Origin of the sequence: Bradyrhizobium sp. LA2.1, assembly GCF_040547725.1 — a bacterium.
Classification (GTDB): domain Bacteria; phylum Pseudomonadota; class Alphaproteobacteria; order Rhizobiales; family Xanthobacteraceae; genus Bradyrhizobium; species Bradyrhizobium barranii.
In genome coordinates, this window is the sequence record NZ_JBEPQI010000011.1 from 225153 (window position 1) to 281038 (window position 55886).

The 55886-nt window shown below is 64.8% G+C and carries 52 protein-coding genes and 1 pseudogene (1 of these 53 only partly in view); 30 read left to right on the plus strand and 23 right to left on the minus strand.

Annotation, left to right across the window (positions count from 1 at the left end; all coding sequences use genetic code 11):
- Window positions 1–423 precede the first annotated feature (423 nt).
- A complete protein-coding gene (locus ABIB95_RS22950) occupies window positions 424–1104 on the plus strand; it encodes a TetR family transcriptional regulator (RefSeq protein WP_063981105.1) in 681 nt (226 codons plus the stop codon).
- Window positions 1105–1257: 153 nt separating this feature from the next.
- Here ABIB95_RS22950 and pyk read toward each other — a convergent pair.
- Together pyk and ABIB95_RS22960 are read right to left on the minus strand one after the other, a co-directional pair.
- Window positions 1258–2691 (minus strand): annotated as a pseudogene (pyk, locus tag ABIB95_RS22955) (pyruvate kinase); the annotation flags it as partial.
- A complete protein-coding gene (locus ABIB95_RS22960) occupies window positions 2688–3287 on the minus strand; it encodes a DUF1036 domain-containing protein (RefSeq protein WP_063981107.1) in 600 nt (199 codons plus the stop codon). The pseudogene pyk and the gene ABIB95_RS22960, both read right to left, overlap by 4 nt.
- A gap of 180 nt (window positions 3288–3467) precedes the next feature.
- Here ABIB95_RS22960 and ABIB95_RS22965 point away from each other — a divergent pair, with 180 nt between their 5' ends.
- The 3 genes from ABIB95_RS22965 (at window position 3468) to ABIB95_RS22975 (ending at window position 4818) form a co-directional block, all read left to right on the plus strand.
- Window positions 3468–3770, plus strand: coding sequence for a DUF1244 domain-containing protein (locus tag ABIB95_RS22965; RefSeq protein WP_063981108.1), 303 nt, complete (start codon window positions 3468–3470; stop codon window positions 3768–3770).
- A 197-nt stretch (window positions 3771–3967) separates the two neighbouring features.
- Window positions 3968–4240, plus strand: a complete 273-nt coding sequence (locus ABIB95_RS22970) for a DUF2312 domain-containing protein (RefSeq protein WP_014492426.1) — start codon at window positions 3968–3970, stop codon at window positions 4238–4240.
- 152 nt (window positions 4241–4392) lie between these two features.
- The gene (locus ABIB95_RS22975; RefSeq protein WP_063981109.1) at window positions 4393–4818 is read left to right on the plus strand and encodes a hypothetical protein; all 426 of its coding nucleotides are present in this window, start codon (window positions 4393–4395) and stop codon (window positions 4816–4818) included.
- Window positions 4819–5763: 945 nt separating this feature from the next.
- On the opposite strand, the gene ABIB95_RS22980 is transcribed toward ABIB95_RS22975, so the two are convergent.
- The 3 genes from ABIB95_RS22980 to ABIB95_RS22990 all read right to left on the minus strand — a co-directional run bounded on the left by ABIB95_RS22980 (window position 5764) and on the right by ABIB95_RS22990 (window position 11730).
- Window positions 5764–7371, minus strand: a complete 1608-nt coding sequence (locus tag ABIB95_RS22980) for a peptidoglycan L,D-endopeptidase MepK (protein WP_354242387.1) — start codon at window positions 7369–7371, stop codon at window positions 5764–5766.
- A gap of 285 nt (window positions 7372–7656) precedes the next feature.
- Entirely contained in the window at window positions 7657–9867 is a 2211-nt protein-coding gene (locus ABIB95_RS22985; RefSeq protein ID WP_354242390.1) for a L,D-transpeptidase scaffold domain-containing protein, read from the minus strand.
- Window positions 9868–10233: 366 nt separating this feature from the next.
- A complete protein-coding gene (locus ABIB95_RS22990) occupies window positions 10234–11730 on the minus strand; it encodes a sigma-54-dependent transcriptional regulator (RefSeq protein WP_166080015.1) in 1497 nt (498 codons plus the stop codon).
- A gap of 127 nt (window positions 11731–11857) precedes the next feature.
- On the opposite strand from ABIB95_RS22990, the gene ABIB95_RS22995 reads away from it, so the two are divergent.
- The 11 genes from ABIB95_RS22995 to ABIB95_RS23045 all read left to right on the plus strand — a co-directional run bounded on the left by ABIB95_RS22995 (window position 11858) and on the right by ABIB95_RS23045 (window position 23817).
- Entirely contained in the window at window positions 11858–13765 is a 1908-nt protein-coding gene (locus tag ABIB95_RS22995) for a M3 family oligoendopeptidase (RefSeq protein WP_085400817.1), read from the plus strand.
- Between the two features lie 223 nt (window positions 13766–13988).
- Window positions 13989–16976 (plus strand): patatin-like phospholipase domain-containing protein, encoded by a 2988-nt coding sequence (locus tag ABIB95_RS23000; RefSeq protein ID WP_354242393.1) that lies wholly within the window; start codon window positions 13989–13991, stop codon window positions 16974–16976.
- 140 nt (window positions 16977–17116) lie between these two features.
- Window positions 17117–17269 carry an aa3-type cytochrome c oxidase subunit IV gene (locus ABIB95_RS23005; protein WP_008136857.1) on the plus strand — a complete coding sequence of 51 codons (153 nt, stop codon included), beginning with the start codon at window positions 17117–17119 and terminating at the stop codon, window positions 17267–17269.
- Window positions 17270–17407: 138 nt separating this feature from the next.
- Window positions 17408–18535 carry a Re/Si-specific NAD(P)(+) transhydrogenase subunit alpha gene (locus tag ABIB95_RS23010; RefSeq protein ID WP_354242395.1) on the plus strand — a complete coding sequence of 376 codons (1128 nt, stop codon included), beginning with the start codon at window positions 17408–17410 and terminating at the stop codon, window positions 18533–18535.
- A gap of 11 nt (window positions 18536–18546) precedes the next feature.
- Window positions 18547–18864: a proton-translocating transhydrogenase family protein gene (locus ABIB95_RS23015; RefSeq protein WP_014492434.1), complete on the plus strand. Its 318-nt coding sequence runs from the start codon at window positions 18547–18549 to the stop codon at window positions 18862–18864.
- Between the two features lie 39 nt (window positions 18865–18903).
- Window positions 18904–20301 (plus strand): NAD(P)(+) transhydrogenase (Re/Si-specific) subunit beta, encoded by a 1398-nt coding sequence (locus tag ABIB95_RS23020; protein WP_085400812.1) that lies wholly within the window; start codon window positions 18904–18906, stop codon window positions 20299–20301.
- Between the two features lie 20 nt (window positions 20302–20321).
- Window positions 20322–20492, plus strand: a complete 171-nt coding sequence (locus ABIB95_RS23025) for a hypothetical protein (protein ID WP_354242400.1) — start codon at window positions 20322–20324, stop codon at window positions 20490–20492.
- A 21-nt stretch (window positions 20493–20513) separates the two neighbouring features.
- Window positions 20514–21314, plus strand: coding sequence for an alpha/beta hydrolase (locus ABIB95_RS23030; RefSeq protein ID WP_354242403.1), 801 nt, complete (start codon window positions 20514–20516; stop codon window positions 21312–21314).
- A gap of 60 nt (window positions 21315–21374) precedes the next feature.
- On the plus strand, window positions 21375–22472 hold the full coding sequence (locus tag ABIB95_RS23035; RefSeq protein ID WP_247302399.1) for a calcium:cation antiporter: 1098 nt from the start codon (window positions 21375–21377) through the stop codon (window positions 22470–22472).
- Between the two features lie 13 nt (window positions 22473–22485).
- The gene (locus ABIB95_RS23040) at window positions 22486–22770 is read left to right on the plus strand and encodes a cupin domain-containing protein (protein ID WP_354242406.1); all 285 of its coding nucleotides are present in this window, start codon (window positions 22486–22488) and stop codon (window positions 22768–22770) included.
- Between the two features lie 93 nt (window positions 22771–22863).
- A complete protein-coding gene (locus ABIB95_RS23045; protein WP_354242409.1) occupies window positions 22864–23817 on the plus strand; it encodes a hypothetical protein in 954 nt (317 codons plus the stop codon).
- Between the two features lie 87 nt (window positions 23818–23904).
- Here ABIB95_RS23045 and ABIB95_RS23050 read toward each other — a convergent pair whose 3' ends face one another.
- Together ABIB95_RS23050 and rpsU are read right to left on the minus strand one after the other, a co-directional pair.
- The gene (locus ABIB95_RS23050) at window positions 23905–24558 is read right to left on the minus strand and encodes a tetratricopeptide repeat protein (protein WP_354242412.1); all 654 of its coding nucleotides are present in this window, start codon (window positions 24556–24558) and stop codon (window positions 23905–23907) included.
- Between the two features lie 144 nt (window positions 24559–24702).
- The gene (gene rpsU, locus ABIB95_RS23055) at window positions 24703–24999 is read right to left on the minus strand and encodes a 30S ribosomal protein S21 (RefSeq protein ID WP_014492442.1); all 297 of its coding nucleotides are present in this window, start codon (window positions 24997–24999) and stop codon (window positions 24703–24705) included.
- Window positions 25000–25263: 264 nt separating this feature from the next.
- Here rpsU and aqpZ point away from each other — a divergent pair, with 264 nt between their 5' ends.
- Window positions 25264–25986, plus strand: coding sequence for an aquaporin Z (aqpZ, locus tag ABIB95_RS23060; RefSeq protein ID WP_071909765.1), 723 nt, complete (start codon window positions 25264–25266; stop codon window positions 25984–25986).
- Between the two features lie 36 nt (window positions 25987–26022).
- Here the strand turns inward: aqpZ and ABIB95_RS23065 are convergent, their stop codons facing one another.
- Complete coding sequence (locus tag ABIB95_RS23065) at window positions 26023–27129, minus strand: 5-(carboxyamino)imidazole ribonucleotide synthase (RefSeq protein WP_166344410.1); 1107 nt, start codon at window positions 27127–27129, stop codon at window positions 26023–26025.
- Entirely contained in the window at window positions 27126–27614 is a 489-nt protein-coding gene (gene purE / locus ABIB95_RS23070; RefSeq protein WP_354120079.1) for a 5-(carboxyamino)imidazole ribonucleotide mutase, read from the minus strand. Before purE ends, ABIB95_RS23065 begins: the two co-directional genes overlap by 4 nt.
- Window positions 27615–27755: 141 nt before the next feature.
- On the opposite strand from purE, the gene ABIB95_RS23075 reads away from it, so the two are divergent.
- Window positions 27756–28469: a GGDEF domain-containing protein gene (locus ABIB95_RS23075; RefSeq protein ID WP_231143496.1), complete on the plus strand. Its 714-nt coding sequence runs from the start codon at window positions 27756–27758 to the stop codon at window positions 28467–28469.
- 62 nt (window positions 28470–28531) lie between these two features.
- Here the strand turns inward: ABIB95_RS23075 and ABIB95_RS23080 are convergent, their stop codons facing one another.
- The 3 genes from ABIB95_RS23080 to ABIB95_RS23090 form a co-directional block, all read right to left on the minus strand.
- Entirely contained in the window at window positions 28532–28783 is a 252-nt protein-coding gene (locus ABIB95_RS23080) for a hypothetical protein (RefSeq protein ID WP_063981128.1), read from the minus strand.
- Between the two features lie 21 nt (window positions 28784–28804).
- Window positions 28805–29023 carry a hypothetical protein gene (locus tag ABIB95_RS23085; RefSeq protein ID WP_014492449.1) on the minus strand — a complete coding sequence of 73 codons (219 nt, stop codon included), beginning with the start codon at window positions 29021–29023 and terminating at the stop codon, window positions 28805–28807.
- Between the two features lie 127 nt (window positions 29024–29150).
- Window positions 29151–29357 carry a YdcH family protein gene (locus tag ABIB95_RS23090; RefSeq protein WP_063986093.1) on the minus strand — a complete coding sequence of 69 codons (207 nt, stop codon included), beginning with the start codon at window positions 29355–29357 and terminating at the stop codon, window positions 29151–29153.
- 329 nt (window positions 29358–29686) lie between these two features.
- On the opposite strand from ABIB95_RS23090, the gene ABIB95_RS23095 reads away from it, so the two are divergent.
- The gene (locus ABIB95_RS23095) at window positions 29687–29869 is read left to right on the plus strand and encodes a YdcH family protein (protein WP_008131172.1); all 183 of its coding nucleotides are present in this window, start codon (window positions 29687–29689) and stop codon (window positions 29867–29869) included.
- A gap of 141 nt (window positions 29870–30010) precedes the next feature.
- Here ABIB95_RS23095 and ABIB95_RS23100 read toward each other — a convergent pair whose 3' ends face one another.
- Window positions 30011–31114 (minus strand): NAD(P)/FAD-dependent oxidoreductase, encoded by a 1104-nt coding sequence (locus tag ABIB95_RS23100; RefSeq protein WP_208084660.1) that lies wholly within the window; start codon window positions 31112–31114, stop codon window positions 30011–30013.
- Between the two features lie 202 nt (window positions 31115–31316).
- Here ABIB95_RS23100 and ABIB95_RS23105 point away from each other — a divergent pair, with 202 nt between their 5' ends.
- The 6 genes from ABIB95_RS23105 (at window position 31317) to ABIB95_RS23130 (ending at window position 39167) form a co-directional block, all read left to right on the plus strand.
- Window positions 31317–33995, plus strand: coding sequence for a sensor domain-containing protein (locus tag ABIB95_RS23105; protein ID WP_063981130.1), 2679 nt, complete (start codon window positions 31317–31319; stop codon window positions 33993–33995).
- A gap of 136 nt (window positions 33996–34131) precedes the next feature.
- Entirely contained in the window at window positions 34132–35592 is a 1461-nt protein-coding gene (locus tag ABIB95_RS23110) for a glycerol-3-phosphate dehydrogenase (protein WP_354175815.1), read from the plus strand.
- Between the two features lie 178 nt (window positions 35593–35770).
- Window positions 35771–36928, plus strand: coding sequence for an ABC transporter ATP-binding protein (locus ABIB95_RS23115; RefSeq protein ID WP_354242419.1), 1158 nt, complete (start codon window positions 35771–35773; stop codon window positions 36926–36928).
- The gene (locus ABIB95_RS23120) at window positions 36925–37839 is read left to right on the plus strand and encodes an ABC transporter permease (protein ID WP_166344395.1); all 915 of its coding nucleotides are present in this window, start codon (window positions 36925–36927) and stop codon (window positions 37837–37839) included. The genes ABIB95_RS23115 and ABIB95_RS23120 overlap by 4 nt, the downstream gene beginning before the upstream one ends.
- A gap of 4 nt (window positions 37840–37843) precedes the next feature.
- On the plus strand, window positions 37844–38656 hold the full coding sequence (locus tag ABIB95_RS23125; RefSeq protein ID WP_354242422.1) for an ABC transporter permease: 813 nt from the start codon (window positions 37844–37846) through the stop codon (window positions 38654–38656).
- Between the two features lie 13 nt (window positions 38657–38669).
- Window positions 38670–39167 (plus strand): DUF6622 family protein, encoded by a 498-nt coding sequence (locus ABIB95_RS23130; protein ID WP_354175810.1) that lies wholly within the window; start codon window positions 38670–38672, stop codon window positions 39165–39167.
- Here ABIB95_RS23130 and ABIB95_RS23135 read toward each other — a convergent pair whose 3' ends face one another.
- The 6 genes from ABIB95_RS23135 to ABIB95_RS23160 form a co-directional block, all read right to left on the minus strand.
- Window positions 39168–40160: a hypothetical protein gene (locus ABIB95_RS23135; RefSeq protein WP_354175808.1), complete on the minus strand. Its 993-nt coding sequence runs from the start codon at window positions 40158–40160 to the stop codon at window positions 39168–39170. It lies immediately after the preceding gene.
- Between the two features lie 211 nt (window positions 40161–40371).
- Entirely contained in the window at window positions 40372–41238 is an 867-nt protein-coding gene (locus ABIB95_RS23140; protein WP_354175806.1) for a carbohydrate ABC transporter permease, read from the minus strand.
- Window positions 41235–42107 carry a carbohydrate ABC transporter permease gene (locus tag ABIB95_RS23145; protein WP_063981138.1) on the minus strand — a complete coding sequence of 291 codons (873 nt, stop codon included), beginning with the start codon at window positions 42105–42107 and terminating at the stop codon, window positions 41235–41237. The genes ABIB95_RS23140 and ABIB95_RS23145 overlap by 4 nt, the downstream gene beginning before the upstream one ends.
- Before the next feature lie 97 nt (window positions 42108–42204).
- Entirely contained in the window at window positions 42205–43590 is a 1386-nt protein-coding gene (locus ABIB95_RS23150) for an ABC transporter substrate-binding protein (RefSeq protein ID WP_071909773.1), read from the minus strand.
- 193 nt (window positions 43591–43783) lie between these two features.
- Window positions 43784–45661 carry a WG repeat-containing protein gene (locus ABIB95_RS23155; protein WP_354242425.1) on the minus strand — a complete coding sequence of 626 codons (1878 nt, stop codon included), beginning with the start codon at window positions 45659–45661 and terminating at the stop codon, window positions 43784–43786.
- Window positions 45662–45794: 133 nt separating this feature from the next.
- On the minus strand, window positions 45795–47684 hold the full coding sequence (locus ABIB95_RS23160; protein WP_354242468.1) for an AsmA family protein: 1890 nt from the start codon (window positions 47682–47684) through the stop codon (window positions 45795–45797).
- Between the two features lie 271 nt (window positions 47685–47955).
- Here ABIB95_RS23160 and ABIB95_RS23165 point away from each other — a divergent pair, with 271 nt between their 5' ends.
- Genes ABIB95_RS23165 through ABIB95_RS23175 form a run of 3 tightly spaced genes read left to right on the plus strand, consistent with a single transcriptional unit; the run spans window position 47956 to window position 49988 of the window.
- Entirely contained in the window at window positions 47956–48663 is a 708-nt protein-coding gene (locus tag ABIB95_RS23165) for a CoA transferase subunit A (RefSeq protein WP_028151658.1), read from the plus strand.
- A 16-nt stretch (window positions 48664–48679) separates the two neighbouring features.
- Window positions 48680–49330 (plus strand): 3-oxoacid CoA-transferase subunit B, encoded by a 651-nt coding sequence (locus tag ABIB95_RS23170; protein WP_011089829.1) that lies wholly within the window; start codon window positions 48680–48682, stop codon window positions 49328–49330.
- Window positions 49331–49352: 22 nt separating this feature from the next.
- Window positions 49353–49988 (plus strand): GNAT family N-acetyltransferase, encoded by a 636-nt coding sequence (locus tag ABIB95_RS23175; RefSeq protein ID WP_354242427.1) that lies wholly within the window; start codon window positions 49353–49355, stop codon window positions 49986–49988.
- 98 nt (window positions 49989–50086) lie between these two features.
- Here ABIB95_RS23175 and ABIB95_RS23180 read toward each other — a convergent pair whose 3' ends face one another.
- The 3 genes from ABIB95_RS23180 to ABIB95_RS23190 all read right to left on the minus strand — a co-directional run bounded on the left by ABIB95_RS23180 (window position 50087) and on the right by ABIB95_RS23190 (window position 52559).
- Window positions 50087–50965, minus strand: a complete 879-nt coding sequence (locus ABIB95_RS23180) for an SUMF1/EgtB/PvdO family nonheme iron enzyme (protein WP_354242430.1) — start codon at window positions 50963–50965, stop codon at window positions 50087–50089.
- 52 nt (window positions 50966–51017) lie between these two features.
- Window positions 51018–52115 carry a copper-containing nitrite reductase gene (gene nirK / locus ABIB95_RS23185; protein WP_212479680.1) on the minus strand — a complete coding sequence of 366 codons (1098 nt, stop codon included), beginning with the start codon at window positions 52113–52115 and terminating at the stop codon, window positions 51018–51020.
- A 237-nt stretch (window positions 52116–52352) separates the two neighbouring features.
- Window positions 52353–52559, minus strand: coding sequence for a hypothetical protein (locus tag ABIB95_RS23190; protein WP_085400783.1), 207 nt, complete (start codon window positions 52557–52559; stop codon window positions 52353–52355).
- A 159-nt stretch (window positions 52560–52718) separates the two neighbouring features.
- Between ABIB95_RS23190 and hemN the strand changes: the two genes are divergently transcribed.
- Entirely contained in the window at window positions 52719–54071 is a 1353-nt protein-coding gene (hemN, locus tag ABIB95_RS23195; RefSeq protein WP_354242434.1) for an oxygen-independent coproporphyrinogen III oxidase, read from the plus strand.
- A 109-nt stretch (window positions 54072–54180) separates the two neighbouring features.
- Window positions 54181–54378 carry a DUF1858 domain-containing protein gene (locus ABIB95_RS23200; RefSeq protein WP_014492467.1) on the plus strand — a complete coding sequence of 66 codons (198 nt, stop codon included), beginning with the start codon at window positions 54181–54183 and terminating at the stop codon, window positions 54376–54378.
- A gap of 87 nt (window positions 54379–54465) precedes the next feature.
- Here the strand turns inward: ABIB95_RS23200 and ABIB95_RS23205 are convergent, their stop codons facing one another.
- Complete coding sequence (locus ABIB95_RS23205) at window positions 54466–55176, minus strand: Crp/Fnr family transcriptional regulator (protein ID WP_038954878.1); 711 nt, start codon at window positions 55174–55176, stop codon at window positions 54466–54468.
- 140 nt (window positions 55177–55316) lie between these two features.
- Between ABIB95_RS23205 and ABIB95_RS23210 the strand changes: the two genes are divergently transcribed.
- On the plus strand, window positions 55317–55886 hold the 5' end (the start) of the coding sequence (locus ABIB95_RS23210; RefSeq protein WP_208084669.1) for an NnrS family protein. It continues 642 nt past the right edge of the window; the window shows 570 of its 1212 coding nt (coding positions 1–570); its start codon is at window positions 55317–55319; the stop codon falls past the right edge of the window.

Genomic DNA, 55886 nt, shown 5'->3' on the forward strand with positions numbered 1-55886 from the left:
CCCGTCCCGGACGGGGCTCTTTTCTTTTGCGGGGGTGGAGTGAGCCGGAGGCTGCTCGGCCTGCATGGTTCGCCCGGCGATGCAGAGCATCGTCCGGAGATGCCCGCTTTGGCGGGCTCCTCACCATGAGGGTCTGATATCTTGCCGCGAAATGCGACCTCATCCTGAGGGCCCGCCGTAGGCGGGCGTCTCGAAGGATGGGCCCGCAGGCAAGCTTCCCGGCACGTTCTTCTTCAAAGCCCTCCAGCCGGTGTCACCAGGCTTGGCGCTCCCGTCCGTCCGGCGTGACGTTCTACGCATTTGCATCTTGTCATTCACTTTGAATAGTTGTTCAGTCCTTGCGGGACGATTTGCATCTATTGCAGGGACGACGCGTTCGGCCGCGCGGGGCGTGCGGCTGGCGTGTGGGACAGGAAGCGCGCCATGGTTTATCGGCGAACGCATCAAGTGGTGAAGCGCCTTGCGGCGAGGCGCAGTGCGATCCTTGCTGCAGCGCGGGAAGCTGCGGCGGAAGGCGGGATGGCTGCGGTGCAGATCGCGCCGGTTGCGGTCCGGGCCAGTGTCGCGGCCGGAACGGTCTACCGCTACTTCCCGTCCAAGTCCGAGCTGATCTCCGAATTGATAGCCGAGGTGTCGCGCGACGAGCTCGCGGCGATCCGCCGGGCGGCCGATGCCGCGCCCGGCCCATCCTCGGCGCTGGCGGCGGCCGTCACCACCGTGGCGGTCCACACGCTGTCGCAGCGCAGGTTGGCCTGGGGCATCCTGGCCGAGCCGGTCGACGTCGATGTCAGCGCGTCCCGCCTCGCCAGCCGCCGCGAGATCGCCGGCGAGATGGCCGCGCGGATCGACGCCGCCGTGCGGGCCGGCCATTTGCCTGCGCAGGATACCGCGCTGGCCGCCACCGCGCTGTTGGGGGCGCTGCATGAGGCTCTGGTCGGGCCGCTCGCGCCCGATAATCTCGACGATCCCGCCAGAATGCGCGATGCGGTGCAGACCGTGACGCTGCTGGCCCTGCGCGCCGTCGGCGTGATGGACGCCCGCGCCCGCGGTCTGGTGGTGCAGCAGACGCTGCTGCCGACCGCGAAAGCGCTGGTCGGGGCCTGAAGAGCAGGTCGCGGCCGGGGCCGAGACCTGATCCCGCTCAGGTCATTGCCCGAGCGCGCCTTTTCACGAAACCCGAGCACCTTCGCCGGCAACGCCGGCTACTGTGCACGGGGTTGTTTTCGTCTTTTTTGTTTGCCGGGCTCCCGCGGACCAGATATCCGCGCCGCCCTCGGGGCCGACCGAGGCGATGCGCACCATGTTGGTGGTGCCGGGGATGCCGAGCGGCACGCCGGCGACGATGATCACGCGCTGGCCGGCGCGGACAAAACCGTCGCGGAAGGCGATCTGGCCGGCGCGGCTCACCATGTCGTCCTGGTCGCGCGCGTCTTCCGCCACCACGCAATGCACGCCCCAGACCACCGCCAGCCGGCGTCCGGCCGCGATGTTGGGCGTGATCGCCACGATCGGCGGCTTCGGCCGCTCGCGCGCGACGCGCACTGCAGTTGAGCCCGAGCTGGTCCAGCAGATCAGCGCCGGCAGATCGAGCGTCTCGGCGATCTGGCGGGCGGCGTCCGCGATGGCGTCGCCGGCGGTGGATTCCGGCGCGGGGCGCTGCGCGGTGAGCACGGAACGATAAATCGGGTCGCGCTCGACCTCTTCGCCGATGCGGTTCATGGTCGAGACCGCCTCGACCGGGAATTTGCCGGCCGCCGATTCCGCCGACAGCATGATGGCGTCGGCGCCTTCATAGACGGCGGTGGCGACGTCCGAGACCTCGGCGCGGGTCGGCACCGGCGACTGGATCATCGATTCCAGCATCTGGGTCGCGATCACCACCGGCTTGCCGGCGCGGCGCGCCATGCGCGTCATCTGCTTCTGCAGGCTCGGCACGCGTTCCAGCGGCAGCTCGACGCCGAGATCGCCGCGCGCCACCATCAGCGCGTCGGAGGCCTCGATGATGTCGGCGAGGCGGTCGATCGCCTGCGGCTTCTCGATCTTGGCCATGACAGCGGCGCGGCCGCGGATCATCTTCTTGGCCTCGATCACGTCGTCGGCACGCTGCACGAAGGACAGCGCGATCCAGTCGACGCCGGTCACCAGCGCGGCCTCGAGGTCAGCGCGGTCCTTCGGCGTCATCGCGGAGACCGGCAAATCGGTGTCGGGCAGGCTGACGCCCTTGCGGTCGGACATCCGGCCGCCGACCACGACACGCGTCACCGCGTGCTCTTTCGAGGTCTCCTCCGCGATCAGGCGCACCTTGCCGTCGTCGAGCAGCAGCGAATGGCCGGGCCTGAGTGCAGCCAGGATCTCCGGATGCGGGAGATTGACGCGCGTGGCATCGCCCGGCGTCTTGTCGGAATCGAGCGTGAAGATCTGGCCGTTCTGGAGCTGGACTGCGCCTTCCGCGAAGGCGCCGAGCCTGAGCTTCGGGCCCTGGAGATCGACCAGGATGCCGATCGGCCGGCCATAACTGCTCTCGACGTTGCGGATCGTCGCGACCAGCTCCCGCATCTTGTCATGCGGGGTGTGGCTCATGTTGATGCGGAACAGATCGGCGCCGGCCTCGAACAGGCGGCGGATCATCGCGAGGTCCGAAGAGGCAGGTCCCAGGGTCGCGAGAATCTTGATACGGCGAAGACGCCTCATGGCTTATTTCCAGACGGTGGCGAGGGAGCTGGCGGAAGGCCAGGCGCGGCGGGGGGCGTACCACCGGGCGGACTATTGGGCAAACCCGGAACGCCGCCACCCGGGCCGACAGGGCCCGGCAGGCCGGGCACGCGCTGCTGCTGTGACGGCTGCTCGTTGGCGTCGGTCAGCTGCACTGTCCAAGCCCGCTGCTCGCCGGTATCGACCTCGAAATAGCCGGTCCGGTCGTAGCCGCGCGCGAGGCAATCCTCGGTGCCGCGGATGGTGAATTCCTTGTCGCGCGAGCACATGAAGGCCTGGCCCGACCATTCGCCGCCGCGGTCGTAGTCGATCGCGTAGATGTAATAGTAGCGCGCGACCAGCGTTCCCCGCAGCAGGGTCTCGCAGGAGCGGGACGAGATGTTCCACCAGCCCTCGGTGGTCCAGCCCTCGGCGTCCTTGTAGCCGAGCGCAATGCCGACCCGGCTCGAGGTGTTGTTGCAAAGCCGGAAGTCGGCGGAGGCCGGGCTGGCCCACAGGCACAGCAGGCCACCCACCAGCACCGGGACCAACCGGGCGAGCAGGCGAAGGGGGGCGCGGGGAGATTCGGCGATCATTGTCGCGGAACGTATACCAGATGATTGACGATTTGGCGTAGGGCCGGGGAACCGGCCTTCGGGTTGGCTCTGGCGCCGTTTGCGCCGTGATATGGCAAAATCTGTGACAAGGGCCCACCTGATCCCGTAAGGGTGACCCCCAACGGGGGCAGAACCAATTCAGGCCGAAGGGATCCAGCCATGGCAATCGACGACAAAACCAGAACGGAGCTCGAGGCGGCCGCTTTCCGGCGCCTGGTCGATCATCTGAAGACGCGGACCGACGTCCAGAACATCGATCTGATGAATCTGGCCGGCTTCTGCCGCAACTGCCTGTCGAACTGGCTCAAGGACGCTGCCGACGCGCAGGGCGTGAGCTTAAGCAAGGACGAGAGCCGCGAGGCCGTCTACGGCATGCCCTACGAGACCTGGAAGTCGAAATACCAGGGCACGGCCGCGCCCGAGCAGCTCGAGGCGATGAAGAAGGTTCACCCCGGGCACTGAACGGCCTCGTCGGCAGTCCGGCGGTGAGTCGCACCACACAACTCTTTCTTGGCCTCGCCGCAGGAAGGTGTGGGCGCGCTGTGGACGAGCGCGATGCTTGCTTGAACGCGAGAGCCGCGAACCCTAAGGGTCAACCAGCACGCGCGGTGAGGATGCCGGCGTCACCTCGTTTTGCCAGTTCCATTGGGAGTACCAAGATGGCCACCTCCGCCGCCGTCCGCGACGACGAGCCCGCGACGAAATTTGCCAAGGACCAGCTCAAATCCATCATCGAGCGCATCGAGCGGCTGGAGGAAGAGAAGAAGGCGATCTCCGACGACATCCGCGACGTCTATGCCGAGAGCAAGGGCAATGGCTACGACGTCAAGGCGCTGCGCACCATCGTGCGCATGCGCAAGCAGGACCCGAACGAGCGCGCCGAGGCCGAGACCATCCTCGAGACCTACATGCAGGCGCTGGGAATGCTCTGAGGCGATGCGCCTCTAGCACTGCTGCCGTAGCCCGGATGGAGCGCAGCGAAATCCGGGTTCTCGCAGTATGGAAGCATTCCCCGGATTACGCTTTCGCTCCATCCGGGCTACAAGCGTGGCGTGTTGCACTTCGTTTGTGAACGGAGACCGCTGTGACTGCGCCGCCGCTGCCGCGCGAGGTGAGCCGTGCCTTCGGCGCTCTTCCGGCGCCGATCGGCAAGCGGTTGCTCCAGGTACGTGAGCTGATCTTCGCGACCGCTGCGGCACATCACGATGTCGGCAAGCTCACCGAAACGCTGAAATGGGGCGAGCCGGCTTACCTGACCGATGAGACCGGCAGCGGCAGCACGATCCGGCTCGGCCGCCTGAAGGACTCCGAGCGCGCCGCCATCCTGTTCAACTGCAAGACGACGTTGATCGATACCTTTCGCGAGCGCTTTCCCGATGAGTTCGAATATCGGCAGACCAGGGCTTTGCTGTTGCCCCTATCCGGCGCGCTGCCGAAGCAGGAGCTCACCGTCTGCCTCTCGCTGGCGTTGACATATCATCTGGATCGGCGGGTCAGGAAAGCGAGATAGAAGCTGCAGGCTTCGACACTGTAGTCTTGGAAGTGGCGAGGACGCCATTGCGCCGGTCCGGCACGCAGCCTCGATCCGCAAGATTGTCGGTCTCGGTCTCAATTGCCGCGTCCGCGTTTGGCGTCTCGTCGGGCCTGCGCCCGCTTGTTGGCCTGCGAGACTCTTCCGATTTTTTCCGGTGGGAGTTTCTTGAGCCGGCGACGGCTTGGGATGGACCGCATGCCGTCATGCGAAGTTGGGGTCGTCTGCGGGCGAGAAAACTGACGCGCCCGACGGAGTGCTAACGCCCGTCGCGCCGCTTCCCCGAGCTCCCGTCGTGCTTCAAACTTCCGGATGCGCCTCAGCTCGTTCTTGACGCGCTTGATGGCGGCAGCGAAAACCGATTGGCGCCGGTTTGCATGCTCTGCCGTGCCGGAGAAACTCTTGCCGCGCGGGTCGGCTGTTCCCTTTGTTTCGCGGCGTCGATGCCGCGACAATGTACGCTCCCTGTCGCGCAGATCCCGAAGTCGGGCGCGAAGGCTCTCAAGTCCATCGCGCTCCATCTCTCCGACCACGGGATGGTGCGTACTCAATATGACTTCGCGCTCGTCGTGGTTCAGAAGGCTGAGCTCAGACTTGCATGGAACTGACATCGCATGCTCCTACTTCGCTGTGGCGACTTCCCTTGAGATGCGGCGCCGCTGCGGAAACGCGGAACACCAAGGCAAACGCAATCGCGTCCTCGGACTTTGTCATCGCGTCCGTTCTGGGCGCATTGCCACAATGCGCGTTTGGAATGCGTAGCGATACCGGGTGGATTACCCGTTGGAAGTGGGGGAATCTCCCTTAGTGCGGATGCGCACCAGGCCGGGACGACACTTGAGCGTGTGGCGCTGTCGTGCCCCAGGATTGCGCTGCGCTTCATCCCGGCTTGCGGGACTACCGAACGGCGTGAGGGGAAAGATCTCAGCGCAGCGCCGCGGTGCGCATGACGAACGACGTCGTCTCGAGCTTCGCGGTCGCACTGCCCGTAAAGCTATCGCAGGACAGGCCCTGCATCGGATCGTCGGCAAAGCCCATCGCGATCACGGCCTGCGGTTTGACGAAATAGCCGCGCAGGGCAACGGTATCCAGCTCGCCCATCAACGTCACCGACATCGCGCGGCTGGCGCTCGGCGACAGCATCACGATCTTGAGCCAGATGCTTTCGCCCCTGGCGGCGGAGAGGCGGGTCGCGGTTGCGATCCTGCCGTCGATGCTCTTGCCGACCACCGTGTTGATCTCGGTCGCGGGCGCAAGGCCGCGCGTCGTGGCAACGGGGCGGCCTGTGCGCGGGACCAGCGCGGAGGCGGCGACGACGTTGGCGCGGTCGACCGGGGAGGCGGACGCCGGCGCATAGGCCAGCGCCTGATAGGCCGCGCTGGAGACGGACGCGGTTGCTTGCGGCTCGGTGGCGGCGGCGAGCGCCTGGCGGGCCTTCAACGCCGCCACTTGAGCTGGCGTCGCCTGCTGCGGGGTCGCAGGGGCATCCCAGAAGCCGCGGGCATTGATGATGTCGGCCGGGGTCTCCGGCTTGCCGGCCGCAGGCTTGTCAGCCACGGGCGCGGGCTTCGGCTTGGGCGGTGCAACGAGCTGCGCATCGGCCGAAGCGAGCTGGATCGCAGCGGCGATCTGCGGCTTGGCGCGCGGTGTCGGCACCGGATCGGCCGGCTTGGCCGCGGCGGCAACCACGGTCGGCGCAACAGGCTTCGCGGCCGGGGCGGGCGCGCCCTCGTCATCCTCGTCGCTGCTCGTGGCGGCGGGAGCCGACTTGCTCTTGAACAGAGCGGCAAAGAAACTCGGCTTGCTGCCGGAATCGTCGCCGGTGCCGCGGCGCTCGATGTCGGCCTTGGCCAGCTCATAGCCCTTCAGCGGCGTGCCGTCGGTCGGAACGTGGACCGTGCGGCCATCCGGGAACACGCGGGCGAGCTGGTCGTGTGTCATGCGCGGCCAGTGCCGGATGCTGCCGGTGTCCAGATGGACAAAAGGCGAGCCGGAGGTCGGATAGAAGCCGACGCCGCCGCGCTGGAGGCGCAGGCCGGCGAAGCGGATCTGCTCCAGCGGCACGCCCGGAATGTGGAAGTCCATCGCATGCCCCAGCATGTGCTGGCTGAAGCGCGCCACACCCGAAGAGCGGCGGCGGAGCATCGCGTTGGTGGCGGGGGAACGGTAGGAGGAGATGATCTGGATCGGCTGCTTGCCGTCGACGTCGCGGTAGACTTCCCAGAGGATGTCGAAGAGGCGACGGTCCATGACCGTCTCGTCCTGGGTCCGCCAGTCGCGCAGGAAGTGGTTGAGCTGCTTCAGCGCGGCCTCGTCGAAGCGGCCATCGCGCTTGAAGGTGACGGTGAGGTCTTCGCCGGAATGGGTGTGGTGGAACGAGAGCGTCTTGGTCTCGTTCAGCGCGGCGGCGTCATGGACCGAGCCCGCGGCAGCAAGCAGCAGTGCGGAAGCGAGGCCAATCCGGGATCCGGCCTTCACTCCCGCATGGGACAACGACAGCACTGCGAATTTGCGTGCGAAACCTGTCAGCACGAATGAGCCCACCCAGTCGACGAGCGTTCAAAATGGACTCTCCCGGCAACCCCGTTAGCGCGCGAAAGAGGATGAACGCTTTCTTAAAGCGAGAAGGTTAATTCGAGGTTGACCTTCTCGACCCCAAACCAAGTCAGAATACGAACCTAAGCGGTTCAGTGTGGCAAAAAAACGCCCGCTGCCGGAGTTCGGGTGGAGAATGGTTAACGTTAAGCGACCCCATCCAGGGGGATGAGGTCGCTGATCTTACTAGAGAATTTCCGACAAAGACCGATCGGGGAGGCCTCAGCGGGTAAACACCCGCTGCTGCGGCGGCCGGCGGCCGACCGGAGCCGGCGGCGGGGTCGGCGCCCCGAACAGCCGCTCGAAGAAGTTCGGACCCGACGAGCCGAAGCCGCCGCCATTGTTGGCAATCGCCACGCCCGAGGGCAGCGTCGTCGCCGGGCGCGAATAGCTCGGCTGGGAGTGAGCAACGACGTTCTCGAGGTCCTTGCCGCGGCCGTTCTTCAGGATGTTGATCATGGTCGCGTCACGGCCATAGACGTCCTTGCGGATTTGCAGCTTGCCGCCATCGTCCACGAACGCGGTCTGGTAGGTGATGTTGACCGGGATCGGCGTCGGGAATTTCAGGTCGATCTCGCTCTTGCCGTACATGCTGCGCACGCGCTCCGGCGTGTACTTCTCGTTCGGCATGGCGATGTTGAGCAGAACGGAGGCGTACTGATCCGGGTTCTGCACGCGCATGCAGCCATGGCTGAAGGCGCGATCGTCCCTGGCGAACAGGTTCTTGTCCGGCGTGTCGTGCTGATAGACCAGGAACTTGTTCGGGAAGTTGAAGCGGATGCGGCCGAGCGCGTTGGCTTCACCGGGGGGCTGCGAGATGTGCACGGAGCCGTCGCGGTTCTGCTCGAGCTTGAGGCCCATGCGCTGGAGCACGGTCGGGTCCTGCTGAAGCGCCGGCAGATATTCGTTGTAGACGATCGACGGCGGCACGTTCCAGGTCGGATTGACCGTGATGTACTTCATCGTCTCGGTGAGCAGCGGGGTCGCATGCGTGCCCGGCTTGCCGGTGACGACGCGGGTGGTCCAGACCTGCTGGCCGCGCTGCATCACCTTCAGCGTGTAGTCGGGAATGTTGAGGATGACATAGGCATCGCCCAGCGAGGGAACGCCGAGGTCGCGCGGCAGCCAGCGCCAGCGCTCCATGTTCACCAGCACCGTGTCGATCTGCTTGTCGCGCTTCGGCGTGTTGATCGCCTTGACGGTCTTGTCGTCGAGGACGCCGGTCGCCTTCATCTCTGCGCCGCTCTGGAATTTGCGCACGGCTTCGGCGACGGTGGCGTCATAGCGGGTGTCGCTGGCGTTCTCGGCGAGGCCGAGCTTGGCGCGGAGCTGCGGCACGCGCGGATCTTCGACGACGATTTCAGCCTGCTTCTTGCCGGCCGGGGTGTATTTCAGCGCCGGACCGTCGGCAATCTCGATCACCGGGCCGCTGCCCTGGCCGCGCAGCTCGGCGAGCTTGGCCTTCAGCTCCTTGTAGAGCTTCTGCGGCGGGTTGTAGCTGTCGAGCGCTGCGGAGGCGTCGGCTGCGGTCGTGACCTTGGCGAGCACCTCGCTCGGATCGACCGGATGCTCGGGATAGAGGATGTCGCCGCTGACCTGCGACCAGTGCATGCGGCCGCTCTGGGCCTGGCGCGCATAGTCGAACATGCTGGCGGTGAGCTTCAGCTCGGCATCGGCGAGCGCATCGGGCGTCGTGGCGGCGGCGAAATCCGGCACCGGATAGTCGGCGGGATTGAGGCCATCGGAGGCCGCATCCTTCAGCCGCGCGATCACGCCCTTGGCCGCAGCGGTCAGGCTGCCGGCCTGGGTCCAGACCGGCGCGAAGTCGCGTGTACCGTAAAACTTCTCGATCGCGGCGCGCTCGTTCTTGCGGTCGAAATGGCGCGAGGTCTTGGCGCCGATGATGTCCTTGAGCTTGTCGGCGACCGGCTGGTCGGCGGCGGGAACGTTGCTCGCGGCCTTCACGGGCTCGGCGGCCGGAGCCGCAGGCGCGGCCGGCGTTGCCGTCGCGGTGTCGGCCTTTGCTGGTTCGGATTTGGCAGGCTCGGTCTTGGCAGCCTCGGACTTGGCGGGCTCGATCTTGGCGGTTTCGTTCTTCGGCGCCTCAGGTGCAGGCGTGGTGGCGACGTCGGAAGGCTTGGTCTCGACCTTGTCGGGGGCCGGCGCGGCTTCGGCCTTCACCGGTTCCTTGGTCGGCTCCTTTGCGGAGTCCTGAACCGTCGCGGTGGTGTCGAGCTTGATGTCGGATGCGGTCGGGGGCGGGACGTTGGCGGGCTCGGGGCGCGGGATCGCGGCTTCGATCGCGAGTTCGGCGGCGCTGCTGCGCACCTGATCCTGCGCCAGGGCCGAGCTGGCCGATACCGTGAGGAAGGTCGCCGCGACCGTCATCAAGACGCGGTCAAAGCCCGCACGGTGGTTCAAACAGTCACGCATTGTGTCGCACCCCTCGGGTGAACTGTCCCTCGTGGAACAGCTTCATTATCGCCTAATGAGCTTCGGGCTAAACTGCGCCGGCCGCTCGAAAGTTGCACGCCTGCACGCAACGATTCATACGCGGACGAACGAATCCTACGCAGACGATATACAGGCCCCGTTTGGGCGGCCAGCGCTACCCGGGACAACTCACGACAAACTGACTTCAAGAAAGCCCGTTTGCAACGGATTGTGCGGCTTTGGCAGACGCTTTTCCATGTGTCTGTCACTTCCAAGTCACGGTTCACGTCGCAGCCGGATTTTGCCGTAATGCGAAGGGCTTGCGGCGTCATCGCAACGCCAGGCGAACCTCCGTTCGCATGAGGCTCAGGGCGTCTCCTCACCGCTTTTGCCGCCATGTCCGGGAACCCCGGCTTCGTCGAGCTTGCGGTAGAGCGTGGACCGGCCGATTTTGAGGCGGCGGGCGACCTCGGACATCTGTCCCCGATAATGCGAGATCGCGAAACGGATGATCTCGTTCTCCATGTCGTCCAGCGGGCGGACGTCGCCGGTGGGGGTCAGCATGGAAAGGGTCCCCGCCAGCGGCAGCGGCGCGATCGGTATTTCACCACCCGACACCACCGAGGGCGCCGCGATCGGCTCGAGCATCAGCGGCGCGGTCGGGATGTCGGTCTCGAGATGCGGCTGCGAGGTGAGCAGGGGGAAGTCGGCAAGGTCAAGCTGGTCGCCCTCGCTCATCACCACCGCGCGGTAGACCGCGTTTTCGAGCTGGCGGATGTTGCCGGGCCAGTCGAGCTGGGCGAGGTGCGCCACGGCCTCGCCGCTGATGCCGGTGATGAGGCGGTTCTCCTCGGCGGCAAAGCGCGCCAGGAAATGCCGGAGCAGATACGGGATGTCCTCACGCCGCGCCCGCAGCGAGGGGATCGTCAGCGGCAGCACGTGGAGGCGATAGAACAGATCTTCGCGGAAATGGCCCTGCTTCACCCGCTCCAGCAGCCTGCGGTTGGTCGCGGAGATGATCCGGACGTCGACCTTCAACGGCTTGCGCCCGCCGACCGCTTCGACCGCGCCTTCCTGAAGTGCGCGCAGCAGCTTGACCTGCGCGGTGAGCGGCAGCTCGCTGACCTCGTCCAGGAACAGCGTGCCGCCATGGGCCTCGACGAACTTGCCAGTGTGCCGTTCGGTGGCGCCGGTGAAGGCGCCCTTCTCGTGACCGAACAGGATCGACTCGACCAAATTGTCGGGGATCGCGCCGCAATTGACCGCGACGAACGGCTTCGCCTTGCGCTCGCCGCTGCCATGGATGGCGCGTGCGAACATCTCCTTGCCGACGCCGGACTCGCCCTCGATCAGCACGGGGATCGACGAGCCCGCGGCCTTCTGCGCGGCGCGCATCACGGCCGCCATCGCCTCGGCGCGGGTGATGATGTCGGAGAAAGTCAGCCGGCCCTCGCGGCTATGACGGATACGCTGCAACTCGCCCTTGAGCGCGGAGGCATTGAGTGCGTTGCGCAGAGAGACCTGGAGCCGCTCCAAGCCAACCGGCTTGACGACGAAATCGGCCGCGCCCGCGCGCATCGCCGAGATCACGTTGTCGATGCCGCCATGGGCGGTCTGCACGATGACGGGGACGCCGAGGCCGGCCTCGCGGATTTTCGCCAGCACGCCCATGCCGTCGAGGCCGGGCATCACGAGATCGAGGATGACGGCGTCGATCGCCGGTGCATCGGGGGCGGTGAGGGCGGCGATCGCGGCGTCGCCGGAGTCCACGACGACCGTCTCATAGCCGCATTTCTGCACCATGTTCTCGACCAGCCGGCGGGCTACTGCGTCGTCGTCGGCGATCAAAATACAGGCAGCCATGGTGTTCCCCGCACGCTACTACTATCTGTCTCGAATCGGGTCACTCTGGCCGAAGCCGATTAACGCACTCTTAAACCTTGATGCCCCCGCCCGCCGTTGCGCTTGTTGAACACAGGTTTCCCACACAATGAATTCGCGCTCCAAATCTGCTCTCAAGAAATCTGCCTCCAGCAAGCCCGCTCTCCGCAAGCCAAGCACCAGGAAATCCGCCGCCAAGGCAAAGTCCTCCAAATCTTTGCCCGCAAAGCCTGCGGGCAAGACCGGCAGGCTTCCGGAGTGGAACCTCGCCGACCTCTATTCCGGGATCGATGCGCCGGAAGTGGCGCGCGATCTCGAAAGGATGGACGCCGATTGCGTCGCGTTCGAGACCGACTACAGGGGCAAGCTCGCCACAGGGACAGCAAACGAAGATGGCGGAAAATGGCTCGCCGAGGCGGTGCGACGCTATGAGGCGATCGACGATCTCGCCGGCCGTCTCGGCTCCTATGCCGGCCTCGTCCATGCCGGCGACAGCGTTGATCCCAAGATTTCAAAGTTTTACGGCGATGTCTCGGAGCGGCTGACGGCGGCGTCCACGCATCTCCTGTTCTTCGCGCTCGAGCTCAACCGCGTCGATGACGATATTTTGAACCGCGCGATGCAGGCCGCCGAGCTCGCGCATTACCGCCCCTGGATCGAGGATCTGCGCAAGGAGAAGCCGTACCAGCTCGACGACAAGCTCGAGCAGCTCTTCCTGGAGAAGTCGCAAACCGGCTATTCCGCCTTCAACCGGCTGTTCGATCAGACCATCTCGGGCCTGCGCTTCAAGGTCGGCGCCAAAGAGCTCGCGATCGAGCCGACGCTCAATTTCCTGCAGGACCGTGACGGCACAAAGCGCAAGGCTGCGGCCGAAGCGCTGGCCAAAACCTTCAAGGCCAATGAACGCACCTTTGCGCTGATCACCAACACGCTCGCCAAGGACAAGGACATCTCCGACAATTGGCGCGGGTTCAAGGACGTCGCGGATTCTCGGCATCTGAGCAATCGCGTCGAGCGCGAGGTGGTGGACGCGCTGGTCGCCTCGGTGCGCGCGGCCTATCCAAAGCTGTCGCATCGCTACTATGCGTTGAAGGCGAAGTGGTTCGGCAAGAAGCGGCTGGCTTATTGGGACCGCAACGCGCCGCTGCCGTTCGCCGCGACCGGCGTCATCGGCTGGCCCGATGCGCGCAACATGGTGCTGACGGCCTATCGCGGCTTCTCGCCAAAAATGGCCGATATCGCCGAGCGCTTCTTCACCGATCGCTGGATCGACGCGCCGGTGCGTCCGGGCAAGGCGCCGGGCGCGTTCTCGCATCCGACCACGCCGTCGGCGCATCCTTACGTGCTGATGAACTACCAGGGCAAGCCGCGCGACGTGATGACGCTCGCGCATGAGCTCGGCCATGGCGTGCACCAGGTGCTGGCCGCGAAGAACGGCGCGCTGATGGCGCCGACGCCGCTGACGCTGGCCGAGACCGCGAGCGTGTTCGGCGAGATGCTGACCTTCCGGCGGCTGCTGGCGCAGACCAAGAGCGCCCGGCAGCGCCAGGCGCTGCTCGCCGGCAAGGTCGAGGACATGATCAACACCGTGGTGCGGCAGATCGCGTTCTATTCGTTCGAGCGCGCGGTCCACACCGAGCGCAAGAACGGCGAGCTCACCGCGACGCGGCTCGGCGAGATCTGGCTGTCGGTGCAGGGCGAGAGCCTCGGGCCGGCGATCGAGATCAAGGCGGGCTACGAGAACTACTGGATGTACATCCCGCACTTCATCCACTCGCCGTTCTACGTCTACGCCTATGCCTTCGGTGATTGTCTCGTGAACTCGCTCTACGCCGTCTACGAGAATGCGGCCGAGGGCTTTGCCGAGCGCTACCTCGACATGCTCGCCGCCGGCGGCACCAAGCATTATTCCGAGCTGCTGCGACCGTTCGGACTCGATGCCAAGGATCCCAAATTCTGGGACGGCGGTCTCTCGGTCATCGCCGGGATGATCGACGAGCTCGAGGCGATGGGCTGAGGCGAAGCGCGAGTTCCTTCCGGGCACACGGAATGCGGGCGTCGCAAGTTTTTGCGGCCCCGAGTTCCATCCGTGGGCGCGGGCGACCTTCGCGGCGGAGGCCGGCAATTTGCTACGTGCGATTGAACGTTCGCGCGGCCCGCAAGACTAACTCAGCAGATACTCGGAAATGATTTTCTACTATTGATTGTGGATTGATCGGTTTCTCCCTGGGGAGGCACCCATGCTCCATCAAGGGCCCGCCACGCCGGTTCCGATGGCGAGAAATGCTGCCGCCGTCGATCAGGAAACGCCCTGGTGCGAGAAGCACCATCGGATCGTCTGCGACGAGATCGAGGCGATCAACACCCGCCGCGAGCCGGAACGGCGCCTCGATGCCGACGGCCTGCAACCCTGTCAGTTGCTCGACGTCGTCGGGCTTGCGTTGTCCGGCGGTGGCATTCGCTCGTCCGCCGTTTGCCTCGGCGTGCTCCAGGCACTGAACCACCACAATCTGATCGGCCGGATCGACTATCTCTCCACGGTGTCGGGCGGCGGCTATATCGGCACCTCGCTCAGCGCCACCATGACGACGGCACGGCGCTTTGTGTTCGGCGAAAGACCCGCCGGCGGAGCTGTCACGTCCGCCGAGATCAGCGATACGCCGTCGGTCGGACACCTGCGCAACTATTCCAACTATCTGATCCCTGCCGGGGCCCGCGATCTCCTGACCGGAGTTGCGATCGTCGTGCGGGGACTGGTCGCCAATATCGGGCTGACGTTGCCCATCGTGCTGCTGCTTGCCGCCATCACCATCTGGTCGACGCCGCTGCGGAGCTGCCTGACGGATGCGAACATCTTCGGCATCAGTCTCAACAACAGGTCGTTGTGCGAGCTGCACGATTTCAGCGACATCGATCGTTACGGTTTCAGCACATTCGGCCTGGTCGTCGCGCTGGTGATGTTCGCTTGCAGCGGGCTCGCCTATTTCGCCTCCCGCTCCGTCCGCGGCAGCGGTCCCAGCGTCGTGTTCGCCTATATCGGCGGGATCGCGCTGTTGCTGGGCGTCGCGTGCGACTTCGCGCGGTTTCTCAAGGTCCAGCATTTTGCGTTGAGCCTGTCGATCGCAATCATCGGGGGCGTCCTGTTTTTCGGATGGGCGCTCAAGCAGTCGCTCGCGAGCCCCGGCAAGCGGCAGGAGTTCCGTTCGCACTGGCCGAGCATGGGCGCGACCTTCCTGGTGCTGCTGGCGGTGATCGCCTTCTTCGAGTTTCAGCCCTTCATGCTGGAGCAGATGTTCGATGTCGCCGAGAGCAACGCAATCGGTGGACCGGCTGCTGCGGTTGCGATCACCTGGATCAAGTCGCTCGCGGCGGTGGCTGCGCCAATCGGTGTCTTCGTCACCGCGTTCAGGCAGCAATTCGTGGAATTGCTGAAGGGCAACAGCGCATCCTCGCAATGGGGTTCGCTTGTGCTCGCGGTCGTGGCCAAGGTCGCGCTATGGATCGCGGGCCTTGCGCTTCCGCTCGTCATCTGGGTCGCATACCTCTATCTATCCTATTGGGGCATCGCCAACGATCTGTTCGAGAGGTGCCCGTCCGTTATGGGCGCAACCTCCCAGCGAGAGTGCCTGGTCAATGCCAAATCGAACGCGCCGTCCGGCAGCCTCGCGGGCAGGATTCAGTTCGATGCCAGCAAGGGGACCTTGTCGGCGGAAATCACGCCGAAAGCCGCACCGCAGGTCGTGGCAGATGCCGAGCAGTTGACGCCGATCTGGCACACGCCCGCCTGGCTCGTGTTCCTGGCTCAGAAAGCTGGGCAGGTGGTTCAGGTGCGTTTTCCCAGCCTGTTCCAGGGCAATGCTTCGGAACTCGCCTACTCCTACAGCCTGCACATGGTGATCCTCTACACGTTCGCCGGCGTCCTGCTGTTCGCTATCTCATTCTGCCTGACGCCGAATGCGAACTCGTTGCACCGGCTCTATCGCGATCGCCTGAGCAAGGCCTTCCTGTTCGATCCGACGCGTTCGGCCGACGGGCGCGTCGCGCCCGCCGAAGCCAGTCTCGACCAGGGGCGCGATTTCAAGGCGCTCGATCGCATGAAGCTGACGGATCTCTACGCCGCTCCGGCCGCGCCGGCCCGGATTCCAGGGCAGCCGGCTGCGCCGAAGCTGCACGCGCCCTATCAGCTCATCAATACGGCGCTGAATATTCAAGGCTCCGACTTTGCCAACCGGCGCGGACGCAACGCGGACTTCTTCGTGTTCTCCGCCCTGAACGTCGGCAGCGAGGCGACGGGCTATGCGCCCACCGATCTGGTGCAGGACGACGAGCAAAGTCTCGATCTCGCCACCGCAATGGCGATTTCCGGAGCCGCGGCCTCCTCGAACATGGGTTCGAGCTCGATCAAGGCGCTGACGCCGACGCTTGCGCTCCTCAACGTCCGGCTCGGCTATTGGCTGAAGAACCCGCGTTACGTCGATGAGCGTGTCCGGCCGCAGCGCCGCTCCACGCCGATCTATTTCTGGTCGGAGATCTCGGGGCGCCTGTACGAGAACAGCGACAGCGTCTATCTGACGGACGGCGGTCATATCGAGAATCTCGGCGTCTACGAGCTGTTGCGCCGCCGCTGCAAGGTGATCATCGCGGTCGATGCGGAAGCCGATGCGCCGATGAATTTCGGTTCCCTGATGACGTTGCAGCGTTACGCCCGCATCGATCTCGGCGTCCGCATCGACCTGCCATGGACGCCGATTCGCGAGCGCACGCGTGCGCTGATGGCGCGCAATGCCGACAAGGCGGGTGATCCCGGCGCGGCCGACGAGCGCGACGACATTGCGCGGGACCACGTCCACGTCGCAATCGGCACCATCGACTATGGAGGCGACGAGCAGGGTTATCTCGTTTACGTCAAATCGTCGCTCAATGGCGACGAGAACGACTATATCCGGGACTACGCGCGGCGAAACGACCGCTTCCCGCACGAGACCACGGGTGACCAGTTCTTCTCGGAGGAGCAGTTCGAGGTCTACCGCGCGCTGGGCTTCCACATGGCGCACGGTTTCCTGTCCGGTGACAATCCGGTCGCGGTCGGGTCCGGCGTCGATCCGCATATGGCCCGATTCACTGAAGCGGGCGAGCCGGCGATCGACGCGATCCGCGAGGCGCTCGGTCTTCCGGTACCCCGGCGGCAAACCGCGAGCGTCACCGCCACGATGATCGATCAGGGCTGAGCAGCGCGACAGCCGGATTCCCGGCAATCGGAATTCCAAATCACCTGATTTGCCCGAAATCCGGCCATCGGTGCCGTTGCCCTGCCCGAAGGTTTGCGGTATCCCAGCCCAAGAATTCGACTTTCGACTGGGGACAATACATGGCTGACCATAGCGAAGTGGCGTACACCACCGCCGACGGCAACGACTACGTTGCCCACGAGCAGACCTATGAGGGCTTCATCAAGCTGGTGAAGTACGGCACGGCCTCGGTCGCGCTCATCGTGATCCTGATGGCGATCTTCCTGACCTGACCTATCGGCAGCTGCACACGCCAGCAGCAGCTGCCGCCTACAAAACTTGCATCCAAGCCGGTCCCAAAACCGGTATCGAACGCTGCGGGAGTAACGCTTAAGTTTGCGCGCGCGCTGTCCCGCGTCGCCGGAGGGCCTATGAAGATCGCCGTTGCCAAGGAAATCGATCCGTCGGAGCCGCGTGTTGCCGCTTCGCCTGATACGGTGAAGAAGTTCAAGGCGTTGGGCGCCGAGATCGCCGTCGAGCCGGGCGCCGGCCTCAAATCGGGTCTGCCGGATTCCGAATTCACCGCCGTGGGCGCCACCGTCAGCGCCGATGCGCTGAAGGACGCCGACATCATCATCAAGGTGAAGCGTCCCGAAGCCTCCGAGCTCGCGCAGTACAAGCGCGGTGCGCTCGTCATCGCCATCATGGACCCCTACGGCAACGAGGCCGCGCTGAAGACGATCGCCGATTCCGGCGTCTCCGCCTTCGCGATGGAACTGATGCCGCGCATCACCCGTGCGCAGGTGATGGACGTGCTGTCGTCGCAGGCGAACCTTGCCGGCTACCGCGCCGTGATCGAGGGGGCCGAGGCCTTCGGCCGTGCCTTCCCGATGATGATGACCGCCGCCGGCACCGTGCCCGCCGCAAAGGTGTTCGTGATGGGCGTCGGCGTTGCCGGCCTCCAGGCGATCGCGACCGCGCGCCGTCTCGGCGCCATCGTCACCGCGACCGACGTGCGGCCCGCGACGAAAGAGCAGGTGGAATCGCTCGGTGCAAAATTCCTCGCCGTCGAGGACGAGGAGTTCAAGAACGCGCAGACCGCCGGCGGCTACGCCAAGGAAATGTCGAAAGAGTATCAGGCCAAGCAGGCCGCGCTCACCGCCGAGCACATCAAGAAGCAGGACATCGTGATCACGACCGCGCTGATTCCGGGCCGGCCCGCGCCGAAGCTCGTCAGTGCTGAAATGGTCAAGTCGATGAAGCCGGGCTCGGTACTGGTCGATCTCGCGGTCGAGCGTGGCGGCAATGTCGAGGGCGCCAGGCCCGGCGAGGTCGTCGACCTCGATGGCATCAAGATCGTCGGCTACACCAACGTCGCCGGCCGCGTCGCGGCCTCGGCCTCCAGCCTCTACGCGCGCAATTTGTTCAATTTCATCGAGACCATGGTCGACAAGACAGAGAAGAAGCTCGCCGTGAACTGGGACGACGAGCTCGTCAAGGCCACCGCCCTGACCAAGGACGGCGCGGTGATCCACCCGAACTTCCAGCCGAAGGTTTAAGGAGAGCCGCCATGGAGCATGCTGCACAGGTCGTCGACCCCTTCATCTTCCGGCTGTCGATCTTCGTCCTCGCCGTCTTCGTCGGCTATTTCGTGGTGTGGTCGGTGACGCCGGCGCTGCACACGCCGCTGATGAGCGTGACCAACGCGATCTCGTCGGTGATCGTGGTCGGCGCGCTGCTCGCGGGCGGCGTCGCCAATGTCTCGAGCGGCTCGGGCTGGGCACGTGCCTTCGGCTTCGTCGCGCTGATCTTCGCCTGCATCAACATCTTCGGCGGCTTCCTTGTCACCCAGCGCATGCTGGCGATGTACAAGAAGAAGTCGAAGTAAGCGGCCACCTCGGGCTGATGGGATCAATGGGGACCTGAGATGAGCGCCAACCTCTCTGCATTTTTGTATCTCGTGGCGGGAGTGCTGTTCATCCTGTCGCTACGCGGGCTGTCGAGCCCGGCGTCGTCGCGCCAGGGCAATCTGTTCGGCATGATCGGCATGGCGATCGCGGTCGCCACCACGCTCGCCAACCACCCGCCGGCAGACGGCCTCGCCTGGGTGCTCGTCATCGTCGGCATCGCCATCGGTGCCGCGATCGGTGCGGTGATTGCCCGCCGCGTGCCGATGACCTCGATGCCCGAACTGGTCGCCGCCTTCCACTCGCTGGTCGGCATGGCCGCGGTGCTGGTCGCCGCCGGCGCGTTCTACGCGCCCGAGGCTTTCGACATTGGCACCCCCGGCAACATCCATCCGCAGAGCCTGGTCGAGATGTCGCTCGGCGTCGCCATCGGTGCGCTGACCTTCACCGGCTCGGTGATCGCGTTCCTGAAGCTGTCCGCGCGCATGAGCGGCGCGCCGATCATCCTGCCGTTCCGCCACGCCATCAATATCGTGCTCGCAGTTCTGCTCGTCGTCTTCATCGTCGGGCTGGTGATGTCGGGGAGCGCGCTGGACTTCTGGCTGATCGTCATCATCGCGCTGGCGCTCGGCGTGCTCATGATCATCCCGATCGGCGGCGCCGACATGCCGGTCGTGATCTCGATGCTGAACTCCTATTCCGGCTGGGCCGCGGCCGGCATCGGCTTCACCCTGGGCAACTCCGCGCTGATCATCACCGGCGCGCTGGTCGGCTCGTCCGGTGCGATCCTGTCCTACATCATGTGCCACGCGATGAACCGGTCCTTCATCTCGGTCATCCTCGGCGGCTTCGGCGGCGAGACCGCCGCGGCCGGCGCTGGCGGCGGCGAGCAGAAGCCCGCCAAGCTCGGCTCGGCCGACGACGCCGCCTTCATCATGAAGAACGCGCAGAAGGTCATCATCGTGCCCGGCTACGGCATGGCGGTGGCGCAGGCCCAGCACGCGCTGCGCGAAATGGGCGACATCCTGAAGAAGGAAGGCGTCGAGGTGAAGTACGCCATTCATCCGGTCGCGGGCCGCATGCCCGGCCACATGAACGTGCTGCTGGCCGAAGCCAACGTCCCCTACGACGAGGTGTTCGAGCTCGAGGACATCAACTCCGAATTCGCGCAGGCCGACATCGCCTTCGTGATCGGTGCCAACGACGTCACCAACCCGGCGGCCGAAGAGGACAAGACCTCGCCGATCTACGGCATGCCGGTGCTCCAGGTCTGGAAGGCCGGCACCGTGATGTTCATCAAGCGCTCGCTGGCCTCGGGCTATGCCGGCATCGACAATCCGCTGTTCTATCGCGACAACACCATGATGCTGCTCGGCGACGCCAAGAAGGTCACCGAGAACATCGTCAAGGCGATGTAGGGCGGGAAGGCGAGCGGACCGTGGCCCTGAACAAGGAGTGGCACCGGTCCCATCGCATGCCACCGAAGGCGACACGCGAGCAGCGTGTCACATGGCACGCCGCCCATGCGGCGGCGTGCGGCTGCCGCGAGATTCCCTTGAGCATCCGGCCGGACGTCCTCAAACTGCTCAAGAGCCGCCGCAAGTCCTGAACTCCGGAATGGCGGGCCGCGATGACATTCCTGAAATGGACCGCCACCATCCTTGCGGCCGGCTACCTCGCCGGTCTCGTCCTGCTGTTTGCCAAACAGCGCGCCATGCTGTTTCCGATACCGACGGCCGAGCGCACGGCGCCCGCTGCCGCGGGGCTTCCAGACGCCGAAGAGCATGTCCTGACGACGTCTGACGGCGAGAAGGTCATCGTCTGGCACGTGCCGCCAAAGCCCGGCCGTGCCGTGGTGCTGTTCTTCCACGGCAACGGCGATTCTCTCGCCGGCCTTGCCGGCCACTTCAAGGCCATCACGGCTGACGGCACCGGTCTCGTCGCGCTGTCCTATCGCGGCTATTCGGGCTCCAGCGGCGCGCCGGGCGAAGATGGCCTGCTGCGCGATGGCGCGGCTGCGTACGCATTCGCGTCGGCGCGCTATGACGCCCGGCGCATCGTCGTCTGGGGCTTCTCGCTCGGGACCGGCGTTGCGGTCGCCGTCGCCTCCGAACATCCGGTCGGGAAGCTGATCCTCGAGGCGCCCTATACGTCGATCGCCGACGTCGCCGCCGCGCATTTCTGGTTCGCTCCGGTTCGCCTCCTGATCCGCGACCCCTTCCACTCGGATCAGCGCATCGCACGCGTCACGGCTCCGCTCCTGATCATGCATGGCGCCCAGGACCAGACCATCCCGATCGCATTCGGCGAGAATTTGTTTGCGCTGGCCCGCGAGCCGAAGCAGTTCGTCCGCATTCCCGGCGGCGGGCACGACGATCTCGGCAGCTTTGGCGCCATCGAGATCGCACGAAACTTCATCAATGGGTCCTGAGGGCTGACGGATGCGATCTTCTCGCGCATAATCGGTCTCCCATTGGAAGGAATCGCCCGCATGAGCGCACACGGACCGATGCCGCGGTCGTCCTGGATCTTCCCCGCTCTGGCGGTGCTGCTGTTCCTGATCGTGACCGCGACCGGCTACAGCTTTACGCTGACGGCGGGCGGAGCCCTGTTCGCGATCGTGCTCCTGGTGATCCTGTTCGGCACCGTGTTCGCGGCCGTTCATCATTCCGAGGTGATAGCGGAGCGCATCGGCGAGCCCTACGGCACGCTGCTGCTGACGCTAGCGGTGACCATCATCGAGGTCGCGCTGATCACCACGATCATGCTGGGCGACAAGCCGGCCCCGGAGCTCGCCCGCGATACCGTGTTCGCCGTCGTGATGATCGTCTGTAATGGCCTGGTCGGCCTCTGCGTCTTCATCGGCGGCATGCGCTACCGCGAGCAGGGCTTTCAGGTCTCGGGCGCCAACGTCTATCTCAGCGTGCTGATTGCGATGGCAACCATCACCCTGATCATGCCCAACTACACGCTGACGACGCCGGGCCCGATCTATTCGACGCTCCAGCTCGGCTTCGTCGATCTCGCAACGATCGTGCTCTACGGCGTGTTCCTCTACACCCAGACCGTCCTGCACAAGGACTATTTCGTCCACGAGAGGGCGGACGGCGAGGGCGGGGAGGCGCTTTTGTCGGGCAGAATGCTGGTGCTCAGCATCGTGCTGCTGCTGATCTCGCTGCTGGCGGTCGTCCTCCTCGCCAAGAAGTTCTCGCTGGTGGTGGACGCGGTCGCCGTTCAGATCGGCGCCCCGCCGGCGTTCGCGGGCCTCCTCGTCGCCCTCCTGATCCTGATGCCGGAGGGCGTCTCGGCGATTGCGGCGGCGCGCAAGAACGACCTCCAGAAGAGCATCAACCTGGCGCTCGGGTCCTCGCTCGCAACTATCGGCCTGACCATTCCAGCGGTCGGGATCGCCACCTACCTGCTCGACCAGCCGCTCGTGCTGGGCCTGAACCCGGCGAACACCGCACTCCTGTTCCTGACATTCTTGTTGAGCATGCTGACCTTCGGTACCGGCAGGACCAATGTCCTGTTCGGGCTGGTCCATATGGTGGTATTTGCCGTCTACGTGTTCATGGTTTTCGTGCCGTAGAAGGAAATTCCCGATGCTTGCCGCCAAATCCGAGGTTCAGATCGACAACGAGCAGGTCCGGGTGACCGAGTGGCGGCTCGTCCCGGGCAGCGCGACCGGGCACCACACCCACGGCATGGACTATGTGATTGTTCCCGTCGTCGCCGGCGAGATGACCATCGTGGCGCCCGGCGGCGAGCGTTCCAAGGCGCAGCTCGCGGCCGGAAAATCTTACTTTCGCAAGGCCGGCGTCCAACACGACGTACTTAACGAAACCTCAACCGAGATCGTGTTCCTTGAGATCGAGCTGAAGCCGTAAGGCGAGCGAACCCTTTGCCATCGATCCGTCGCAGTTGATCCCTTACAATGCCCCAAAGTTCCCGCATCTGATCGCGCGGGGAGTGGCCGAGAAATGTTGAAATACCTCGCTAAAATCTCGATGGATATTCTCCCCTCGGTGCTCGCGACGATCATCGGGGCGTACATCGTTAACCACTACATCAACGCCAAGCCGGCGGCCGATGCCCCCGCGGCCGTGGTAGCGCCTGCCGATGCCGGCAAGAGCGGCAAGCCCTCCGATGTGGCCAACCTTCCGGCGCCCGGGGTCAAGGCCAAAGGCGTCTCCGAGAAGAGCGTGACCGACAAGGCGGCGGCCGAGAAGCCGGCCGACAAATCCGGCGAACACCCGGCCGAGACCAAGGCCGCGGACGTTGCTCCCGCCGAGGCCGGCCCGCGCGGCCGCAACCCGGCGCGCGAGAAGGCGGCCGCCAAGTCCGCTCCGGCTGTCACGGCTCCCACCCCGGTGGTCGAGGCCAATTCGGCACCGGCGTCCCCGGCTGCGACGCCCGACGCCAACGATCTCGCGCGCGCCGCGATCGAGCGCCTGCGCAAGTCGCCTGAGGGCAAGGCCGCCGAGGCCAGATCTTCCGAAACCAAGTCTTCCGAGAGCAAGCCTTCGGAAACCCGGCCGGCTGAAACCAAGTCGGCCGAGAGGTCGCCGGAGCCTGCGGTTCGGGAAGCCTCCCGCACCCCGGAAGCCCCGCGTGTCATTCCTGCGGAGCCGTCCGCGCTCCGTCCGCTGCCGCCGCCCATCACGGTGTCGACGCCTTCGTCCGAAGCCTATGGCAATGGCGGCGCATCGCCGGTCAATCCGCCCTACACCGCCTCGATCGGCAACGACGATCCGAACCGGATGACGCCGCCGGCCGACATTCCGGTGCCGGTGATCGCGCCGCCACTCGACCTGCGTGCCGACGCCGGCGCGACCATGCCGCGGCCTAAGAAGACCAATGTCGCCGACGAGATGCTGTCGGGCATGAAGTCGATGTTCCACTCCGTCCTGCCGAAGAGCGCCACCCCCGATTAAGGCGGTGGCTGAGAGCGTTTTCGAGCGACGTGGACACCGCTTCGCGTGAAGAAAACGCGTCAAAACAAGGATCTCTAAGTCGCGCTGTCAGCCGCCGACGCGGGCGAGGCCGCTGCGGGCGGTATCGTCGCGTGGACGTAGCGCGACCGCCTTGTTGTAGGACGTGGCCGCCTTGGCCTTGTCACCCAGCCGCTCATAGGCCTGTCCGCGCGTGGTCCACACCTGCGCGTTGTGCGGATCGACCTCGGAGGCCTCATCGAGATCGGCCGCCGCTTCCTTGACCTTGCCGATGGCGAGATAGCTCATGGCGCGGCCGAGCAACGGCTCGACCTTTTGCGGATTGAGGCCGTTGGCGGCGCTGAAATCGGCGATGGCGAAATTATGCTCGTTGTTGCCCTGATAGATCAGGGCGCGACCATAAAGTGCCTGTGCGTTGTAGGGATCGAGCGCGACGGCCCGGTTGAACTCGTCCAGTGCGCCAGCCGTCTCCCCCGCCTTTGCCAGGGTCTGGCCCTTTGCGGTGTGAGCCTGGGCCTCGCTGACATTGCCGGCGCTGACCGCGCTGTCGGCGGCCGTCGCAGCCGCCTTGGGCGCCTCCTGCGGCTTCTCCTTCTCCGGCATCATGGAGCCGAGGTCGAAGGAGCAGCCGCACAGCACGATCCCCATCAAGCCGAGCGCGAACGGCTGTCGCCAGATCTGGCGTAGCCGCGCCAAGCGGCGTGCGGGGAAAGGGGAGGCCATCTACGGTTCGCTCGCGCTGGTGCCGCATCGGTAGTGCCCCCGTCCCAGAGAAGGCACCGCTCACAAAACAATAACGCGGGCCAAGGGCCCGCGTCATCGAAAACTGAAGTCTTGGAAAACTGAAGTCCTGCAAGTCAGGCAGAATCAGCGCGGTCCGCGCGGACCTGCACCCGGGCCGCTGCGGCCGCCACGATCTCCGCCGGGACCGGCGCCGAACACCGGCTTCGGCTTCATCGGCAGCAGGCCTTCGCGCTGCAGCTTCTTGCGGGCCAGCTTGCGCGCGCGGCGCACGGCCTCGGCCTTTTCACGGGCCTTCTTCTCGGAGGGCTTCTCGTAGTGACCGCGGAGCTTCATCTCGCGGAAAATTCCCTCGCGCTGCATCTTCTTCTTCAGCGCCTTGAGGGCTTGATCGACATTGTTATCGCGAACGAGAACCTGCACGCGGCATCCTCTTCAGTGGATCGGATTTGAATTCTGGTAAGTCAAAGGGGATGGCGAAACGCACAAGCCCTTAACCTTGAGGGCGCGGATGTATCAGACAAAACCCGCGATGTCCACCTGCCATGCAGGTTTTCGGGCCAAGTTCAGCCATTAAATAAGGCGAAAATACCTCCGTACGGCCCCGATTTGGGTGATTCGGCGCCAAGGGTGGGGCAGTTCCCGGAGCTTTGCTCCGGAAATTCCTGGAATTAGGGGAGACGTCACATGGATATGAAGAAATACGCTGCCGAGGCGATCGGCACATTCTGGCTCACATTCGCAGGCTGCGGCAGCGCGGTGATCGCCGCCGGCTTTCCTCAGGTCGGAATCGGCCTGGTCGGCGTGTCCCTGGCGTTCGGCTTAAGCGTCGTCACCATGGCCTATGCAATCGGGCACATCTCGGGCTGCCACCTCAACCCGGCCGTCACCGTCGGGCTTGCCGCCGGAGGACGCTTCCCGGCGGGACAGATCCTGCCTTACGTGATCGCACAGGTCTGCGGCGCGATCGTCGCCGCCCAGCTGCTTTACATAATCGCCAGCGGTGCTCCCGGATTCGACGTCAGCAAGGGTTTTGCGTCGAACGGCTACGACGCGCATTCGCCCGGCCAGTACAGCCTGATCGCCTGCTTCGTCACCGAGGTGGTGATGACCATGATGTTCCTGTTCGTCATCATGGGCGCCACCCATGGCCGCGCGCCCGCAGGCTTCGCCCCGCTCGCGATCGGGCTCGCGCTGGTGATGATCCATCTCGTCAGCATCCCCGTCACCAATACGTCGGTGAACCCGGCGCGCAGCACGGGGCCCGCACTGTTCGTCGGCGGCTGGGCACTGGCGCAGCTCTGGCTGTTCTGGGTCGCACCGCTGATCGGCGGCGCGCTGGGCGGGGTGCTCTATCGCTGGCTCAGCGAGGAACCCTCTGGCGTCGTCGCGGGCGTGAAGACGGCCTGATCGAAAGGCGGGATCGCGGCGTGCGCCGCGGTCCCGCTACTTGCCCTTCGTCGGCCTGACTTCGGTGACGTGGCCCATCTTGCGGCCGGGGCGCGGCGCGCCCTTGCCGTAGATATGCACGGTCGCGCCCGGCACGCTCAGCCACTTCTCGTAATCGTTGATCTCGTCGCCGATCAGATTGGTCATGGTGACGATTTCGCCGTGGCGCACGGCCTTGCCGAGCGGCCAGCCGGCAATGGCGCGGATGTGCTGCTCGAACTGCGAGACCGAGGCGCCGTCGAGCGTCCAGTGTCCGGAATTGTGCACGCGCGGGGCGATCTCGTTGACCAGCACCTTCGGCCCGGTGCCGTTGGCGAGCACGAACATCTCGACCGCGAGCACGCCGACATAATCGAGCGCGCCGGCGATCTTGCCGGCGATGCTGCGCGCTTCTTCCGCGAGCGCATCCGGAATCTGTGCGGGGGCGCGGGATATCTTCAGAATGTGGTCGCGGTGCTCGTTCTCGGTGACGTCGAAGCATTCGACCTGGCCGGTCGCCGAGCGCGCGGCGATCACGGAGATCTCGCGCTCGTACGGGATGAAGGCTTCGAGGATCGCCGATTTGGTGGCGAGGCTGGTCCACACCTTGGCGATATCGTCGCCCTCGCGGATGATGGCCTGGCCCTTGCCGTCGTAGCCGAAGCGGCGGGTTTTCAGCACCGCCGGAAGGCCGATCCTGACGATCGCCTCGCGCAGCGAGGAGACCGAGGTGACGTCGGCATAGGCTGCGGTGCCGATGCCGAGCCGCGTCACGAAATCCTTCTCGGCGAGCCGGTCCTGGGTGGTCTCGAGGATCTTGCGGTTGGGCAGCACCGGGCGGCGCGCGTCCAGCACCATCGCGGCGGCAGACGGCACGTTCTCGAATTCGTAGGTGATGACGTCGACGTCGTTGGCGAACAGCTCGAGCGCTTCGACGTCGGCATATTCGGCGCAGGTCGCGTTCAGCACGACGTCGAAGGCGGGCGAGTCCGGATCGGGCGAGAATACCTGGCAGCGCAGGCCGAGCCGCGCCGCAGCCATGGCCAGCATCCGCCCCAATTGTCCGCCGCCGAGGATTCCGATGGTGTCGCCGGGCTTCAGCTTCACCTGCTTTGCGTCAGTCACGCCTTGTCCTCCGGGCGCTCCGCAACCGCCTCGGTCTGTGCCTTGCGCCAGGCGGCGAGACGGTCGGCCAGGGCCGGGTCGGACAATGCGAGCACTGAAGCCGCAAGCAGCGCCGCGTTGATCGCGCCGGCCTTGCCGATGGCGAGGGTGCCGACCGGGATGCCCGCGGGCATCTGCACGATCGAATAGAGCGAATCGATGCCCTTGAGCGTCCTGGATTCGACGGGAACGCCGAACACGGGCAGTTCCGTCAGCGCCGCCGCCATGCCGGGCAGATGCGCAGCGCCGCCCGCGCCGGCGATGATGACCTTGTAGCCTGCCGCCTTGGCGCCCTTGGCGAATGCAAACAGCCGGTCGGGGGTGCGGTGTGCCGAAACGATGCGGGTATCGGCGGCAACGCCGAGCGCTGCGAGCGTGTCGGCGGCATGCCGCATCGTCTCCCAGTCCGACTGGCTTCCCATGATGATGGCGATCGGCGCGGTCATGACGTCAATTGTGCTCGGAAAACAGAAAGATAGGCCAGATTAACGGTTCCGGCCGGTGGCTCGCAAGGCGGTGGCAAGGAGAAGGGAATGCACTATCCTGTCTTGGTGAATCCCCGCAAGCCTTCATTGAGCAGGATGCCCATGAAGAAACCAAAAAGGGCGAGCGCTGCGAAGGCCAAAAAGGGCCGGAAAGCCAGCGCCAGCCGCTCCAAAGCCGCCCCCAGGCGGCTGGCGAAGCGCTCGGCCAAGCCGGCGCGGCGCGGAGCGTCGGCCGCCGACGACACCAGGGCGACCATCCGCGGCTTGCGGAGCAAGCTCAAGGAGGCGGAGCGGCGGGTTGCGGAACTGGAAGCTGCGGCCGACACCGATTTCCTGCTGGAGATTCCGAACCGGCGCGGCTTCGAGCGCGAGCTCGCGCGCGCCATCGCCTACATGAAGCGCTACCGCGCCAGCGGCGCGCTGATCGTGCTCGACGTCGATCGCCTGAAGCCGATCAATGATTCCTTCGGCCATGCCGCCGGAGACGAGGTGCTCAAGGCTATTGCGGCCACCCTGACGCGGCAGGTCCGCGCCTCGGACGTGGTCGGCCGGCTTGGCGGCGACGAGTTCGCGCTGCTGCTCTGGAATCTCAGCGAGACCGACGCCAAGGCGAAGGCCGCGACCTTCGAGCAGGCGATCGACGAATTGTCGTTTGCCTTTCGCGGTCAGCGCGTGACCGCGGGCGCCTCCGCAGGTGTCGCGCTGCTGGGGGCGCAGTCCGATGCAGGCCGCGCGCTGGAGGAGGCTGATGCCGCCATGTATGTGCGCAAGGCGCACCGGCGGCACGAGCCGCTGATCAGGCTGGTCAGCAACTAGGGCACGATCTTCGCGACAAGCGCGGACCGCGTCGCGCGGAGATCATGCTCAAGCAACAACCCTTACAGCGTGGCCAGATCTTCCGGCACGTTGCCGAATTTGCGCAGCAGCGTGGCGTCGCCGAATTCGCCGGTCATGGGATCGCCGCTGCGGCTGAACGCAACCGCGCCGATATGGCCGGCACCGTGCGCCAGGATCTCGGCGCGCCGCAACGCGGCCGCCGAGCTCTGGCATTCCTCCGCGGCGCCCGCGACAGGCGATCCGTCGGCATCGATCAGGAAGGGCATTGCAACGTAGTAGGTCACATCCGACATGGCGTTGCTCCGATGTTGAACTCAGGCGGCGCTGCTGTTGCTCCGCACCTTGCTGCGTGCGGTCTCGGGAATGCAGCCGGCTGAAATCGCCGCCTGTAATTCTTCCAGCTCTGCTTCCAGATATTCGTTGGCCATGATCAGCGCCTTGATGGTGCTGCGCAGATTGCCGTCGCACATCGCGATCGCCTGGTCGCAGGCCTGTTCATAATGGCTGTTGTCGAGAAGGGCGGTTGCCGACATCTGCGTTGTCCTCGGGGGTTTCCTGGGCGTTTCCTGGGGCGGTGGGATGCCCAAATGTTCCTATTTTGTTCTTTTCGAGTCAAGCGGATTCGGATGCGGCGAGCTGCCACGAAAAGGGCCTCGCGGTTCAGGCGATGATGTCCGGCGTGATCTGGTCTTCGATGAACGCGATACGGTCGCGCAACAACAGCTTGCGCTTCTTCAACCGTTGTAACCGCAACAGGTCGGGGGCAGGCGATTGATGCATCGCATCGATCGCGGCGTCGAGATCTCGGTGTTCTTGCTGCAACCGGGTGAGCTCGGCTTCGAGCTCACGCTCGTCTTCATTGGTCATGTTCGCGGTGGCCGAAAACCCGATGGGCGTGAGATTCAAGGCTGTGGATGCCCTGTGGAAATTATCGTCCTTGCGCGCCGTGATCGCAAGCGATCTCGGGCCGCCGCTCACCGAACTCTCGCAAGATATTTCGACGATTCGTTGCGGCGTTGCGCAAGCACATTGATATCATGGATTTTTCCAGCGTGGTTCCTTACTCACGATTCGTTACATATGAATTTTCAAAAATGACGCTGCGACGACGGATACATATCGACAGAACGAATCGGTGATGTACACTTGTTTGTCCGGATCGAATCCAAGGTTTCCCCCTACCGAGGAGGTTTCGAATGACAATTCAGGCACATCTGGTTGAATTGGAACGGAAGCACAAAACGCTCGAAAACGAATTGCACGAAGCTCTCGTGCACCTTTCAACAGACGACCTGCAAATTGTTGAGTTGAAGCGACGGAAGTTGATGGTCAAGGACCAGATCGAGCGTTTGAAGCACACCGGCGACACGCTCCACTAGTAACCCCTGTAACAGTGTAGAGTTGAACTTACCCTTTCATGCAGGGGTGAGAGCTATTGCGCTCATCCCTGCATGAAGGTGCGCAGCGTGCAAAGTTATTTGCGCGGCGCTTGGAGCCTTTCCGCTCCGATTGAAAATCCCCTAGATGCCTGCGAGCTCAGCGACGTGGTCCGCGATCGCGAGCGATGACGTCAGTCCCGGCGATTCGATGCCGAACAGGTTGATCAGGCCTTCGACGCCGTGATCGCGCGGGCCCTGCATCAGAAAATCCTGCGTGGCCACCGCCGGCGGCACGATCTTCGGGCGAATGCCCGAATAGCTCGGCATCAGCGCGCCGTCGGGTAGCGTCGGCCAGTATCTCCGGATCGCCGGATAGAAGCGCTCGGCGCGTGATGGATCGACCTCGTAATTGATCGTCTCGATCCACTCGACGTCGGGGCCGAAGCGTGCCTGCCCGGCCATGTCCAGTGTCAGATGCACGCCGAGCCCGCCTGGCTCGGGCACCGGATAGATCAGGTGCGAGAATGGTGCCCTGGCGTTGCAGCTGAAATAGTTTCCCTTGGCGAGATAGGCCGGCGGAATCCGGTCGATCGGCATGCCGTCGATGTGGCGTGCGACCGTTGTCGCCGAGAGCCCGGCGGCGTTGACGAGCAAGCCGCATTGCAGCGTCATCGGCGCTTCGCCGCCGGCCTCGATCTCGATCACATCGCCGGCTGCCTTGGCGCGGACCAGCGGGGTGTGAAACGCGAAGGCCGCGCCGGCTGCCTCGGCCTCGCCGCGCAGCGAGAGCATGTAGGCGTGGCTGTCGATGATGCCGGTCGATGGCGAGAGCAGCGCGGCGTCGCAGGCGAGCGCCGGCTCCAGCGCGCGCGCGGCCTCGCCGGTGAGCAGCTGCATGTCGAGCACGCCATTGGCCTCGGCATGCGCCTTGATCGATTGCAGCTTCTCGGTCTCCTTGGCGCTGGTCGCGACGATCAGCTTGCCGCAGTTCTTGTGCGGGATGCCGCGCTCGCCGCAGTAGCGGTACAGCTCGTGCTTGCCGCTGACACACATGCGCGCCATCCAGCTGCCGGCGCGGTAATAGATCCCGGCATGGATCACCTCGCTGTTGCGCGAGGAGGTGATGGTGCCGATGGCCTCGGCTTCCTCGAGCACGATCACCTCGCGCCCGGCCTGGGCAAGCTTTCGAGCCACCGCGAGCCCGACCACGCCGGCTCCGATGACGACGCAGTCGACCCTATCCATGGTTGTGCAGTGTATCCATTGAAAGCAACGGTGGCATCAGGCCTGAGAACCACGGCACCGGGCCGTTTTCCATTAAGGAAGCATTTATCATGTCAGGGCAATTGCCGTATTTGGCGTCACATTTTTCTGTTGCGCGTACAGGCGTTTACCCGATCCAAACCCGTGAAGCCAGACAATCCGACGTTGAAAGCGCGGGTGGCTGATGGCTGAGAAGAACTGGCACGTGGGCAGCACGCTTCCGATTGCTGTGCAGGCCGTCGTGTGCCTGGGCAGCGCGGTCGCGCCTGCGCGCGCCTTTGCGCTCTCGGACAGCTTCGCGCCGCCAGGCAAGCTCGATCCCAATTTGGTCTGGGAAGCGCTGATCGGCGGCATCGTCGTCTGTGCGTTCCTGGCCGCCATCGCGCTGTGGATCCATTCCTCGCTGCGCCGCACCAAGCGCTTGCAGCTGCGGCGCAACGCCTTCGTCTCCTCCGCCATGAACAATCTCAACCAGGGCGTGGTGATGACGGATGCGCAACGACGCATCATGTTCTGCAACGACCGCTATCTCGAGATCTACGGCCTGGCGCGCTCGGATCTGTGGACCGGGATGACCGGCTACGACATCCTCGAACTCAGGCGCAAGCGCGACGTCCTCGGCGGTGTCTCCGACGATGAGTTCTACGAGAAGGCGGCGAGCCCCAACGGCCTGATCACCGAACTGCCCGATGGCCGCGCCATCCTCGTGAAATATTTCGTGTTGCCGAACGGCGGCTCGGTCGCGACGCATCTGGACGTCAGCGATCAGCGCAAGCTGTCACGGCAACTCGCCTCCACCAAGCAATTCCTGGAAACCGTGCTGGACCACGTGCCGGCCTGCGTCGCCGCGAAGAACATCGAGGACGGTCGCTACATCTTCGCCAACAGCGCCTATGAACGGTTCTGGGGATTCTCGCGCGACCACGCCGTCGGCAAGAATGCGCGGGAGCTGTTCGCGCCCATCTCGACGGCCAGCATCGAGGCGGCCGACAAGGCGGCACTGAATTCGCCGGACGGCCAGTTCCGCAATGAATTCGAGGTCGACCGCGCCGGTGAACGGCGCATGGTTGCCTCGATCCGGATCGTGGTCCGCGACGAGAGCAACAAGCCCGAATTCCTGATGCTCGTGTTCGAGGATATCACCGACCGCCGCTCGCTGTCGCAGGAGCTGGAGAGCACGAAGAAGTTCCTGGAGCTCGTGGTCGACAACATTCCGGTGGCGTTGATCGTGGAGCAGGTCAAGGACGGCCGCTACCTGCTCGCCAATCGCAGCGCGGAGACGATCCTCAACCGCCGGCGCGAAGAGGCCACGGGCCTGACCGCCTCCGACATCTTCAATCCCAAGGAAGCCAAGCTGATCATCGCGCGCGACGAGGCCGCGATCAAGAAGCGCGGGATGATTACCGAGGAGCACCCGATCTCCACCAAGGACGGCCTGCGGCTGTTCCTGACCCGGCGGGCGACCGTGCTCAGCGATGCCGGCGAGCCGCAATATCTGATCAAGACCCACGAAGACGTCACCGACCGCCGGCAGACCGAGTCGCGCATGGCGCACATGGCCTATCACGACGGCCTGACCGATCTGCCGAACCGCGCCGCCTTCCTCCAGGCGCTGACCCAGATGATCGAGGCCTGCGAAGGCACCAGCGAGGAGTTCGCCGTGCTCTGCCTCGACCTCGACGGCCTCAAGGAGGTCAACGACGTCTTCGGTCATGCGCTCGGCGACAAGCTGTTGATCGAGGTGGCCCAGCGGCTTCAGGATTCCGCGCGCGGCGGCGTGGTGGCGCGCCTGTCCGGCGACGAGTTCGGCCTCATCATCGACGGCAAGCAGCCGGAGGCGGGCCTTGCGCTGGCGCAGCAGCTCGGCGAGGCCGTTGCCCAGGAATTTCAGATCGACGGCCGGGCGGTCCGCGCCGGCGTCACCACCGGCATGTCGATCTTCCCGCATAATGGTGCCGACGGCGCATCGCTGCTGGCCAATGCCGGCGCGGCGCTGTTCCGCGCCAAGCAGAAGTCGCGCGGCACGATCGGCCTTTACCAGCCGGAGATGGACCAGCAGATCCGCGACCGCCGCGTGCTGCACCAGGACCTGTCGAAAGCGATCAAGAACGGCGAATTGTCGCTCGCGTTCCAGCCGCAGGGCATCGCGCGCCACAGCGTCGCCGAGAGCGAGATCATCGGCTTCGAAGCGCTGGCGCGCTGGCAGCATCCGGTGCGCGGCCAGGTCTCGCCGGCCGAGTTCATCCCGATCGCGGAGGAGAGCGGCCTGATCGTCGAGATGGGCGAGTGGATCCTGCGCGAGGCCTGCCGCGAGGCGGCGTCCTGGCCGAAGCCGCTCCAGGTCGCGGTCAATTTGTCGCCGGCGCAGTTCATGCACGGCGACGTGGTCGGGCTGGTCCATTCGATCCTGATCGAGACGGGCCTGGCACCCGGCCGGCTCGAGCTGGAAATCACCGAAGGCGTGCTGATCGAGGACTTTGACCGGGGTCTTGCACTGCTGCGCCGGCTGAAGGCGCTCGGCGTGCGCATCTCCATGGATGATTTCGGCAGCGGTTACTCTTCGCTGAGCTATCTCCAGGCGTTCCCGTTCGACAAGATCAAGATCGATCGCGCCTTCATCATGAATCTCGGCCGCAACCCGCAATCGGCGGCTATCGTCCGCGCCGTGATCGATCTCGGCCACGGCCTCGAAATGTCGATCATCGCCGAGGGCGTCGAGACCCTCGATCAGCTCGTCTTTCTTGCCAAGGAGGGCTGCGACGGCGTGCAGGGCTATCTGCTCGGCAAGCCGCTGCCGATCGGCAAATATGCCGGCCTCGTCGGCCGCGCCGAGACCATGGAGCTTGCGCTCAAGACCGGCTAGAGCGTTATCGAGCCAAGCGGATACCGGTTCGCGCAAAGAAAACGCGTCAAAACAAGAATCCAAAGCCTCGTTCCGATTTCATCGGAATGGAAATGGCTCTAGTGATGGCGGGCGCTAGCTCCCATTCGACGGCTTCATGGCGGATTACGACCTTGCGATCATCGGCGGCGGCCTGAACGGTGTCAGCCTCGCCCGCGATGCGGCCGGCCGCGGCCTGCGGGTCATTCTGCTGGAGCAGGGCGATCTCGGCGGCGCGGCGTCATCCGCGACGCCGCGGCTGATCCATGGCGATCTGTCGGTGCTGGAACGCCGCGGTTTTTGGCGGGTGCGCCGGGCGTTGGCCGAGCGCCGGACGTGGCTTGCCATCGCGCCGCATCTGGTCCGGCCGATGCGCTTCGTGATCCCGGCCCATTCCGAGGAGCGTCCCCCCTGGCTGCTGCGCGCCGGCTTGTACCTCTATGACGGCCTCACCGGTCGGAGCGGCCTGCCTGCCGCGACGACCCTCGACATCACGCATCATCCGGTCGGCAACGCGCTGAAGCGCCCGTTCGGCACGGCTTTCGAATATTCGGACTGCGTCGTCGATGATTCCCGCCTGGTGGTGCTGACGGCGCTGGACGCCGCCGAACGCGGCGCTGCGATCCGGACCGGGGCGCGCTGTGTCCGCGCCGATCGAACCGACACATGGCGCCTCGCGGTGGTCGATCGTGGCCATCGCCGCGTGGTCACGGCCCGGGCGCTGGCCAATGCCACCGGCGGCTGGACGTCGATCGTCGCAGAGACCGTGCTGCGCCAGCCGCAGCCTGCCATGGCGGCCATGCAGATGAGCCAGATCATCGTGCCGCGGCTGTTCGAGTCCGATAACGTCTACGTCTTCCAGAACAGCGATGGGCGGCTGATCTTCGCGAGCCCCTTTGAGCGCGATTTCGCGCTGATCGGCACGGTCACTCGTGATTTCACTGGTGATCCCGCGATCGTGGCGATGCCTGGGGCTGACGTCAGCTATCTCTGCGAGGCCGCCAGCCGCTATTTCCGCGAGCGCGTCGCGCCCACCGACGTGGTGCGCGCGGTCTCCGGCGTCAACCTGACGCTGGCGTCCGTGCGACGGCGCGACGGGACGACGCTGTTCCACGCGCGCCGGCGCAAGGCGCCGCTGATCACGATGTTCGGCGGCGACGTCACCACCGCACGCCTGCGCGCCGAGCGGGCGGTGACGAGGCTGACGCCGTTCTATCCGATGTCGCCGTCCTGGACGGCCGGCGCCGCGTTGCCCGGCGGAGATTTTGCCTGGGATCGTTTCGACACCGAAGTTGACCTCGCCCGCGACCGCTGGCGCTTTCTCGGGGAGACGCAGGCCCACCGCCTGGTTGCGGCCTATGGCTCGCGCTTGCCGGCCGTGCTCGGCGAGGCGAAGGCCCGCGACGAGCTCGGCCCCGCCTTCGGTCCCGAACTGACCGGCGCCGAAGTGCGCTATCTGATGACCCGCGAATGGGCGCGTTTTCCCGAGGATATTCTGTGGCGGCGCTCGAAGCTCGGCCTGACGATGCCCGCGGCGGACCGTGACGCGCTGGCCGTGTTCATGGCGGGTGTGAGCTAGTGGCGTAGCCCGGATGGAGCGAAGCGCAATCCGGGAAAGTCTCACCACCGATGGACCGTCCCGGATTACGCTTGCGCTCCATCCGGGCTACGGGACTGCAGTGGAAGTCACCCCCGAACCGGTTGAGCTGGGGACGATCGGCCGCTAGCGTGCGGCGGAATCGGGGTTGGCAGGGACCATGACGGACGAATTGCCCAAGATAGACGCCGGCGCGGAAGCGCTTCCCGCGGCGGGGCAGCCGCTGCTGCGCATCGAGGGCGTCGCCAAGACATTCGGGACGTTCCGGGCCGTGGACGGCGTGTCGCTCGACATCAAGGCCGGCGAGTTCTTTGCGCTGCTCGGGCCCAGCGGCTGCGGCAAGACCACGCTGCTGCGCATGCTCGCCGGGTTCGAGGCGCCGGACGAGGGGCGCATCCTGCTCGGCGGCCGGGACATCGCGCAGGCGCTGCCGCATGAACGCCCGATCAACATGATGTTCCAGAACTACGCGCTGTTTCCGCATCTCTCCGTGCGCGACAACATCGCCTTCGGCCTGAAGCGGGCCGGCATGGCGCGTGCCGACATCGCCACGCGCGTGGCCGAAATGGTTGCGCTGGTGAAGCTCGAGGGGCTGGAGAAGCGCAGGCCCGACCAGCTCTCCGGCGGTCAGCGTCAGCGCGTGGCGCTGGCGCGTGCATTGGCGCGCCGGCCGCAGCTTCTGCTGCTCGATGAGCCCCTCGCGGCGCTCGACAAGAAGCTGCGCGAGAGTACGCAGGGCGAGCTGATGGAGCTGCAGCGCCGGCTCGGCATGACCTTCATCATCGTCACCCACGATCAGGAGGAAGCCATGACCATGGCAAGCCGGATCGGCGTGATGAAGGCCGGGAAGCTCGCCCAGGTCGCGAGCCCCCGCGAACTCTATGAAGCGCCGCGCTCGCGCTGGATCGCGGAGTTCGTCGGCGACATCAATCTGTTCGACGGCGAGTCCAAATTGCGCGACGGTCATCGTCTGATCATCGGCACGCGTGATGCGGGTGCGCTGGTGGTGGCCGAGCCGCGCGAAGGCGTCGGCGCGGGAAAATTGTCGGTCGCGATCCGGCCCGAGAAGGTCAAGCTGTCGCGCCGCGGCCCGGTGAGCGAGGCCGGTCGTGAGACGGCGATCAACAGCCTGGACGGCGTGGTCGCCGACATCTGCTATCTCGGCGGCACCACCACCTACAAGGTGAAGCTCGATGCCGGCGGAATCGTGCAGGCGTCGGTCCCCAACAGCGCGCGACTCGACGTCGACGCCTACAGCCTGAACCAGCGTGTCGTCGCCTGGTTCACGCCCGACGACTGCGTGGTGCTGCAATCATGAGCTCGCGCCGCATCTTCGCAAGGCCCGCGCGCTTTGCCGCGATCGCGCCCTATGTCTGGATGCTGCTGTTCTTCCTGGTGCCGTTCGGCTTCGTACTCAAGATCAGCCTGTCGCAGACGGCGATCGCGCAGCCGCCCTACGAGCCGGTGTTCGACCTGATGGCGGGATGGGAGGCGCTCAAGGCAGCGTTCGCCGCGCTGTCGATCGACAATTTCAAGCTGCTCGCCTCAGACGACATCTACGTGTTCGCCTATGTGCGCAGCCTCACCGTCGCCGTCACCGCGACTGCGCTGTTGCTCGTGATCGGCTATCCCATCGCCTACGGCATGGCGCGGTTGCCGAAGCGCTGGCAGGCGGTGGCGATGGTGCTGGTGATAGTGCCGTTCTGGACCTCGTTCCTGATCCGCATCTATGCCTGGATCAACATCCTCCAGCATGACGGCCTGCTGAACCAGATCCTGCTCGCGCTGCATCTGGTCAGCCAGCCGGTGGTGTGGCTCTCGACCGACACCGCGATGTATATCGGCATCGTCTATTCCTATCTGCCGTTCATGATCCTGCCGCTCTACGCCACGCTCGCGAAAATGGAGCCGGTGCTGGAGGAGGCGGCCTCTGATCTCGGCGCGCCGCCCTGGCAGGTGTTCTGGCTCGTCACCTTTCCGCTGTCGCTGCCCGGCGTCGGGGCCGGCGTGCTGCTGTGCTTCATCCCCATCGTGGGCGAGTTCGTGATCCCGGACCTTCTGGCCGGCTCCAATTCGCTGATGATCGGCCAGACCCTGTGGCTCGAATTCTTCACCAACAAGGACTGGCCGGTGGCTTCCGCCGCGGCGATCGTGCTGCTGGTGGTGCTGCTGGTGCCGCTGCTGCTGTACGAACGGCTGCAGAAGCGGCAGCTGGAACAGGGGCGCTGAAGCGATGCGCAAGGTCTCCCGCCTGTCCCGCTTCAACATCGCCTCGCTCGCATTGGGCCTGGCATTCCTCTATTTGCCGATCCTCATCCTCGTCATCTACTCCTTCAATGCCTCGCGGCTGGTGACGGTGTGGGGCGGCTGGTCGCTGCGCTGGTACCACGAGTTCTTCAATGACCGCGCCATGATCGAGGCGGCCTGGATGAGCCTGCGGGTCGCGGTCTCCTCCGCGACCATCGCCACGCTGCTCGGCACGCTCGCAGCCGTTGCGCTGTCGCGCGGCGAGCGCTTTCGCGGCCGCACGCTGTTCTCGGGCATGCTCTACGCGCCGCTGGTGATGCCGGAGGTGATCACCGGATTGTCGCTACTGCTGCTGTTCGTCGCGCTCAACGCCGAGCGCGGCTTCTGGACGGTGACGATCGCCCACACCACGCTGACGATGTGCTTCGTCGCGGTGGTCGTGCAGTCCCGCCTCGGCTCGCTCGACCGTTCGCTGGAGGAGGCGGCGATGGACCTCGGCTGCAACCCGGTTCGCGCGTTCGTCGCCGTGACGCTGCCGCTGATCGCGCCCGCGATCGCGGCGGGCTGGATGCTGGCCTTCACGCTGTCGCTCGACGATCTCGTGATCGCGAGTTTCACCACCGGCCCAGGCTCGACGACGCTGCCGATCCGGATCTACTCGGAGGTGCGGCTTGGCGTGAAGCCCGAGATCAACGCGATCTGCACGCTGGTGATCGCCCTGATCGCGGTGGTCATCGTCATCGCCTCGCTTGCCTCGAAACTCTCGAGCTCGCAGGGCGAGAGCGCGGCGCCGCTGTAGGCGAGGAGCAATCATGACATTCGCCTACCAGATCCTGATCCACACGCCGGTCTGGGTCTGGATGCTGCTCGCTTTTCTGGTGTGGCAGGGCGTCAAGGCGATGCAGCCGCGCACGACGCCGATCTGGCGCGCGCTGATCGTGCCGGTCGTCTTCATCGTCTGGGGGATTTCGCGACTCGGCTTCGGCCACCAAGACAGCGTTTCGCCGCTGGTCGCATGGATCGCGGCCGCGCTGGCGCTGCTGCCGCTCGGTGTGCTGACGCCGCGCCCGTTCGACGTCGATCACACGACCGGGCAGATCATCCGTCCGGGCAGTCCATTTGGTCTGGTCCGCAACCTCATTGTCTTCGCCTCGCAATATGCGGTCGGCGTGATTTCGGCGATCGATGCGGGCGATCGCGCGCTGGCGATCGTCGCCGGCCGCGCCATCTCGGGCGCGACCGCCGGCTACTTCATCGGCTCGACGATCGCCCTGCTGGTCGCGTATCGACGCAAGAGCGCGGAGAGATGATCAGCGTGAGCGCGTTGCGCGTTTCGCGGCCTTGGTGCCCGTAGAACGCGATTGCGCCGCGGAGGCCGCGATGGGCCCCGCATATCGCGCGCGTATCGCGCCCTGGACAGCGGATCCGAGCTGCCGCAGCGCGAGGCTGTCGAGCGGAAACTCGAGCAGGATGTGAATCAGGCTCAGCGCCAGCAGGAAGGTGAAGCCGAAAGCGTAGTCGTAGAAGTACAGCGCGGTGGAGGCGGCGCTTGCGGCGGCCATCGCCGCCAGCCGCGCCTTGGGCACCTCAGTCCAGCGGATGATGTCGGCTTTGATGAACCAGTTGAGGTAGTGGTAGGTGTAGACGAAGGCGAGCAGGCTCGTCAGCCGGGTGTCGAGGACGAGGCCGGGGACTCCGAACAGCCGGCCCAGCGCCGGACCGACATTGCCGAAATAGTCCTGTCCGACCCGGGCAAAGCTCGGGATCCGGATTTCGGCCGTTGGCGGCAGCAACAGGATCATGGCGACCGCAAGCAGATAGACGACCACCAGCGCAGCCTGCACGCGGCTGCCCGACCGGTGCGCGCCGAGCACCATGAAGATCAGCGTGAACAGCGAGACGTGGATCAGGGTCGGGATCAGGATGCCGATGACTGCAAGCGACGATCCGCTCGAATACATGATCGCGGACAGGACGATCGCCACCATGAACAGCAGCATGCTCTCGATCGCGGAGGTCGTGGCTGCCAGCATGGCGCAGACGACCAGCGCGCCCCACATCGCAAGGCCGAACCATGAGGCGTTGTCGATCAGCGCCGCGACCACGGCGATGATCGCGAGGACCGCCGCGATCCCGCGATGGGGCAGATAATAGCTGCGATCGTGCAGCCACGAGATCTCGGTGAAGTAGTGCGCCGGGCCGAGCACGACATAGGCCAGCAGCAGCAGCTCGAACGGCACCAGATAGGACGCCGCGAACGCCAGCAGCATCAGGCCGAGATGGATCGCGTCGTTGCCGCGCATGGTGACGTGCCCCGTGACAGGGCTGCGAGGTTAGAGCAGGCGTGGACAACCCGCAATTGTCCACGTCGTCGCTCGAACGCCCTGCTTGCGGCGACGCGATGCGTCCCGGAGCGCTTTCGAGCGAAGTGGATACCGGTTCGCGTAATGAAAACGCGTCAAAGCAAGAATCGAGAGCCCCGTTCCGATTCGATCGGAACGAGGCTCTCGATTGTCAGGACTTCACCGCGCCTGCCGTGAGCCCGCCCACCATGTAGCGGCGGAAGGCGTAATAGACCGCGGCCGGCGGCAGCGCGTAAATGAAGCCGGTGGTCATCAACAGCTCCCAGGGCGAATCGTCGGCGGCGAGGAAGTTGCCGAGCGCGACGGGGAGGGTGATCTCGCGGTCGTTGGACAGAAGCAGGAACGCGTAGAGATATTCGTTCCAGGCGAGCAGCACTGCGTAGGTGCCGATCGCGACCAGCGAGGGCATCATCAGCGGCAGGTAGACCAGGCGGAAGATCTGGAGCGTCGTGGCGCCGTCCATCACCGCGGCTTCATCCAGCTCGACCGGCAGCTTGTCGGAGGCCTGCTTGAGCACCCAGATCGCGTAGGGGCTGGCGATCGTCACCATGGCCAGGATCAGCGACCAGTGATTGTTGAGCAGGCCGTAATTGCCCATGGTGCGGTACATCGGCACGGCGAGGAACGCCGCGGGGATGAAATAGGTGAAGAGCGCGAGGTTCAACACGGTGCGGCCGCCCGGCACCTTTAATCGCGAGATCGCGAACGCCGCGGCGGTGGCGATGAACAGCGTCATCACGCCGACGGAGACTGCGATCACCGTCGAGTTCCAGAACTGGATGTAGAAGTCGCGCAGGAAGTAGTGCTGCTGCTTGAACACGATCTCGAAGTTGTGGAGCGTCGGATGATCCGGCCACAGCTTGCCCGAGAACGCGTCCTCCTTCGGGGAGATCGCGAACAGGAACATGTGGTAGATCGGAATCATCGTCCACAGGAAGACAGGAATACCGATCAGCAGCAGCCGCGCTTCGATCGCGACGTCGCGCCAGGAAAATTCGCTTACGCCGGGAAGCTTCATCGCGACAACCGTTTCATCATAAAGTACACGAGCGGCAGGACGAACGGCATCGCGCAGACGATGGAGGCCATCGCGAGCGAGAGCTGGTCGAGCCGGAGATAGCGGATACCGAGCGTCGCCAGCACGTGCGTGAGGTCAGCCGGGCCACCGCCGGTGAGCAGATAGACGCTGTTGAAATCGCCGAGCGTCCAGATCATCGAGAGCAGTGTGCAGGTGATGTAGAGCGTCTGCATCGACGGCCAGGTGATGTAGCGGAATTTCTGCCACCAGCTCGCACCATCGACCTCGGCGGCCTCGAACAGATCGTGCGCGATCGCAAGGCGTCCGGTGATCAGGATCAGCGTCCAGAACGGCAGTGATTTCCAGATGTGCACGCCGATCGCCATGCTCAGCGCCACGGTCGGGTCGTTCAGCCAGTTCGGGCCGTCATCGCCGGTGAGGGAGAAGATGAGGTGGTTGACCACGCCCCATTCGGGATTGAACATGAAGCGCACAGACAGGATGGTCGGGATCGACGGCACCGCCCAGGGCAGGATGAAGATCACCGAGAGCCATTTGATCCAGGTGCGCTGCTGCGCGAAGAAGCCGGACAGGAACAACGCGATCAGCATCTTGATGTTGATGCCGATGACCAGGAAGATCAGCGTGTTGACCGCGGCGCGCGCGAAGATCGGATCGTGAAACAGCGCGACATAATTCGACGGGGCCCGCGCCAGCCACAGCCCGTAGCAGACGGGATAGACGACGAAGGCGAGGAAAACGAGCAGATAGGGCGCGAGCAGCACGATGCCCCAGACCTGCGCCGGGGTCAGCCGCGACGACAAGGGCGGAGCGGGCATCGACTGATCGCCAGAGAGCGTAATCGCCATTCTTCAGGACTCTTTGAAAGGACTTCCGGCCGCACGAGGCGGCCGGTATTAGCGTTTCGCCTCTCCCCGCGCCAGCGGGGAGAGGAAGAAAGAAGATTTAGCCTGCAACCTGCTTGATGCGGACGATCAGCTCGTCGACGGCCTTGTCGACCGGGACCTTTTCGCTGACGACCCGGTTCATCGCCTTGGCCCAGACGTTCTCGTTGTTGAGGATCGTGAACTTCCAGTTCTTGGTGAAGTCGAACGCGGCGGTGCCGCCGGTGAACTGGGCGTAGACCGCCTTGCGATGCTTGTCGGCCTGCCAGAACGGGCTGGCCTGGCTTTCCTTCGTCACCGGGAACCAGCGGCCGAGCGCGCCCTCGATATAGGGACGAACATTCTCTTCCTGGAGCAGGAAGCTGATGAACTGCTTGGCCTCGGCCTTGTTCTTGGCCGCGGTGAACACCAGCCCGGTCTTGACGTCGGAGCGGTAGCGGATAGTCGAACCGTCGGGCGCCTTCGGGAAGGACGCCGTGACGATGTCCTGCTCATAGGCCTTCTTGCCGGCGTCGCGCTGCTCCTGCGTGAGCGCCTGGTTCTGCGAGTCCTCGAACCACTTCGCCGCGATCGAGATCGTGAAGTTGTGGGTCATCACGATGGTCTTGTTGTGGAAGGCGACGTTGTTGTCGGGGTCCTTCCAGGTTGTGGAAGAGGGCGGCGTGCAGCCCTTGATATAGGTGTCGGTATAATCCTTCAGCGCGCTGATCAGATTCTCGCGCACCTTGGGATCATCGACCAGGAGCTTGCCGTCGTCGTCGACCAGCTTGACGTGGTAGGCGTCCATGAAGGTGTAGAACGACTGGAAGGCGTCGGTGGATTCAACGCCCATCGGCTGGCCGACGCCGTAGATGCGCTGGCCGGTGGCTTTACGGATACCCGGCTGCACCTTGTCGCACCAGAACGTCCAGTAGCCCGCCCAGTCGGTCGGGATGTCGGCGAGCTTGAAGCCGGCCTTCTCCAACATGTCGTTCCAGATCTCGACATGCATGCTCTGCTGCTTCAGCGGGAAGCCGTAATAGGCCTTCTTCTTGGTGACGTCGTTATAGAGGATCGACGCATCCAGCGTGTTCTGCACGAACCGGCCCTTGATCGGCTCCATGACGTCCGTGAGGTCCTCGAGCTTGCCCTCATAGGCCCACTTGCCCTGCGCCTGCACGTCGTAGGAATCGGAATAGGCGACATCGGGCACGGTGCCGGCATCGAGCGCGGCGACCGTCTTCGGAATCATGTCCTGGATCGCGTACTGCGACAATTCGACCTTGATGCCGGTCTTGGCTTCGAACTTCTTGATCGTCTCGATCAGTGCGTCGTCTTCGGACCGATAGAAGCCCTTGCCCCACCAGACCGTGATCGTTTTCTGCTGCGCAAAGGCGGGTGCAGTGGCCGCAAAAAGCCCAACCGCAGCGACCGCCAATGAAACTGCGCCAATAACCTTGGATCTCACGTTTTTCTCCCTCAAACGGCCGGTGTTTTTAACCGGTCGTATAAAACACTAGCGCATGGCCGTCAGCCGATCTAGCGGCATCTTGTCAGACATAGGTCGTGGGGTGTCGGGCCAGCGGAGATGCTTAATCCGCGCATCGATCCAATCGCCGCATCAATTCGGCCGGATCAATTCGCATGAGGGGCTCAGGGCCTCAGAGCTGACACGCAAATACGCCGAACTGTCTCTTCAGCGGGTCCGACGGCTGGCATTGAAGGCCTTCGATCGGCTGTCCCCTGCGATCGATTGGACACCAGGCTTCACCGGTTCTGGCCCAATTGATGCCGCGATCGAAGAACGTGGGCGCGTCATATCTTGCCTCGATTGCCAGCGTCCCCTCCACGTCGGCAAAGCCCCAGCGCTCACCCGATTGCGCCGGGACCAGGCCGTCCTGGAGCCGAATGCCGATCCGCCCATCCCGTGGCTTGATCAACCATGAACCGTGGGCATCGAGGATGCCGCGTCTGCCATCCTCGAATGCCATGGCCATATCAGGGCGGATGTGGCAGATGCGTTCAAAACGCTGCGTGGTGATCCACGCACCAGTCGAGGCATCGATGATGCCGTTCCTGTCACCCGCTCGCGCCAGAACCGAACCGTTCGGCAATCCGGGCGAGATCGCGTCGAAAATGGGCTCGACGGCCCAGGTGGCATCAGCTCGCAATAATCCGAACTTGTCACCAAGACCGGCGACGGCAAGAGAGTTGTAGAAGGGGCCGGCACGATCAAACCGCTGCGACGTCATCGGCGTGAGATCGGCTGACGCATAGGCAAATTTATCGCCGATCTTGAGGATATAAGGTCCGTCGCAGGTCACGGGCCTTGATAGCTCACCTTCCTGCGGTTCGATCGGCCTACCATCCTCGTCGAGAATCCGCGGCTTCTTGTCGATCTCACCGACAATACGCCCGTTGGCGCATCGTCCGAATGCAAGGTCGAACGAGGGCGGGACAACGACCTTGGCGTCTTCATCGAGAAGGCCGTGCTTCTTCTCGTTCTGAATGTCCCAGGACCCTTTCGTGGTCTCCTTCAAAAATATGTTCTCGTACTGGGGCTGGACGACCCATTCGCCGGAACGATTTATCAGGCCCGATCTCCCCTTCAGGCGGGCAGGCGTAAATCTGGCGTCGCGTGAAAATTGATGGACGCTCTCAAATTTTGGCTCGATCTTGAAGCGTCCCGAGCGATCGATGAAACCCCAGCGGTCATCGATCTTTGCGGAGGCCATCCCGTCGACGAACGAACCAAGATGCTGGAATTTTGGTTCGAGCTCCCAGCTCCCGTCGGGACGTATCGCGCCCCATCCGGATTCGACCCTTGCCAGCATGAGCGCTGAACTGTCGGTGTCATACGGCAGGATCGCGTCGAGAGAGGGCGGAACAAGCCAGGCGCCGGAGCGGTCCACGAGACCCCATTTGCCTGCCGCCGCGATCGTCCTGCTGTCTGCGATCGCGCCGAACAGTTCAAAAATCCCGTGGATGAATTGCTCCGTGCCCGCAATGCCTTCCGATGTGGTCCGTCTCTCGGTGGCAAAGAAGACCCTCTCGGTGAAGGGAACGACGTAGCCGAACTTGGGCTCAAGCGCCGTCTTACCGTCCAAGTCGATCAGGCCGGACCGTCCGCCGACGTCGATCTGCGCAAATCCGCGAGAGAAGCGATCTGCGATCGGATATTGCGGCTTTGCGATCACGCGACCGCTTGTGTCGACATAGCCGTAGCGGCCGTTCGATCGCACCAGCGCGCGGCCTTCATGGAAGGTATCGACCCAATCATATTCGGGCGGCACCGCAAGCGTACCGTCGCGGTTCACCGCGCCGCACAGGCCGTGAGGGAATCCGCACGAGGGCAGTGGAAACGAAGGGGGTGAGCCGAAGCCATTCGTGCCTTGGTTCGCACGAGCCACAGCGGCGTCGAAAATGACTTTCCCGGCGGGCAGGAGTGGAGCGGGGGGCCGATCACCGGCGTTCGGCTGCGAAACGTTCTGCGCGTTCACCATGGTCGTGAAGGCGAGAGCCGCGACGATCGCGGCCACCCGGCATCTTCCAAAACTTCCCATTGGGCGATGTCTCATCCTGCCTCAACCTCAGGTATGAAATCATCGTGGCGAAATACGGACGCTTCTCATGCTTTGGTGGAGACGTCCCGCGTAGCCGATCCGCTCCGGGCTAATTCGACTTCGCGTTTTCCTTGGCGTTCTCGGCCGTCGGCGAATCTGTCGGCGCAGGGTGCTTCTCGCCGGTGATGCGCCGCTTCAGGAGGTCCAGGAAGGGGGATGCCGCAGGCGACTGGCGGATCAGGCTTTCGGGGTCGGGGAAGATCAGGGGATCGTCCCAGGGACCCTGCACCATGAAGGGCAACTGAAAGCCGGACGTCGTATTGAGGCTCGCCACGCCCTTCATGTCGTATTCGCGCGTCGGCACCGAGGCAGTGCCCGTCAGCGTGATCTTCGCAGCCGGCCCCTCGATGCGGATGTCCTCGGCGGTGGCGATCCCATCGGAGAATTTCACCGCGACGGTGAGGGTGTCATAAGGGGTCGAGCCGTTGCGGAAATTGCCGCCACCCGACAGCGGCCGCCGCTCCAGCCGCTTCAGGAGCTGCTCGGCGTTGAAGCCCGAGATCGCACCGTCGTGCCCGGTCACGGTGGCAGTGCCGTCGAGCGACTGCACGAGGCCGAACGGGCTGGAGCCGGAGGCCAGCAGCGAGACGTTGATGTTGCCGCGGCCGGACAGCTTGTTGAGGCCGAACAATTCGGAGGCGCAGGCCTGGAGATCGACATCGGTGAACTGGAATTGCGCCTTGACGTCGGCGACGGTGTCGGAGCGCGCGATCCCGAACGAGCCCTTGGCGATGCCGCCATAGACCTGGGCTTCGCCGACCGAGAGCGCCAGCGTGCCGTTGCGCAGATTGGCGCCGATCGCGGTGCGGCCGAGCTTCGACGTCCCGACTGTCAGCCTGGCTGCCGACAGGCGCATGTCGAGGTCGGTGGTCGAAAGCCCGTTGAGATCGAACAGCTGCCTGTTCCAGTCGCGGGCGCCGCTGGCGAGCAGGCGGAAGGTCGAGATATAAGGTGTGAAGTCGAGCGCGTCGGCGGCAAGCGTCGCTTGCAGCGTCTGCCGGCCGTTATTGGCGTAGGTCATCACGCCCTCGGCAGTGTTGCCGTCGAGCTCGACATTGACGTTGGTGAGCGCGATCGAGGCGCCGACGACATTGGCGCGCGCCTTCAGCGCGAAGCGGCCGAAGCCGCCGCTGCCGGGCTGCGGCTGACCGGTCCAGCGCAGCGCGTTGCGCAAGGACGGGCTGTCGATGGTGAGCGTGCCTTCCATCATCGGGCTGGTGCGGTTGGCGACGCTGCCGTCGAAGGCAAGCTTGAGCGGGGCGCTGGCGATCCGTGCCTTCAGCCCGGAGCGGTCGCCGGAGAGGGCGGCGACGAAATCGGCGAAGCTGATCGAGCCGTCGACGCGCTCGCCGCGCCAGTCGAATTGTCCGGTCGCGGCGAAGGACCGCGAGATCGAGGGCCAGGCCAGCGACAGGTCGATGTCCTCGAACTTCTCGGCGGCGTGGGTGGTGGCGTCCTCGTAATTGAGCACACCGTCCTGGATCCTGATCTCGGAGAACGACACCTGGTTCTCGGCGCCCGGCTTCATGGTGCGCGCAATGGTCTGGATGAAGGGCGTCCAGTTGCTTTCGCCATCCTGCTTCAGGCTGACATGGATGCGCGGCCGCAGCAGGGTCAGGTCGGCGATCTCGAACCGCTGCAGCAGCAGCGGCAGCAGCCGGAGATTGGCGGTGAGCACGTCGACATGGAGCGCGGGATCGTTGGTGCCGCCGCCCTTCAGGCCGACGTCATGGAACGAAATGTAGCTCGCCGGCAGCAGCGAAATGTCGATGCTGCCTGTCACGCTGAGCTCGAGCCCGGTGACGTCGCGGATCTGCGTTTCCACCGCCTTGCGCAGCGCGTCGCGGTTGATGAGCCAGGAGGTCGCGATCAGGGCGATCAGCGCGAGGCCGAGCAGCGCCGCGATCGGCGTCCCGAGGCGCTTCATTCCTTGGGCCATGGTCAATGGCATGTCCTGATCGGGTTGGTCGCGGGAGCCAGAAGGGCGGACCGGAAACCTGCGTGCCCACGCCCAACCCCCGCAACTTGATGGGTTTTCTTGTCGCTTTCAAGGCCGCGGACGGGTCTGCCCACGGCGTGGGCAGCTTCTATCACCGGAGGACGGAACGGAGAACCCCGTATCATTGACGGCTTTGGACGATTTCGCCTAATAATCGCCGCCAATGAGGCGCGACGCCTGCCAGCCGAAGGTTCACCCGAAGGTTATTTGCATGAACAAGGTCTATCCCGACGCCAAGTCGGCTCTCGAAGGCGTTCTGAAAGACAACATGATGATCATGTCGGGCGGCTTCGGCCTCTGCGGCATCGCCGAGGAGCTGTCGGACGCGATCCGCGAGTCCGGGGTCAAGGGCCTGACGGTCGTCTCCAACAATGCCGGCGTCGACGGCATCGGCCTCAGCCGCCTGCTCGAAACCCGCCAGATCAAGAAGATGATCTCGTCCTATGTCGGCGAGAACAAGCTGTTCGCCCAGCAATTCCTGGCCGGCGAGCTGGAACTCGAATTCAATCCGCAGGGCACGCTGGCCGAGCGCATCCGCGCCGGCGGCGCCGGTATCCCGGCCTTCTACACCAAGACCGGCGTCGGCACGCTGATCGCCGAAGGCAAGGAAGTGAAGGAGTTCGACGGCGAGAAGTACCTGATGGAGCGCGGCCTGTTCGCCGACCTCGCCATCGTGCACGCCTGGAAGGGCGACACCGCCGGCAACCTCATCTACCGCAAGACCGCGCGCAACTTTAATCCGATGATGGCGACTGCCGCCAAGATCACGGTGGCCGAGGTCGAGCATCTGGTTCCGGCCGGTGAACTCAATCCCGACCACATCCACACGCCCGGCATCTTCGTGAAGCGCATCGTCGAGGTCGGCACGGCCAAGAAGCGCATCGAATTCCGCAACACCCGCCCGCGCACCGCCGCTTAAGCGTCAGGAGACTCACATGGCCTGGACCCGTGAACAGATGGCTGCGCGCGCCGCCAAGGAACTGCGTGACGGCTACTACGTCAATCTCGGCATCGGCATCCCGACGCTGGTCTCGAACTTCATCCCCGATGGCGTCGATGTCAGCCTCCAGAGCGAGAACGGCATGCTCGGCATGGGCCCGTTCCCCTATGAGGACGAGGTGGATGCCGACCTCATCAATGCCGGCAAGCAGACCGTGAGCGAGCTGCCCTCGACCTCGTATTTCTCGAGCGCGGATTCTTTCGGGATGATCCGCGGCGGCCACATGGACCTGTCGATCCTCGGCGCCATGCAGGTGGCCCAGAACGGCGATCTCGCCAACTGGATGATCCCCGGCAAGATGGTCAAGGGCATGGGCGGCGCGATGGATCTCGTCGCCGGCGTCAAGCGCGTCGTCGTCGTGATGGAGCATTCGGCCAAGGACGGCTCGAAGCTGCTGAAGAAGTGCAATCTGCCGCTGACCGGCGAGCGCGTGGTCGACATGGTCGTCACCGATCTCGCCGTCTTCACCATCGACAAGCATGGCGACGGCGGCATGGCCCTGATCGAGCTCGCCGACGGCGTCTCACTCGACGAGGTCAAGGCCAAGACCGAGGCCGAATTCCGCGTCGCGCTGAAGAATACGTAAGGTCGTCGCAACGGGGGCGCGCATGACGATACGGTCTGCGCGTCCCGAAGACGCCGATTTCATCGCACAAACCATCCTGTCGTCGCAGCGCGGCTATCGGCCGCGCGGTTGGTTCGACGTCACGCTCGGCTGGTCCCAGGCACAGTGCCGCGATTTCATCGCGCGCGTCACGACCGCGCACGCGGTGTCGATGTGGCATGTCTCGCAATTCCTGATCGCCGAGATCGATGGCAAGCCTGCTGCCGCGTTGTGCGCACTGCCGGCGGCCGGCACGGGACCTGCGGCCTGGCGAGCCATCGAGGAGGTCGGTGCCGCGACCGGGCTTGCGGCGCCGGAGCTGGAAGCCATCCGTCGCCGCGGCACCTACACGCGCGCCTGCTGGGTTCAGGGCGGCGAGGGCGACTGGATGATCGAGCACGTCGCGACCGATCCCGCCTATGGCGGTCGCGGCCTCGTGCAGGCGTTGCTTGCGCACGCACTGGATAAGGGACGAGCGGCCGGATTTGCCCGCGCGACGATATCGTTCCTGATCGGCAATCAGCCGGCCGAACGCGCCTACGCCAAGGCAGGATTTGTCTTCGCCGAAGAGAAGCGCGATCCCGCGTTCGAGGCGATCATCGGCGCGCCCGGATTTCGCATGTTTGCGCGAACGATGTGATGCGCCGTAGCCCGGATGGAGCGTAGCGAAATCCGGGGTGCTCGTGGATGGTCCGATCCCGGATTGCGCTGCGCTCCATCCGGGCTACTCGGCGATACCTACGACCGCGCCGCCCACACCTTGCCCCACCGCGCCGACACGCTCGCGACCCATGACGGTTCCTCGCGCACCAGGCGGAAGCCGAGATTGGCAGGTGGCACGCCCTGTGCGCAGCCACCGGCGCGAGCGTCGCGGATGAAGTCGGTGACGTAGGCGCGGTGCGCACCCTCGGCGACGCGCACGCCGCAATTCACGGTTGGACGCCCGGCATTGCCGGCTGCGTCGATCCGCGAGCGCACGAAGCAGGTCGAGGTCCATTCCCAGACATTGCCGGCGAGATCTTCGATACCGTGCTCGTTGGTACCGAACTTGCCGAACGGATAGGCCGTCGTGTCGGAGAGGTCGCGCTCGGATTCACGCTCGTAACGGCTGATCCAGCGCTTTGAAGGATCGTCTGCGTCCACAGGCGCGCCGTCGTCCCTGAACCGGGAGCCAGCCGCAAAGGCCCATTCCGCGTCGCTCGGCAGGCGATAGGTGTGGCCGGTCTTGCGCGACAGCCAGCCCGCATAGACCTGCGCATCGTGCCAGCTCACCTGAACCGCGGGACGATCAGACGCAATCGCGACGCCGCGATCGAGCGCGCGGCACGCGCCATCCTGCACGCAGAGCTGATAGTCGGATGACGAGACCTGGTGCCGCATGATGTGTAGCGGCCGGTTGAAGCGCATCGCGCGCAGCGGCACTTCGGCCTGCTGCCCCGCGCGGGTGAAATCGCCGGCCTCGCGATAGGAGAGATTACCCGGCGCGACCCTGACGATCGCAGGCTCCGTCGCCGTGCCATGGACCGCCATGTCCGAGACCAGCGGCGCCACGGCGATCGGCCCTGCGAGCCCTGCGGCGCAGGCGAGCAGCAGTTTCAGCTTGAATGCGATCAGCATGGTCGTCCCCCGAAGAAGGAAGGGGCCGGCGATGACCGGCCCCCTGTCGCGTCTAGTTGGTGTTGGGAGCCGGTATCTCCGCGGGCGCCTTCACCTGGGTCATCAGATCGTCGTTCCACTTGCCTTCGACCTTGAAGTGCGCGGTGGCGCCAAGGTCGGCTGCCTCGATCAGATTATGCGTGACATAGGCGTAGATGCCGGGCTGCAGGAACTTGTAGAGCGCAGCTCCCGCCGAGCCGCCGCGGATGAACCAGGTCTCGAGTCCCGTCTCCGGCGCGTTGGAGAATTTTCCGGTCTCCCAGACATAGTCGCCATGGCCGCCGATCAGGTGCGGACGGCTGTCGCGATTGGCCTGCGAATGCACGATCAGCACGTTCTCGCCGACCTTCGCCGTCAGCGCGTTCTTGCCCGTGAGCGCACCGACCTTGCCGTTGAACACGACGTGCGTGGGGATCAGCTTCTTCATCACCTCTTCGGTCTCGGTGAAGGCTTCGCCCGGCGAATCATAGGACTTGAACTTGCCCTTCTCGTCGCGCGGCACATACATGTCCTGCTCGCCGACATAGTAGACCTTGTCGTATTTCAGCGCGTGGCCCTTGCCGTCGTTCAGTCCGTCGCGCGGAAGCACCATCACCGCGCCATTCATGCCGGAGACGACATGCCAGGGGATCATCGGGCCGCCCGGGGCGCAGTGATAGACGAACACGCCGGTCCGCGTTGCCTTCCAGCGCAGCACGACCTGCTCGCCGGGATTGACCAGCGTGAGCTCGGCGCCGCCGAGGGCGCCGGTCGCGGAGTGGAAGTCGATGTTGTGCGGCATGGTGTTGGTCGCGGGATTGACCAGCGTCACCTCGACATAGTCGCCTTCATGCACGACCATCAGCGGGCCCGGCATCGAGCCGTTGAAGGTCATGGCCTGGAACGTGGTGCCCTTGTCGTCGATGACGACCTTCTTCTCCTCGATGTTGAGCTTGAACTCGACGATCTTGGGCCCCTGCGTCGTGGCCTGCTCGTGCGCGTGCACAAAGGGCGGTGCGACCAGCTCGACCTTCTGCCGCGGCAGCTTGAGGTCGCCGGCGGCGAACGTGGGTGTCGCGAGCATCAGGGCGGTCGCGGCGGCGCTGATCAATGCGGCTCTGCGGGTGAACATCGGAAGCATCCTTCATCTGAAAGGGTTTTGATGACGGATGCAGTCTGCGCCTGTTACGGCAAGAGTGTTTGCGCTGCGACAAGCTTTTGCCGAATTCGCCTCCGGTAAAATCCTTAGGAGGTTTGCCGAAGCGCGTATCGGCAGTGCGAAGCACGCGGCGTCGCGTGATATCAGTCGCGCAAGCGGCAAATCGTTCGCATGTTCAACTATGCGCGATTGTGAATCTATGGTTGTCGATCAGAGAAGCTGGATCGCAATCCAGACCGTGCCCCAGACCGCGAGCGACAGCGCGGCAAAGATGGCGGCGGTGATCGCCAGCACCCGCACGAGATAACCTGCGCCGACGGAGGGGGCTGCGGGGACGGGACGAAAATCGTCGAAGCGCGGGATATGACCGCGAACGCCGGTGAGCCAGAGAACGAGATCGAGCGCTAGCGACGCCATGGCCTATCTCCAGTGAGTCATGATTGAACGTCATCATGGCTCCGAACCGGCGCTCGGACTTTGAGCGAGCGCAAGGTGGTCCGCCCGAAAACGGGTCATCCAATGCCATCTGGGATTTGCCGCGCCACCGCGCGGCATCGATTTACGAATGGGTAAGATATGAGGACCGATCTCGCAGCGAGCTACGGCGAAGAGAGATTGCCGCGGTACACGAGCTATCCGACCGCGCCGCATTTTTCGCCGGCGGTCGGCCCGGATACTTATGCCGAATGGCTCGCCGGACTCCCGGCAGGCGCCAGCGCGTCACTCTATCTGCACGTGCCGTTCTGCCGCGAGATGTGCTGGTATTGCGGCTGCCATACCCAGATCGTCCGCCGCGACGGGCTGATCGCCGCCTATCAGCGAACGCTGCGCAGCGAGATCGCGCAGGTGTCTGAGACCATCGGTCGACGCATCAAAGTCGAGCACATCCATTTCGGCGGCGGCACACCGACCATCATGGCGCCGGAGGCCTTTGCCGAGTTGATGGCGGCGATGCGCCATTCGTTCTTCGTGCTGCCCTCGGCCGAAATCGCGGTCGAGATCGACCCGCGCACGCTGACATCAGAGATGGTGGAGGCCATGCGGCTCTCCGGCGTCAACCGCGCGAGCCTGGGCGTGCAGAGCTTCGATCCGGTCGTGCAGCGTGCGATCAATCGCGTGCAGAGCCATGAGCAGACGGCTTCCGTCGTCGATAGGCTGCATCGCGCCGGCATCAACGGGATCAACTTCGACCTCATCTACGGGCTGCCGCACCAGACCGTCGCGTCCTGCCTGGACACCGTTCGGCGCAGCCTCGAGCTCGGGCCCGATCGTTTCTCGGTGTTCGGCTATGCGCACGTGCCTGACTTCAAGAAGCACCAGCGCATGATCAACGAGGCCGTGCTGCCCGACGGCCTCGCGCGTCATGACCAGGCCTGCGCGATCGCCAATGCGCTGAAGGAGGCCGGCTACGTCCAGATCGGGCTCGACCATTTCGCGCGCCCCGACGACGCGATGGCCGTGGCCTTCGAGGAACGGACGCTGCGGCGCAATTTCCAGGGCTACACCACCGACAAGGGCGAAGTCCTGCTTGGTTTCGGCGCGAGCGCGATCGGGCATCTGCCGCAGGGCTATGTGCAGAACCAGGTGCAGATCGGCGCCTACGCCCAGAGCGTCGCCGCCGGCCGCCTCGCCACCGCGAAGGGCTACGGGCTCACCGACGACGACCGGCTGCGCGCCGATATCATCGAGCGCATCATGTGCGAGTTCAGCGCCGATCTCGGCGACATCTGTGCGCGCCATGGTGCGGAGCCCGAAGCGATGCTGCAATCGGCCGCGCGCCTGAAGCCGTTGATCTCGGACGGCATCGTCAGGCTCGACGGCGACCGTCTCGTGGTCGCGAGCGACTCGCGCTTCCTGGTGCGCAGTGTTGCAGCGGCGTTCGATGCGCATCTGGACCCGGCGAAGCAGTTGCACAGCAGGGCGGTGTAGTTCACGTCTCCCCGTAAGAACGGGGAGACGAAGAAGCAACCAACAGCTTGCGCTTCAACAAAGAAGCTCGGACCCACCCGGCTATCGTCACTTCGGAACGGAGTTGTCCATGCCTTTCCGATCCGACGATCTGGTCGATGACATCATGCGTGCGGCGCCGCACACGATCCGCGTGTTCCTCGCCTTCAGGATGGCTTGCGTCGGGTGTCCGATCGCGACCTTCCATACCGTGGAAGACGCCTGCCGCGAGCATGGCATCGATCGCGACAAATTCCTCGCTGCGCTGTGCGAATGCGTGCCGGCGTGAGGCGGGTTGGAGTTCGCACGGGTCGCGTGCGGATTCCCGGGTGAGGGCGGGCTTGCGCCGTAAGCGGAAGCGCCCCTCACCCCTATCTTACGCAGAATTGCCGTCCGCCGTACGCTCCGCCAGCACGACGATCTTGTGCGGATCGCGCAGGATGATGCGCTGGCGGCCGCTCTCGACGAGGCCCTGGCTCTCCCAGCCGCTCAGGATGCGGCTGACGGTGTGCAGCGTGGTGCCCGTCATCTGCGCGATGTCCTGGCGGCTGATCGGGAAGTCGATCTCGATGCCGTGGTCGAGCTTCTTGCCGGACTGTTTTGCGAGCCGCAGCAGCGCATGCGCGACGCGCTGCTCGACCTGCTGGGTCGACATTTCGAGGATGCGGGTGTGGCTCTCCTGCAGCCGCGCGCCGACGGTTTGCAGCGTGTTGGCGGCAATCGCCGGAAACCGCTCGATCAGCCGCGGCCAGGCCGAATTCGGCCAGATCAGCACCACGCTGTCGTCGACCGCCATCGCGGTCGCCGGATAGTGCGCGGCTCCAATCGCCATCGCGAGCCCGAAGGTCTCGCCGGGAGCGACATAGCGCACCACGATCTGCTCGCCGGTCGGGGTGGTCTTGGCCGCGCGGACATGGCCATGCAGCAGCAGGAAGAACGATTGCGCGTCGGCGCCCTGTTCGAAAATGGCGGCGTTCCTGGGGTACCGCGCCGAGCGGGCCTCGCGCAGGATTTCCTCGAGGTCCTCCGGCTTGACGCCTGAAAACAGCGGCAAATGCGCAACCAGCGATGTGTCGACCTTGGCCATTCTGCCTCCTTGGCGCTCGGAGTGTGATGGCACCTGTATTCGTCAGGCAGTTTGCGATAGCGCAAAACGGGCCGGCCGGACGGCAGTATTTTTCCAAATGACGATCCAGGTGACCGTCCGAATTCACAGGAGTTGCCCCCATGGCTGGCGCCCGATCCCGTAACTTTGAGGGCTGGCCGCTGTTTGCGAACAGCTTTCGGCCGTTTTTTCTGCTCGCCGCGATTCAGGCGGGGCTTTCGATCCTGGCCTGGCTGCCGATGTTCTATGGCGAGCTCTCCGTCAGTTCCGCGTTCGCACCGCGCGACTGGCACGTCCACGAAATGCTCTATGGCTTCCTGCCGGCGGTGATCACGGGATTCCTGTTCACGGCGATCCCGAACTGGACCGGGCGGTTGCCGATCCAGGGGACGTCGCTGGGCGCGCTGCTGGTCGTCTGGCTGGCCGGACGTTTTGCAGTGACCCTGTCCGCCGATATCGGTTGGGCGTTCGCACTCGTCGTCGATGCTGCCTTCCTGGCATTGGTCGTTGCTGCGGCCACGCGCGAAATCATCGCGGGCGGCAATTGGCGCAATCTGCCGGTGGTGGTGCTCGTGCTGGTGCTGCTCGCCGGTAACGTCGCCTTCCATCTCGAAGCGCACTTTGAAGGCGCCGCCGATGTCAGCATCCGCGTCGGCATCGGCGTGGTCGTGCTGCTGATCTCGCTGATCGGC

What these genes read in the sequence shown, in the direction of transcription:
- ABIB95_RS23200 (WP_014492467.1), top strand. Translation starts at nt 54,181, where the DNA reads ATGCCTTTCCGATCCGACGATCTGGTCGATGACATCATGCGTGCGGCG.
- ABIB95_RS22950 (WP_063981105.1), top strand. Translation starts at nt 424, where the DNA reads ATGGTTTATCGGCGAACGCATCAAGTGGTGAAGCGCCTTGCGGCGAGG.
- ABIB95_RS23180 (WP_354242430.1), bottom strand. Translation starts at nt 50,965, where the DNA reads ATGCTGATCGCATTCAAGCTGAAACTGCTGCTCGCCTGCGCCGCAGGG.
- ABIB95_RS23130 (WP_354175810.1), top strand. Translation starts at nt 38,670, where the DNA reads ATGACATTCGCCTACCAGATCCTGATCCACACGCCGGTCTGGGTCTGG.
- ABIB95_RS23030 (WP_354242403.1), top strand. Translation starts at nt 20,514, where the DNA reads ATGACATTCCTGAAATGGACCGCCACCATCCTTGCGGCCGGCTACCTC.
- purE (WP_354120079.1), bottom strand. Translation starts at nt 27,614, where the DNA reads ATGACCGCGCCGATCGCCATCATCATGGGAAGCCAGTCGGACTGGGAG.
- ABIB95_RS23140 (WP_354175806.1), bottom strand. Translation starts at nt 41,238, where the DNA reads ATGAAGCTTCCCGGCGTAAGCGAATTTTCCTGGCGCGACGTCGCGATC.
- ABIB95_RS23090 (WP_063986093.1), bottom strand. Translation starts at nt 29,357, where the DNA reads ATGACCAATGAAGACGAGCGTGAGCTCGAAGCCGAGCTCACCCGGTTG.
- ABIB95_RS23035 (WP_247302399.1), top strand. Translation starts at nt 21,375, where the DNA reads ATGAGCGCACACGGACCGATGCCGCGGTCGTCCTGGATCTTCCCCGCT.
- ABIB95_RS23015 (WP_014492434.1), top strand. Translation starts at nt 18,547, where the DNA reads ATGGAGCATGCTGCACAGGTCGTCGACCCCTTCATCTTCCGGCTGTCG.
- ABIB95_RS23075 (WP_231143496.1), top strand. Translation starts at nt 27,756, where the DNA reads ATGAAGAAACCAAAAAGGGCGAGCGCTGCGAAGGCCAAAAAGGGCCGG.
- ABIB95_RS23050 (WP_354242412.1), bottom strand. Translation starts at nt 24,558, where the DNA reads ATGGCCTCCCCTTTCCCCGCACGCCGCTTGGCGCGGCTACGCCAGATC.
- ABIB95_RS23115 (WP_354242419.1), top strand. Translation starts at nt 35,771, where the DNA reads ATGACGGACGAATTGCCCAAGATAGACGCCGGCGCGGAAGCGCTTCCC.
- hemN (WP_354242434.1), top strand. Translation starts at nt 52,719, where the DNA reads ATGAGGACCGATCTCGCAGCGAGCTACGGCGAAGAGAGATTGCCGCGG.
- ABIB95_RS22965 (WP_063981108.1), top strand. Translation starts at nt 3,468, where the DNA reads ATGGCAATCGACGACAAAACCAGAACGGAGCTCGAGGCGGCCGCTTTC.
- ABIB95_RS22995 (WP_085400817.1), top strand. Translation starts at nt 11,858, where the DNA reads ATGAATTCGCGCTCCAAATCTGCTCTCAAGAAATCTGCCTCCAGCAAG.
- ABIB95_RS23205 (WP_038954878.1), bottom strand. Translation starts at nt 55,176, where the DNA reads ATGGCCAAGGTCGACACATCGCTGGTTGCGCATTTGCCGCTGTTTTCA.
- aqpZ (WP_071909765.1), top strand. Translation starts at nt 25,264, where the DNA reads ATGGATATGAAGAAATACGCTGCCGAGGCGATCGGCACATTCTGGCTC.
- ABIB95_RS23165 (WP_028151658.1), top strand. Translation starts at nt 47,956, where the DNA reads ATGAACAAGGTCTATCCCGACGCCAAGTCGGCTCTCGAAGGCGTTCTG.
- ABIB95_RS23010 (WP_354242395.1), top strand. Translation starts at nt 17,408, where the DNA reads ATGAAGATCGCCGTTGCCAAGGAAATCGATCCGTCGGAGCCGCGTGTT.
- ABIB95_RS23105 (WP_063981130.1), top strand. Translation starts at nt 31,317, where the DNA reads ATGGCTGAGAAGAACTGGCACGTGGGCAGCACGCTTCCGATTGCTGTG.
- ABIB95_RS22960 (WP_063981107.1), bottom strand. Translation starts at nt 3,287, where the DNA reads ATGATCGCCGAATCTCCCCGCGCCCCCCTTCGCCTGCTCGCCCGGTTG.
- ABIB95_RS23110 (WP_354175815.1), top strand. Translation starts at nt 34,132, where the DNA reads ATGGCGGATTACGACCTTGCGATCATCGGCGGCGGCCTGAACGGTGTC.
- ABIB95_RS23170 (WP_011089829.1), top strand. Translation starts at nt 48,680, where the DNA reads ATGGCCTGGACCCGTGAACAGATGGCTGCGCGCGCCGCCAAGGAACTG.
- ABIB95_RS23135 (WP_354175808.1), bottom strand. Translation starts at nt 40,160, where the DNA reads ATGCGCGGCAACGACGCGATCCATCTCGGCCTGATGCTGCTGGCGTTC.
- ABIB95_RS23095 (WP_008131172.1), top strand. Translation starts at nt 29,687, where the DNA reads ATGACAATTCAGGCACATCTGGTTGAATTGGAACGGAAGCACAAAACG.
- ABIB95_RS23190 (WP_085400783.1), bottom strand. Translation starts at nt 52,559, where the DNA reads ATGGCGTCGCTAGCGCTCGATCTCGTTCTCTGGCTCACCGGCGTTCGC.
- ABIB95_RS23000 (WP_354242393.1), top strand. Translation starts at nt 13,989, where the DNA reads ATGCTCCATCAAGGGCCCGCCACGCCGGTTCCGATGGCGAGAAATGCT.
- ABIB95_RS23020 (WP_085400812.1), top strand. Translation starts at nt 18,904, where the DNA reads ATGAGCGCCAACCTCTCTGCATTTTTGTATCTCGTGGCGGGAGTGCTG.
- ABIB95_RS23125 (WP_354242422.1), top strand. Translation starts at nt 37,844, where the DNA reads ATGCGCAAGGTCTCCCGCCTGTCCCGCTTCAACATCGCCTCGCTCGCA.
- ABIB95_RS22990 (WP_166080015.1), bottom strand. Translation starts at nt 11,730, where the DNA reads ATGGCTGCCTGTATTTTGATCGCCGACGACGACGCAGTAGCCCGCCGG.
- ABIB95_RS23120 (WP_166344395.1), top strand. Translation starts at nt 36,925, where the DNA reads ATGAGCTCGCGCCGCATCTTCGCAAGGCCCGCGCGCTTTGCCGCGATC.
- ABIB95_RS23145 (WP_063981138.1), bottom strand. Translation starts at nt 42,107, where the DNA reads ATGGCGATTACGCTCTCTGGCGATCAGTCGATGCCCGCTCCGCCCTTG.
- ABIB95_RS23160 (WP_354242468.1), bottom strand. Translation starts at nt 47,684, where the DNA reads ATGGCCCAAGGAATGAAGCGCCTCGGGACGCCGATCGCGGCGCTGCTC.
- ABIB95_RS22985 (WP_354242390.1), bottom strand. Translation starts at nt 9,867, where the DNA reads ATGCGTGACTGTTTGAACCACCGTGCGGGCTTTGACCGCGTCTTGATG.
- ABIB95_RS23085 (WP_014492449.1), bottom strand. Translation starts at nt 29,023, where the DNA reads ATGTCGGCAACCGCCCTTCTCGACAACAGCCATTATGAACAGGCCTGC.
- ABIB95_RS23040 (WP_354242406.1), top strand. Translation starts at nt 22,486, where the DNA reads ATGCTTGCCGCCAAATCCGAGGTTCAGATCGACAACGAGCAGGTCCGG.
- ABIB95_RS23080 (WP_063981128.1), bottom strand. Translation starts at nt 28,783, where the DNA reads ATGTCGGATGTGACCTACTACGTTGCAATGCCCTTCCTGATCGATGCC.
- nirK (WP_212479680.1), bottom strand. Translation starts at nt 52,115, where the DNA reads ATGTTCACCCGCAGAGCCGCATTGATCAGCGCCGCCGCGACCGCCCTG.
- ABIB95_RS23045 (WP_354242409.1), top strand. Translation starts at nt 22,864, where the DNA reads ATGTTGAAATACCTCGCTAAAATCTCGATGGATATTCTCCCCTCGGTG.
- ABIB95_RS23100 (WP_208084660.1), bottom strand. Translation starts at nt 31,114, where the DNA reads ATGGATAGGGTCGACTGCGTCGTCATCGGAGCCGGCGTGGTCGGGCTC.
- ABIB95_RS23175 (WP_354242427.1), top strand. Translation starts at nt 49,353, where the DNA reads ATGACGATACGGTCTGCGCGTCCCGAAGACGCCGATTTCATCGCACAA.
- ABIB95_RS22970 (WP_014492426.1), top strand. Translation starts at nt 3,968, where the DNA reads ATGGCCACCTCCGCCGCCGTCCGCGACGACGAGCCCGCGACGAAATTT.
- ABIB95_RS23005 (WP_008136857.1), top strand. Translation starts at nt 17,117, where the DNA reads ATGGCTGACCATAGCGAAGTGGCGTACACCACCGCCGACGGCAACGAC.